Annotated in this window: 53 protein-coding genes and 1 riboswitch (2 of these 54 only partly in view); of the genes, 43 read left to right on the top strand and 10 right to left on the bottom strand. The window is 59.6% G+C overall.

Annotated features, from left to right (window positions below; translation table 11 throughout):
* Nucleotides 1–2,583: the 5' portion of a Gldg family protein gene (locus DET50_RS05035; protein ID WP_113861776.1), read on the bottom strand. It extends 306 nt beyond the left edge of the window; the window shows 2,583 of its 2,889 coding nt (coding positions 1–2,583); the start codon lies at nt 2,581–2,583; its stop codon lies beyond the left edge, outside the window.
* A complete protein-coding gene (locus tag DET50_RS05030; protein ID WP_113861775.1) occupies nt 2,576–3,493 on the bottom strand; it encodes an ABC transporter ATP-binding protein in 918 nt (305 codons plus the stop codon). Before DET50_RS05030 ends, DET50_RS05035 begins: the two co-directional genes overlap by 8 nt.
* Before the next feature lie 367 nt (nt 3,494–3,860).
* Here DET50_RS05030 and DET50_RS05025 point away from each other — a divergent pair, with 367 nt between their 5' ends.
* Nucleotides 3,861–4,523, top strand: coding sequence for a DUF2959 domain-containing protein (locus tag DET50_RS05025; RefSeq protein WP_113861774.1), 663 nt, complete (start codon nt 3,861–3,863; stop codon nt 4,521–4,523).
* 85 nt (nt 4,524–4,608) lie between these two features.
* On the opposite strand, the gene thpD is transcribed toward DET50_RS05025, so the two are convergent.
* Nucleotides 4,609–5,544, bottom strand: coding sequence for an ectoine hydroxylase (gene thpD, locus DET50_RS05020; RefSeq protein WP_113861773.1), 936 nt, complete (start codon nt 5,542–5,544; stop codon nt 4,609–4,611).
* 167 nt (nt 5,545–5,711) lie between these two features.
* Nucleotides 5,712–7,532: an acyl-CoA dehydrogenase C-terminal domain-containing protein gene (locus DET50_RS05015; RefSeq protein WP_113861772.1), complete on the bottom strand. Its 1,821-nt coding sequence runs from the start codon at nt 7,530–7,532 to the stop codon at nt 5,712–5,714.
* Nucleotides 7,533–7,778: 246 nt separating this feature from the next.
* Between DET50_RS05015 and DET50_RS05010 the strand changes: the two genes are divergently transcribed.
* The 37 genes from DET50_RS05010 (at nt 7,779) to DET50_RS04830 (ending at nt 45,979) form a co-directional block, all read left to right on the top strand.
* Nucleotides 7,779–8,339, top strand: coding sequence for a DUF3833 domain-containing protein (locus tag DET50_RS05010; protein WP_113861771.1), 561 nt, complete (start codon nt 7,779–7,781; stop codon nt 8,337–8,339).
* 44 nt (nt 8,340–8,383) lie between these two features.
* A complete protein-coding gene (locus DET50_RS05005) occupies nt 8,384–9,478 on the top strand; it encodes an efflux RND transporter periplasmic adaptor subunit (RefSeq protein ID WP_113861770.1) in 1,095 nt (364 codons plus the stop codon).
* Between the two features lie 3 nt (nt 9,479–9,481).
* The gene (locus tag DET50_RS05000; protein ID WP_113861769.1) at nt 9,482–12,628 is read left to right on the top strand and encodes an efflux RND transporter permease subunit; all 3,147 of its coding nucleotides are present in this window, start codon (nt 9,482–9,484) and stop codon (nt 12,626–12,628) included.
* Between the two features lie 387 nt (nt 12,629–13,015).
* The gene (gene mnmG, locus DET50_RS04995) at nt 13,016–14,902 is read left to right on the top strand and encodes a tRNA uridine-5-carboxymethylaminomethyl(34) synthesis enzyme MnmG (RefSeq protein WP_113861768.1); all 1,887 of its coding nucleotides are present in this window, start codon (nt 13,016–13,018) and stop codon (nt 14,900–14,902) included.
* A gap of 9 nt (nt 14,903–14,911) precedes the next feature.
* Nucleotides 14,912–15,556 (top strand): 16S rRNA (guanine(527)-N(7))-methyltransferase RsmG, encoded by a 645-nt coding sequence (gene rsmG, locus DET50_RS04990; RefSeq protein ID WP_113861767.1) that lies wholly within the window; start codon nt 14,912–14,914, stop codon nt 15,554–15,556.
* Nucleotides 15,557–15,576: 20 nt separating this feature from the next.
* Nucleotides 15,577–16,371 carry a ParA family protein gene (locus tag DET50_RS04985; protein ID WP_113861766.1) on the top strand — a complete coding sequence of 265 codons (795 nt, stop codon included), beginning with the start codon at nt 15,577–15,579 and terminating at the stop codon, nt 16,369–16,371.
* Nucleotides 16,372–16,431: 60 nt separating this feature from the next.
* Nucleotides 16,432–17,307 carry a ParB/RepB/Spo0J family partition protein gene (locus tag DET50_RS04980; RefSeq protein WP_113861799.1) on the top strand — a complete coding sequence of 292 codons (876 nt, stop codon included), beginning with the start codon at nt 16,432–16,434 and terminating at the stop codon, nt 17,305–17,307.
* A 268-nt stretch (nt 17,308–17,575) separates the two neighbouring features.
* Entirely contained in the window at nt 17,576–17,974 is a 399-nt protein-coding gene (locus DET50_RS04975; RefSeq protein ID WP_113861765.1) for a F0F1 ATP synthase subunit I, read from the top strand.
* Between the two features lie 19 nt (nt 17,975–17,993).
* A complete protein-coding gene (gene atpB, locus DET50_RS04970; protein ID WP_113861764.1) occupies nt 17,994–18,866 on the top strand; it encodes a F0F1 ATP synthase subunit A in 873 nt (290 codons plus the stop codon).
* Between the two features lie 73 nt (nt 18,867–18,939).
* Entirely contained in the window at nt 18,940–19,197 is a 258-nt protein-coding gene (gene atpE / locus DET50_RS04965; RefSeq protein WP_012138088.1) for a F0F1 ATP synthase subunit C, read from the top strand.
* Between the two features lie 68 nt (nt 19,198–19,265).
* On the top strand, nt 19,266–19,736 hold the full coding sequence (locus tag DET50_RS04960) for a F0F1 ATP synthase subunit B (RefSeq protein WP_181799929.1): 471 nt from the start codon (nt 19,266–19,268) through the stop codon (nt 19,734–19,736).
* 15 nt (nt 19,737–19,751) lie between these two features.
* A complete protein-coding gene (locus tag DET50_RS04955) occupies nt 19,752–20,288 on the top strand; it encodes a F0F1 ATP synthase subunit delta (protein WP_113861762.1) in 537 nt (178 codons plus the stop codon).
* 28 nt (nt 20,289–20,316) lie between these two features.
* On the top strand, nt 20,317–21,861 hold the full coding sequence (gene atpA / locus DET50_RS04950; RefSeq protein ID WP_091998354.1) for a F0F1 ATP synthase subunit alpha: 1,545 nt from the start codon (nt 20,317–20,319) through the stop codon (nt 21,859–21,861).
* 74 nt (nt 21,862–21,935) lie between these two features.
* Complete coding sequence (atpG, locus tag DET50_RS04945; RefSeq protein ID WP_113861761.1) at nt 21,936–22,799, top strand: F0F1 ATP synthase subunit gamma; 864 nt, start codon at nt 21,936–21,938, stop codon at nt 22,797–22,799.
* 54 nt (nt 22,800–22,853) lie between these two features.
* Nucleotides 22,854–24,245, top strand: coding sequence for a F0F1 ATP synthase subunit beta (gene atpD / locus DET50_RS04940; RefSeq protein WP_091998350.1), 1,392 nt, complete (start codon nt 22,854–22,856; stop codon nt 24,243–24,245).
* A gap of 48 nt (nt 24,246–24,293) precedes the next feature.
* Nucleotides 24,294–24,716: a F0F1 ATP synthase subunit epsilon gene (locus DET50_RS04935; RefSeq protein ID WP_091998348.1), complete on the top strand. Its 423-nt coding sequence runs from the start codon at nt 24,294–24,296 to the stop codon at nt 24,714–24,716.
* A gap of 141 nt (nt 24,717–24,857) precedes the next feature.
* A complete protein-coding gene (gene glmU / locus DET50_RS04930; protein ID WP_113861760.1) occupies nt 24,858–26,222 on the top strand; it encodes a bifunctional UDP-N-acetylglucosamine diphosphorylase/glucosamine-1-phosphate N-acetyltransferase GlmU in 1,365 nt (454 codons plus the stop codon).
* 30 nt (nt 26,223–26,252) lie between these two features.
* Entirely contained in the window at nt 26,253–28,085 is a 1,833-nt protein-coding gene (glmS, locus tag DET50_RS04925; RefSeq protein ID WP_113861759.1) for a glutamine--fructose-6-phosphate transaminase (isomerizing), read from the top strand.
* Nucleotides 28,086–28,441: 356 nt separating this feature from the next.
* Complete coding sequence (locus tag DET50_RS04920; RefSeq protein ID WP_113861758.1) at nt 28,442–29,260, top strand: transporter substrate-binding domain-containing protein; 819 nt, start codon at nt 28,442–28,444, stop codon at nt 29,258–29,260.
* 152 nt (nt 29,261–29,412) lie between these two features.
* Complete coding sequence (locus DET50_RS04915; RefSeq protein ID WP_113861757.1) at nt 29,413–30,078, top strand: amino acid ABC transporter permease; 666 nt, start codon at nt 29,413–29,415, stop codon at nt 30,076–30,078.
* A complete protein-coding gene (locus tag DET50_RS04910) occupies nt 30,078–30,731 on the top strand; it encodes an amino acid ABC transporter permease (RefSeq protein ID WP_113861756.1) in 654 nt (217 codons plus the stop codon). Before DET50_RS04915 ends, DET50_RS04910 begins: the two co-directional genes overlap by 1 nt.
* Nucleotides 30,728–31,450 carry an amino acid ABC transporter ATP-binding protein gene (locus tag DET50_RS04905; protein ID WP_113861755.1) on the top strand — a complete coding sequence of 241 codons (723 nt, stop codon included), beginning with the start codon at nt 30,728–30,730 and terminating at the stop codon, nt 31,448–31,450. The genes DET50_RS04910 and DET50_RS04905 overlap by 4 nt, the downstream gene beginning before the upstream one ends.
* Before the next feature lie 116 nt (nt 31,451–31,566).
* Nucleotides 31,567–32,451 carry a LysR family transcriptional regulator gene (locus DET50_RS04900; RefSeq protein ID WP_113861754.1) on the top strand — a complete coding sequence of 295 codons (885 nt, stop codon included), beginning with the start codon at nt 31,567–31,569 and terminating at the stop codon, nt 32,449–32,451.
* Between the two features lie 115 nt (nt 32,452–32,566).
* Nucleotides 32,567–33,358: a putative hydro-lyase gene (locus tag DET50_RS04895; protein ID WP_113861753.1), complete on the top strand. Its 792-nt coding sequence runs from the start codon at nt 32,567–32,569 to the stop codon at nt 33,356–33,358.
* Between the two features lie 35 nt (nt 33,359–33,393).
* Nucleotides 33,394–34,458 (top strand): TRAP transporter substrate-binding protein, encoded by a 1,065-nt coding sequence (locus DET50_RS04890; RefSeq protein WP_113861752.1) that lies wholly within the window; start codon nt 33,394–33,396, stop codon nt 34,456–34,458.
* Between the two features lie 65 nt (nt 34,459–34,523).
* Nucleotides 34,524–35,117, top strand: a complete 594-nt coding sequence (locus DET50_RS04885) for a TRAP transporter small permease subunit (protein WP_113861751.1) — start codon at nt 34,524–34,526, stop codon at nt 35,115–35,117.
* A complete protein-coding gene (locus tag DET50_RS04880) occupies nt 35,117–36,400 on the top strand; it encodes a TRAP transporter large permease (protein ID WP_113861750.1) in 1,284 nt (427 codons plus the stop codon). The genes DET50_RS04885 and DET50_RS04880 overlap by 1 nt, the downstream gene beginning before the upstream one ends.
* 34 nt (nt 36,401–36,434) lie before the next feature.
* Nucleotides 36,435–37,112, top strand: a complete 678-nt coding sequence (locus DET50_RS04875) for a DUF2848 domain-containing protein (RefSeq protein ID WP_113861749.1) — start codon at nt 36,435–36,437, stop codon at nt 37,110–37,112.
* Nucleotides 37,109–38,482 carry an amidase gene (locus DET50_RS04870; protein WP_113861748.1) on the top strand — a complete coding sequence of 458 codons (1,374 nt, stop codon included), beginning with the start codon at nt 37,109–37,111 and terminating at the stop codon, nt 38,480–38,482. Before DET50_RS04875 ends, DET50_RS04870 begins: the two co-directional genes overlap by 4 nt.
* Complete coding sequence (locus DET50_RS04865) at nt 38,476–39,276, top strand: hypothetical protein (RefSeq protein ID WP_113861747.1); 801 nt, start codon at nt 38,476–38,478, stop codon at nt 39,274–39,276. Before DET50_RS04870 ends, DET50_RS04865 begins: the two co-directional genes overlap by 7 nt.
* On the top strand, nt 39,273–40,028 hold the full coding sequence (locus DET50_RS04860; RefSeq protein ID WP_113861746.1) for a 5-oxoprolinase subunit PxpA: 756 nt from the start codon (nt 39,273–39,275) through the stop codon (nt 40,026–40,028). Before DET50_RS04865 ends, DET50_RS04860 begins: the two co-directional genes overlap by 4 nt.
* A complete protein-coding gene (pxpB, locus tag DET50_RS04855) occupies nt 40,025–40,753 on the top strand; it encodes a 5-oxoprolinase subunit PxpB (protein ID WP_113861745.1) in 729 nt (242 codons plus the stop codon). Before DET50_RS04860 ends, pxpB begins: the two co-directional genes overlap by 4 nt.
* On the top strand, nt 40,750–41,703 hold the full coding sequence (locus tag DET50_RS04850) for a 5-oxoprolinase subunit C family protein (protein WP_113861744.1): 954 nt from the start codon (nt 40,750–40,752) through the stop codon (nt 41,701–41,703). Before pxpB ends, DET50_RS04850 begins: the two co-directional genes overlap by 4 nt.
* 238 nt (nt 41,704–41,941) lie before the next feature.
* Complete coding sequence (locus tag DET50_RS04845) at nt 41,942–42,406, top strand: putative pterin-binding protein (protein ID WP_258546050.1); 465 nt, start codon at nt 41,942–41,944, stop codon at nt 42,404–42,406.
* 1 nt (nt 42,407) lies between these two features.
* Nucleotides 42,408–44,354 carry an EAL domain-containing protein gene (locus tag DET50_RS04840; protein WP_113861742.1) on the top strand — a complete coding sequence of 649 codons (1,947 nt, stop codon included), beginning with the start codon at nt 42,408–42,410 and terminating at the stop codon, nt 44,352–44,354.
* Between the two features lie 9 nt (nt 44,355–44,363).
* Nucleotides 44,364–45,218, top strand: a complete 855-nt coding sequence (locus DET50_RS04835) for a phosphate/phosphite/phosphonate ABC transporter substrate-binding protein (RefSeq protein ID WP_113861741.1) — start codon at nt 44,364–44,366, stop codon at nt 45,216–45,218.
* Nucleotides 45,215–45,979 (top strand): HAMP domain-containing protein, encoded by a 765-nt coding sequence (locus DET50_RS04830; RefSeq protein WP_113861740.1) that lies wholly within the window; start codon nt 45,215–45,217, stop codon nt 45,977–45,979. The genes DET50_RS04835 and DET50_RS04830 overlap by 4 nt, the downstream gene beginning before the upstream one ends.
* 80 nt (nt 45,980–46,059) lie before the next feature.
* Here the strand turns inward: DET50_RS04830 and DET50_RS04825 are convergent, their stop codons facing one another.
* From DET50_RS04825 to DET50_RS04805, 5 genes are read right to left on the bottom strand one after another with little or no spacing between them, the layout of a single operon-like run.
* Entirely contained in the window at nt 46,060–46,632 is a 573-nt protein-coding gene (locus DET50_RS04825) for a MarR family winged helix-turn-helix transcriptional regulator (RefSeq protein WP_258546049.1), read from the bottom strand.
* A gap of 8 nt (nt 46,633–46,640) precedes the next feature.
* Complete coding sequence (aliB, locus tag DET50_RS04820) at nt 46,641–47,780, bottom strand: cyclohexanecarboxyl-CoA dehydrogenase (RefSeq protein WP_113861739.1); 1,140 nt, start codon at nt 47,778–47,780, stop codon at nt 46,641–46,643.
* Between the two features lie 24 nt (nt 47,781–47,804).
* Complete coding sequence (locus DET50_RS04815; protein ID WP_113861738.1) at nt 47,805–48,587, bottom strand: enoyl-CoA hydratase-related protein; 783 nt, start codon at nt 48,585–48,587, stop codon at nt 47,805–47,807.
* A 31-nt stretch (nt 48,588–48,618) separates the two neighbouring features.
* Entirely contained in the window at nt 48,619–49,386 is a 768-nt protein-coding gene (locus tag DET50_RS04810; RefSeq protein WP_113861737.1) for an SDR family NAD(P)-dependent oxidoreductase, read from the bottom strand.
* A 35-nt stretch (nt 49,387–49,421) separates the two neighbouring features.
* On the bottom strand, nt 49,422–51,086 hold the full coding sequence (locus DET50_RS04805) for an AMP-binding protein (RefSeq protein ID WP_113861736.1): 1,665 nt from the start codon (nt 51,084–51,086) through the stop codon (nt 49,422–49,424).
* 210 nt (nt 51,087–51,296) lie between these two features.
* Here DET50_RS04805 and DET50_RS04800 point away from each other — a divergent pair, with 210 nt between their 5' ends.
* The 4 genes from DET50_RS04800 (at nt 51,297) to DET50_RS04780 (ending at nt 56,014) form a co-directional block, all read left to right on the top strand.
* Entirely contained in the window at nt 51,297–52,073 is a 777-nt protein-coding gene (locus DET50_RS04800) for an enoyl-CoA hydratase (protein WP_113861735.1), read from the top strand.
* Between the two features lie 66 nt (nt 52,074–52,139).
* Nucleotides 52,140–53,321: an acyl-CoA dehydrogenase gene (locus tag DET50_RS04795; protein ID WP_113861734.1), complete on the top strand. Its 1,182-nt coding sequence runs from the start codon at nt 52,140–52,142 to the stop codon at nt 53,319–53,321.
* A gap of 262 nt (nt 53,322–53,583) precedes the next feature.
* Nucleotides 53,584–55,089, top strand: a complete 1,506-nt coding sequence (gene nhaB, locus DET50_RS04785; protein ID WP_113861732.1) for a sodium/proton antiporter NhaB — start codon at nt 53,584–53,586, stop codon at nt 55,087–55,089.
* A gap of 88 nt (nt 55,090–55,177) precedes the next feature.
* Complete coding sequence (locus tag DET50_RS04780; protein WP_258546048.1) at nt 55,178–56,014, top strand: substrate-binding periplasmic protein; 837 nt, start codon at nt 55,178–55,180, stop codon at nt 56,012–56,014.
* Nucleotides 56,015–56,026: 12 nt separating this feature from the next.
* Here DET50_RS04780 and DET50_RS04775 read toward each other — a convergent pair whose 3' ends face one another.
* Complete coding sequence (locus DET50_RS04775) at nt 56,027–56,746, bottom strand: DUF3047 domain-containing protein (protein WP_113861730.1); 720 nt, start codon at nt 56,744–56,746, stop codon at nt 56,027–56,029.
* Nucleotides 56,747–56,825: 79 nt separating this feature from the next.
* Nucleotides 56,826–57,073: riboswitch (cobalamin riboswitch) on the top strand.
* 132 nt (nt 57,074–57,205) lie between these two features.
* Between DET50_RS04775 and DET50_RS04770 the strand changes: the two genes are divergently transcribed.
* Nucleotides 57,206–57,462, top strand: the 5' end (the start) of a protein-coding gene (locus DET50_RS04770; protein WP_113861729.1) for a ribonucleoside-diphosphate reductase subunit alpha. 2,506 nt of this gene lie beyond the right edge of the window; 257 of the gene's 2,763 nt are visible here — the first part of the coding sequence; its start codon is at nt 57,206–57,208; the stop codon falls past the right edge of the window.

The following is a 57,462-nucleotide window of genomic DNA, read 5'->3' as shown; positions in this document are numbered from 1 at the left end:
GCCACTGCTGATCACGAGCAACCGTGCCGACTCGGGTGATGTCCGGATCACCGAGCTGGCGAGGGTGACGTTTTGCGGGTCGGATGATTTTGCCGTGGTATCGCCTCCTTTCTTCGGTGCATCTGCCTTTTCGTCTGGTGCGGCTTGATCAAGCAGGGGGGAGTCCTTATCGCTAAACCAGGACTGGAATCGCCCTGACAAAGCCACGGCAATGAGTTCGGACTGGCGCGCGTCCGGTTCGGCAAATCCGGTTTCCGGGAAGCGCTGGAAGTCCGGCAGGATATCCGCGCTATTGTTGGTCCAACTGCCTGCAGAAGTTGTCAGCAGGCGTGCGACGTTCAGCCCGTCGGTTTTCTGACTGTCCACACCCATCGGTGACGGCCAGCTGACAATCATGTCCCGGAGGTTGGCAGTAATCGGGTGGTTCCTGTTCAACTGGTCACCCCGAAGGTCCGGGAAGAACGGGTAGGGCACCATCTGGATTTCCTGGAAGGTCAGGCCACCCACGTTACGGGTTCTGGGCACGGGCAAGGCGGCATTGCGCGGGTCCAGAACCAGGGACTGCTCGAGGGTAATGCCATGATGAGCCAGCCAGGCCTTGAGGCCGGTCTTCTGCTTGCGGGCCGAGAGTCCCTGCTGCAGAGTGATGTCGTAGGGTGAAGCGGCCACCACTACCCGACCTCCGCGCATCAGGAACTGGTCCATGGCAAACAGGGCTTTTTCGGACAGTTCCGCCGGGTTCAGGACCATCAACAGGTTGGTACCGGCAGGGACCTTGCCTTTGGAAAGGTCGGCATCCACCACCCTTACGTTTTCTTCCAACGCTGCTCTTAATGAGCGGTAGTCACCACCGCGGAAACGGTTGCCGGGTGGAGTGGCGAGAGCCACGGTTTTCAGGGTACCGGGCACCAGTTGCTGCATGCCTTCCTCAATGGCTTTTTCCAGGCTGCTTTGATCCAGTGTTGCCGGAAGCGGAATCTGCACCCGGTTGTCCCCACTTTCCAACATAAGATGGAACCAGAAAGGCTGAGGGTCCAGCAGGCTCGACAGCATGGGGCTGAAACCGTAATCCTCCGCCAGCCGCCTGGCCAGCTGGCCCTCTCCGGCTTGCGGGTTCCGGATGTTTGCAGTGAAGTTGTCACCACCCTTGTTCTCGAGCGCGGTAATGACTGACTCAAGATCTTTACGGAAAGCTTTCAGGTCATCCGGTAACTGCCCGGCCGGAGATACCCACGCGTTCAGGGTGACCGGATCCTCCACCATGGCAAAGGAATCGCCACCGGAACGATAGTTGCGGACCAGGCGGTCAATGGTCCGGGTGATTTCGTATTCCGGATTGTTCAGGGCCACCGCAAGATCGCTCTCATGAGCAGCCTTGACCTCGATCAGATCCCGGAAACCCAGGCGTTCGTAGTCGTCGCCGTAGGCAATCACCACATCGAAATAGGAATTGACGATGGCCGATTCGTACCGGCTGGCGGTCTGGAACGGCACGGGTTTCACGCCGTAGCGTCGGGCAGCCCTGGCTTCGGCTTCCCGGTTTTTGGTGGGGTCGACAAACTCCACACGGACGTTGCCACCACCACGGGCGGCGTATTCTTCCAGCAGGCTCTGCAATCGCGGAACCAGCGGTGCCAGCAGCGGGTGGGTTTTCTCCGAGAAATAGCCCTTGATCCGCAGCGGCTCCCTGAGGTTGCCCAACTGTTGCTTGGTTACCCCGGAGAGGGTGTAGAGCCGATTCTCGGTCAGGTCCATACGCACGGCATCCATCGGATGCAACCACAGGTTTGCAGCCAGCAGGTTGACGACCAGCAGGGCTGTGCCTGCCTTCCACCGGCGGTGTGAGGGAGAAGCGGGATTGCCTGTCCAGCGGAGTTTTTCCAGGGTATACACGTTGAGCGCCAGGAACACCCCGGTCAGGGAGAGGTAGTAATAGATATCCCGAAGGTCAAGTACACCGCGGGTGATGGAGTCGAACCGACTACCGGTTCCCAGCAGCTGCAGGAACTGGCCGAACCGGTATCCGGACAGGCTGGTGATCAACGACGAGCCGATCAGATAGAGCAGGCCGCAAATCACCACGGTGATGATCAGCGCGACAATGGGATTGTCGGTGCGGCTGCTGGTAAAAAGACCAATGGCTATGTAGGAGGAGCCTAGGAACAGGGTGGCCAGATAACCGCCGATCACCGGGCCCGTGTCCAGAGGTCCGAGCAGACCAACGGTGAATGGCAGCGGCAGGGTCAGGACAAGGGCCACGCAGAGCAGTCCGAATGCGGCAAGGAACTTGCCCAGTACCAGTTGCCATAGGGATATCGGAGAGGTCAGCAGGTTTTCCAGGGTGCCGGCCCGACGTTCCTCCGACCAGCTCCGCATAGTGAGCGCGGCGATCAGGAAAATCAGCAACAGCGGCAGCCAGTCAAACAGTGGCTCCAGGTCGGCAATGTTGCGGGCGAAAAAGGCTTCGGCCCAGAAAAAGACAAACAGGCAAGCCGCCGCGAACAGTCCCAGAAACAGATAGGCTGCTGGCGACGCAAACCAGGCCCGGAACTCGTTGCGGGCAACGTTCAAAAGGTCAGTCATGGGCCACCTCCCCGTTCACTTCGGCAAAAACACGTTCCAGGTCGCGATGCTCCGGTGCCAGGGCGAAGACCGGGATATTGGCGGCGACCAGTTCGTCGGTGATCACAGGCAACCGGGTCTCATCCGCCTTGAAGTGGTACTCGAACCGGTTGTTCCCGGTTGAGGTCTCTGCCAGTAACGACGCCGCCGGCAGGACGGAATCCAGAGCGGGTCGGGCATCGGCGCCGGTTACCAGGCGGATGCGGTCTGTCTCCCGTAGCTCATCCAGGTGTTTGTCCACCACCAGACGGCCGGAACGCATGATCATTACCCGCTCGCAGACGGCCTGTACCTCCTGGAGTATATGGGTGGAGACAATCACGGTAGCGGTTTTCGACAGTTCCCGGATAAGTGCGCGCATCTGGTGGATCTGGGTCGGGTCCAGGCCATTGGTGGGCTCGTCAAGAATAACGATTTTCGGATCGTGGAGAATGGCCTGGGCCACTCCCACCCGTTGCCGGTAGCCGCGGGACAGGGTCTGGATGGTGCTGGTGGCCTTATCCTTGAGGTCCGTGCGCCTGATGGCCCGGGCGATGGCGGTGTTGCGATCGGCCTCGGGAACATGGTGCAGAGCGGCCTGGTAGGCGAGAAAATCGATAACTGTCATTTCCGGCCAGACAGGGCAGTTCTCGGGCAGGTAGCCAATCCTCGACTGGATGGCCGAAGTATCCTGGCCGATGTCCAGCCCGTCGATGGTGATCCGGCCGGCGGTGGGCTCCAGAAAGCCCGTGAGCATCTTCATGATGGTGGTTTTGCCGGCCCCGTTGTGCCCGAGCAGCCCCACGACCTCGCCGGGAGCCACGGAGAACGAGACCCGATCCACCGCAGTGAAATCGCCGTACCGGCGAGACAGGTTCTCCACTTGGATCATTGCAATACTCCGCTTTTTTTAAGCTCAAACCACGACCACCCGGAGAAATACGACGACCGGCAAGGTATCCAGAGCGTCGCTTTCTGGTTGTTGTGGCTCTTCAGAGCGGTTGTTTTTAACGATTCAATACGGATCTGGCGGTCACAACACGCCAGAAATGGCCATAGGGTCTGACGCTCAAAGTTCAAGATTTATCTAAAATGACAGTCTGTTAATGCGATGATTGCGGCAATGCCTCTGACGGAATGGGGCATTTCCCGTTCCCCTGGCGGGTGGATATGGTAAAGTCGCACGGCATGCGGGCAGGTGTTTACCGGCGCGGCCCGTCTGCTGTACCACTGGATTTTTGCTTCGAAGGAACCGGATCATGAAGAGCTCCCTGTGCCAGAAGCTACCTCTCGTCTCTGGCTTTTTGCTGGTTCTGTTTCTGGGAGGCTGCAGCACGGTTTACTACAACACCATGGAAAAACTCGGTTTCGAAAAGCGGGATATCCTGGTGGACCGGGTGGAAGATGCGCGGGATGCCCAGTCCGAGGCCCAGGAAACCTTCCGCTCGTCCCTGGCGCGCTTCCAGAGCGTGGTGGCCACCCCGGATACCGAGCTCAAGGACAAGTATGAAGAAATCCGGGATGCCTATGAGGACAGTGTCGATGCCGCCGACGAAGTCAGGGATCGTATTGACGGCGTCGAGGATGTTTCCGAAGCCCTGTTCGCCGAGTGGGAGGACGAGCTGGATCTCTACGAGAGTGCTTCCCTGAGGCGCAGCAGCGAGCAACAGCTGCGTGAAACCCGGAGCCAGTACCAGCAACTGATCACCCGCATGCACCAGGCCGAAGACCGCATGGACCCGGTCCTGCAGGCGTTCGAGGATCAGGTGCTGTATCTCAAGCACAACCTCAATGCCCAGGCGATCGGCGCCCTGGAGAACGAACTGGGCCGGATCCGCAGTGATGTGGACAGCCTGATCCGCAACATGGAAGCCTCCATCGCCGAATCCGAGGCCTTCATCCGGAGGTTCCGGGATCAGTAGCCCACCTCAAGCGTCACCTACAAAAAACAAAAAAGGGAAGTCCGACTCGGGCTTCCCTTTTTCGTTCAGGTGAGGCTGGCTTGTCTCAGCCGGTTTTCCGGACATCGTTTTCCGAGACCGGTTGGAGTGCTTCCGTGCTGGTCCGGTTACCGAGGAAATCCGGCCGTGGCTTGTTACCGCAGTAGGGCTGTTCGAGCTGGTTTTCCACACTGTTGTAGACGAAGAACAGGTTGCTGCGCGGCCAGGGCGACATGTTGGCGTTGGAGGCGTGCAGGGTGTTGCACTCGAAGATGATCAGGGAGCCGGCGGCGCCGGTGGGTGCCTTGATGCCGAATTCATCCGCCATCCGTTTCAGATCCCGGTCATTGGGTACCCCCAGCTCCTGTTTTTTCAGGGACGACTGGTAGTTGTCCTCCGGAGTGCGTCCCACACAGGGCACGAAGGTCTTGTGGGAGCCGGGAATCAGCATCAGGGGCCCGTTGAACGGGGTGTTATCGGTCAGGGCGATGGAGAAGCTCACGGCACGCATCCGCGGCATGCCATCCTCGGCGTGCCAGGTCTCGAAATCGGAATGCCAGTCAAAGCCCTTGCCGTGGAAGCCCGGTTTGAAGTTGATGCGGGACTGGTGGATGTAGGCATCGCTGCCCAGCAGCTGGCGCACCATGGCGAGAATTCTCGGATCCCGGGTCAGGCGGTCAAAACGCTCGGACAGCTCGTGGATGCCGAAGATCGAGCGGATCTCCTGTTTGCCCGGCTCCGTGATGGTGCCTTCCGAGCGCAGGATGCTGTCGTCATCCTCATAGGCGCGCAGATCTTCACGGAATTTCTGTACCGTGGCCTGATCGAGGAAGTTGTTGATGGCCAGGAAACCGTCGCGCTCGTATTGGGCCAGTTCGGTTTCGCTCAGGGGGCCGTTGGTACGTTCGTCTCCGGTGCTGTGGATAACCGGGTCCCGGCGTTCAAAGCTCGGGGTGGGGCGTTCCAGGCGGGTTGGATAAAAGTCGTCAGAACGAGTTTCCATATTCGAACCTCCTTACTTTTATTCAGTAACTGAAATTTTCTTTTAACCTCATGAAGTTAATGGCTTTGGCATGGAAAGGCACCAGAGATGTGGGGTTGCCTTTTCTGATTTCAAGGGCAAAAAAATCCCGGGGCGGGGCACCCCGGGATCAAGAGTCACCGGCCGGATCAACCGGTGAAGGCCATATGATCGGAATCCAGTTGCATCAGGCTCCGGGTCGGGCTGAGCATGCTGGTGGCGTGGGCCTGGGCCCGGGGTAACAGGCGCTCGAAGTAGAATTCCGTGGTGGCCAGCTTGGCCTGATAGAACTCTTCCGAGTCAGCGCCACCGTTATCCAATTTATCCACAGCCACCGCAGACTGGCGCAGCCACATGTAGGCCATGGTCACGTAGCCGCTGTACATCAGGAAGTCGTTGGCGGCGGAGCTCACCACATCGCGGTCCCTGCGCGCCGCCAGCATCACCCGCACCGTCAGCAGGTTCCACTGGGCGGTCAGCTTGAGCAGCTCGACGGCATACGGCCGCAGGCGTTTGTCGGTCAGGTGCTTGCGGGCGCGGTTTGCGACTTTCAGGGTGAATTCCCGGACCGCGCCGCCCTGGGTCATCAGCAAGACCTTGCGGCCCAGCAAGTCGAGGGCCTGGATGCCGGTCGTGCCTTCATACAGGGTGGCGATGCGGGTATCCCGGACGATCTGTTCCATGCCGTGTTCCCGGATATAGCCGTGCCCACCGAACACCTGCATGCCCAGGTTGGTGCACTCGTACCCCAGTTCGGTCAGGAAACCCTTCAGGATCGGGGTCAGGAAGCCGAGTTTGTCGTCGTAGGCCTCGGCTCTCTTGTCATCCCCCCGGGTATGGGCCTCCACCATGTGGTCCGCCAGCCGGGCGGCGTAATAGAGCATGGCCCGGCCGCCTTCGGCGACCGCTTTCTGGGTCAGCAGCATGCGACGGACATCGGCGTGGTGGATGATGGCATCGGCCACCTGTTCCGGTTCCTTCTTGCCGGACAGTGCCCGCATGGAACGGCGTTCTCTGGCGTAGTCCAGGGCCCATTGATAGGACAGCTCGGCCGGGCCGACACCCTGGATGGCGGTACCGATCCGGGCGGTGTTCATGAAGGTGAACATGCACTCCAGGCCCTGATTCTCCGGGCCGATCAGGTAACCGGTGGCACCGTCGAAGTTCATCACGCAGGTGGCGGAAGCCTTGATACCCATTTTCTTTTCCAGGCTGCCACAGCTGACGCCATTGCGCTCGCCGACGCTACCGTCGGCGTCCGGCAGGAACTTGGGCACGATGAAAAGGCTGATACCCCGGGTACCCTTGGGTGCATCGGGCAGTCGGGCCAGGACAATGTGGACAATGTTCTCGGTCAGGTCATGTTCACCGGAGGAAATGAAGATCTTGGTGCCGGTGATCCGGTAGCTGCCATCGCCCTGGGGTTCCGCCTTGGTCTTCACCTGGCCCAGGTCGGTACCGCACTGGGGCTCGGTCAGGCACATGGTGCCGCCCCAGCGGCCCTCGGTCAGCGGTACCAGGTAGGTCTGCTTCTGGGCTTCGCTGCCGTGCAGGTAGATGGTGTTCATCGCCCCCAGGGACAGGCCGGGGTACATGGAGAATGACCAGTTGGCGGTGCCCATCATTTCCTGCTTGAGCAGACCCATGGACGCGGGCAGACCCTGACCGCCGTATTCCTCGGGGGCGGACAGGCCCTGCCAGCCGCCCATCATGTACTGGTGGTAGGCTTCCTTGTACCCGGCGGGGGTGGTCACTTCGCCATTTTCCAGCTTGCAGCCTTCCTCGTCGCCGGACTGGTAGAGCGGGCTCAGGACTTCTTCACAGAACTTGCCGCATTCGGCCAGGATGGCATCGACGATGTCCGGCGTGGCGTTTTCGCCGCTGGCCAGCGACTCATAGTGTTTCGGGTAATCAAACACTTCATTGAGCAGGAATTTCATGTCGCGCAGGGGCGCCTTGTAGACCGGCATAACGAAACCTCTGTACCTGTAATGGATTCGGGGGAGGGCGATCGGCCTCCGATGGTTTTTGTTTTACGGCATTCCCGGGGCGCTGCCATTGACGAAAAGCGCCGGTGGCTATGTCACCAAAGACAATTGGCTGAAATGACGATCTCCTGTTCAGCAGCGCAGCCGGTTTCTGATCGAACCCCGGCCGGGTTTCGTATGTTTCTGAACAGCATTCGGAATTTTCTGTAACGGGGGAGTGTAAAAGTCATGCAAAAGCGTCGGTTTCGGTCCCGGGGTACTGGCCCTGTCACACTGCTATGGTTATGTTTGAGTCTGGTGCTGTTGTCCGGCTGTGCGTCCCCGTCGCTGGAGGACTACGCCGACCGCTCGCCGAAACTGGTCCCGGAACAGTTCTTTAGCGGCGAACTTTCTGCCCGTGGGGTGGTCAAGAATTTCTCGGGAGAGGTGATTCGAACCTTCGACGCCGACATCTCGGCCTCCTGGGATGCCAGCGGGGTCGGTACCCTGGACGAAGTGTTCCGCTTCGATGATGGTGAAGTCCAGACCCGTGTCTGGACCCTGGAGCCCACCCCGGAGGGTTATCATGCCGATGCCGGTGACGTGGTTGAACCGGGCACCATGCGCTGGCAGGGCAACGCCATCCATATGAATTACGTACTCCGGGTTGCCTACGGCGACGGCACCATAGACGTGCGCATGGACGACTGGATGTACTTGATTACCCCGGACACCCTGATCAACCAGACCACCATGAGCAAATGGGGGATCGATGTCGGGGAGATCGTGTTGGTCATCCAGAAAAAATAACCGGGCAGGCACCGGATCATTAATCAACAGGCAGTCATACCATCATGTGGAAACAATGGGTCATCGCGCTGGTCCTCGTCGCCGTTGCTGTCGGCGGAGCCTGGGTCTACCGGACATACGACGGCGGCTCGGAACAGCAGGCCGGCGGTGAGCGTCCTGCCAGCGCCGTCAACACGGTGCGCCTGGAGCGCGATACGGTCAGGGACGTGGTCAAGGCGGTGGGGAATCTGCAGGCGCTGAACTCGGTGGAGTTGACCACCGAGGTCAGCGGTCGGGTCGTCGAAATCAACCTGGCGGCCGGTGAGAAGGTGGCTGAAGGGGATCTGCTCCTGCGTCTCGATGACCGCCAGTCCCGAGCCGATCTGGCCGAGATTGAAGCCCGGCTGGCCGACGCCCGCCGGCGACTGGAGCGGGCCAATCGACTGCGTTCCAATAACAGCATTTCCCAGGCCCAGGTGGATGAACTGAGAACGGCTGTCGATGTGGCCCTGGCCCAGCGCCAGGCCGCCCGCGTACGGCTGGAGAATCATCGCATCGAAGCACCGTTTTCCGGCGTGGTTGGTCTCAGTGATATCAGCATCGGTGCCTACGTTACGGCCGGAACCGCGATTACCACCCTGGATACCACCGAACGCATGGAGCTGAATTTCAGTATTCCTGAACGGTTCCTGGGGCAGGTGAGTGCCGGGCAGGAGGTCCGGGGGATTTCCCCGGCCTATCCCGATCAGCCCTTTCGTGGCGAACTGGTGGAGCTGGGTACCCGCATCAACGAGCTGAGCCGGAGCCTGCCGGTTCGGGCCCTGATCGATAACACCAAAGGGCAACTGCGCCCGGGCCAGTTCATGTCGGCCACCCTGACCCTGCAACAGCGGGAAGCACTGGTCATCCCGGAACAGGCGGTGATGATCCGCGGTGATGAGCAGTATGTGTTTGTGGCCGAGGACGGCGCCGCCAGGCGGGTATCGGTGGAGCTTGGCTCGCGGATGCCAGGCCTGGTCGAAGTGGTCAGTGGCGTACAGCCGGAAGATGAGGTGATCGTCACCGGTCAGGATCGCCTGAGTTCCGGTGACCGTATCCGTGTTCTGGACGGCGAGAACGTTATCCCGGAGAACCGTTTCGTCAGCTCCGTGGAGTCCTGAGCCATGGTGCTGTCCGATATTTCCATCAAACGACCGGTCTTTGCCACGGTCCTCAGCCTGCTGATCGTGGTTTTCGGGCTTGCAGCCCTGTTCGAGTTGCCGGTCCGGGAATACCCGGATATCGATCCGCCAGTGGTGTCCATTTCCACCGATTACACCGGTGCCGCCGCCGAGGTGGTGGATACCCAGATCACCCAGGTGATCGAGGGGGCCATCAGTGGCATCGAAGGCATCCGCTCCATCGAGTCTTCCACCGAGCAGGGCGAATCCCGCACCAGCATTGAATTCAATATTTCCCGGGATGTGGATATCGCCGCCAACGATGTGCGCGATGCCGTCTCCCGGGTGGCCAACCAGCTGCCCGACGAGGCCGATGCACCGGTGGTGCGCAAGGCCGATTCCGATGCCCGGCCGATGATGTGGATAACTTTGAGAAGCCAGGTCTGGGACAGTGCCGAGCTCAGCGATTTTGCCGACCGGGTACTTGCGGACCGGTTATCGGTACTCGACGGGGTGGCGGATGTTCGCATCGGCGGTGAGCGCCGGTACGCCATCCGGGTCTGGCTTGATCGCGAGCGGCTGGCGGCCCGGAACATCACCGTGGCTGAAGTGGAGCGGGCGCTGCGCGCCAACAACGTGGAACTGCCGGCCGGCTCGGTAGATTCCTCCACCCGCAATTTTACGGTGCGGGCCGAGGGCAGGTTATCCACAGTCGAACAGTTCCGGGAGCTGGTGATTCGGCGCAACGGCAACGACCTGTTACGTCTTGGTGAGGTGGCCAACGTCCAGATGGGGGTAGAGTCGGATGTCAGCCGGCTGCGGGCCAACGGTGAAACCGCCATCGGCATGGGCATCATCCGCCAGTCCAAGGCCAACACCGTGGCGGTGTCGGATGGCGTTCGGGCCGAGCTGGACCGGATCCGGGAAACCCTGCCGCCGGAAGTCACCATCGCCGAGAGCTACGACGAATCCATCTTCATCCGGGCCTCGATCAAGGAGGTGGTGACCACCCTGGCCATCGCCGTGTCCCTGGTCATCCTGGTGATCTTCCTGTTCCTGCGCTCCTGGCGGGCAACCCTGATTCCGGCCGTGACCATTCCCGTTGCGGTGATCGGTGCCTTCATCGGCCTGGGCTTCCTCGGGTTTTCCATCAACGTTCTGACCCTGCTGGCGGTGATTCTGGCTATCGGTCTGGTGGTGGATGATGCGATCGTCATGCTGGAGAACATCCAGCGCCGGATTGACGAGGGCGAGCCGCCCTTGCTCGCCGCCTATCGGGGCGCGAAACAGGTTGCCTTCGCGGTTATTGCTACCACCCTGACCCTGGTGGCGGTGTTCGTGCCCATCTCGTTCATGGGCGGCAACGTCGGCCGGTTGTTCGCGGAGTTCGGTTTCACCCTCGCCGCAGCCGTGGTGTTTTCCAGCCTGGTGGCCCTGACCCTGGCGCCCATGCTCTGTTCCAAGTGGCTGCGGCACAGCCCGGAATCCGCCGAGGGGCACCGGCTCTGGGCGGCCAGTGAGAAGGTCCTGAATGGCCTGACCCACGGTTACGAGCGTTTGCTTCGCTTTTCCCTGCGCCAGCCGGGCCTGCTCATCGGCCTGGGCATCGCGGGGCTTGTGGTCGCGGCCGTCATCTATCCGAAACTGCCTCAGGAGCTGGCACCGACCGAGGACCGGGGTGTCATCATCATGCCCACCAGCGCCCCCCGCGGCTCCACTGTGGAATTCACTGACCATTACGTGCGCAAGGCCGAGGAGAAGCTGCTGCCTTACCTTGAGGAGGGTATTGCCAACCGGTTGTTGTCCATCGTCGGTTTCCGGGACGAGGAAGATAACGCTTTCATGATCATGGGCCTGGTGCCCTGGGAACAACGGGACATCAAGCAGCAACAGGTGACCAGCGAGATCCGCCAGAAGCTCAGTGACATCTCCGGGATCCGGACCGTGGCCGTGAACCCGCCGGGCCTGGGCCAGCGGGGCTTCAGCCAGCCGGTCGAATTTGTGGTCGCCGGCCCTGACTACGAGTCGGTGCAGGCCTGGAGCGAAGAGATTGTCGAGCGGGCCAAGGAGAACCCGAACCTGCTCAACCTGGAGACGGATTTCGAACTGACCCGCCCGGAACTGCGGGTCAACATCGACCGGGAACGGGCGGCGGACCTGGATATCACCGTCGAGGATGTCGGCCTGACCCTGCAGACCATGCTGGCGTCCCGCCAGGTCACCACCTACCTGGACCGGGGCCGGGAGTACGATGTCATTATCCAGGCCACCGAAGCGGATCGCGCCACACCGGCAGATCTGGGGCAGATTTTCCTGCGCCCGCGGGAAGGGGGTACCCTGATTCCCCTGCAGGCCCTGGTATCGGTGGAGGAAATCGGTGCCAACCCGGACCTGCGCCGGATTGACCGGCTGCCGGCGGTGGTGATCAGTGCCTCCCTGGCCGATGGTTATGATCTCGGCTCGGCGCTGACCTACCTCAACAACCTGGCTGTGGATAACCTGCCGCCGGAGGCGCGAACCAGCTACCAGGGCCTGTCCCGGGAATTCGAGGAATCCTCCAACGCCATCTACGTGACTTTTGGCCTGGCCTTCGTGATCGTGTTCCTGGTGCTGGCCGCCCAGTTCGAAAGCTGGATCCACCCGCTGATTATCATGCTGACGGTGCCGCTGGCGGTGACCGGGGCCCTGCTGGCCCTGTTCTGGTCGGGGATCAGCCTGAATATCTACAGCCAGATCGGGATCATCATGCTGCTGGGGTTGATGGCCAAGAACGGGATACTGATCGTGGAGTTTGCCAACCAGCTCCGGGACAAGGGCTATGAGGTCCGGGAAGCGATCCTCGAGGGCGCGGTGCTGCGTTTCCGACCGGTCCTGATGACCACCATCTCCACCGTGTTCGGTGCCGTACCGCTGGTGATTGCCACCGGCGCCGGCGCCGAGAGCCGGGCCGCTATCGGTATGGTGATCTTGGGCGGTTTACTGTTCGCCACCACCCTCACCCTGTTCCTGATTCCGGTGCTCTATAACCTCCTGGCCCGGTTCGCCAAGTCCACCAATGCGGTGGAAGTGGAACTCGAGCGCCTCGCCGCCGGCCAGGCGGGCGGCGCCGGGTTGGCGACGGCACCGCAAAAACGTGCGGATGATTTCTGAACTGGCACATCTGATTCGTCGAATCCAAAGAATTCTGTGGAAAAATAAATGAACAAACCGCGGATAACCTCTGGATTCATTTTATAGAAATTAATTAAAACAATAAGTTAAGGAGCTTTTTCGGCTTAACGGCAAGCTCTTAAATCTGTGGATAACTTTTTGGAAACTTTTCTGAGAAGAGTCTTCCAAGCCACTGAAAAAGCAAAAATTTCGGCTATTACTTATACAGATTCGGGTCGATTCCGCCGGTTATCAACAAGTGCTCTTGCACGGTGACTTTCAAGTGTCGCTGAGTCTGGTTAAAATTTGCACATCCTGACTGCATTTTCCACGGCGAGGCGTTATACTCGCCGCCCTGTTTTTATCCCCCGATTTCCGAGGTGAAGAGTGGAGTTTCCGACCCGTTTCGATGTCATTGTCATTGGTGGTGGCCACGCCGGTACCGAAGCCGCGCTGGCGGCAGCGCGCATGGGTTCGCAAACCCTGCTGCTGACCCACAACATTGAGACCCTGGGCCAGATGTCCTGTAACCCGGCTATCGGCGGAATCGGCAAGAGCCATCTGGTGAAGGAAATCGACGCTCTCGGTGGTGCCATGGCTCGTGCCACCGATAAGGCCGGTATCCAGTTCCGGGTCCTGAACAGCCGCAAGGGCCCGGCGGTGCGTGCCACCCGCGCCCAGGCGGACCGGGTTCTGTACAAGGCGGCCATCCGCCACGTACTGGAGAACCAGCCAAACCTGACTCTGTTCCAGCAGGCGGCGGACGATCTGGTTGTGGAAAACGACCAGGTGACCGGTGTCGTGACCCAGACCGGCATCCGTTTCAACGCCAAAACCGTGGTGTTGACCACCGGCACCTTCCTTGGCGGGGTTATCCACATTGGCATGCAGCACCACTCCGGCGGCCGCGCCGGGGATGCGCCGGCCAACGCCCTGGCCAAACGCCTGCGCGAACTGCCGTTCAACGTCGGCCGCCTGAAAACCGGCACCCCGCCCCGGATCGATGCCCGCTCTGTGGATTTCTCGGTCATGGACAAGCAATGGGGCGACAATCCGATCCCGGTGATGTCCTTCATCGGTAGCCGGGACGAGCACCCCGAGCAGGTCTGCTGCTACGTGACCCGTACCACCGAGCAGACCCACGACATCATCCGCAGCGGTTTTGACCGCTCACCGATGTTTGCCGGCAGCATCGAGGGGGTGGGCCCGCGCTACTGCCCGTCCATCGAGGACAAGGTAAACCGGTTCGCGGATAAGGATTCACACCAGATTTTCGTGGAGCCCGAGGGCCTGACCACCAACGAACTGTATCCGAACGGCATCTCCACCAGCCTGCCCTTCGATATCCAGCTGGCCGCAGTACACTCCATTCCAGGGTTCGAGAACGCCCACATCACCCGGCCGGGCTACGCCATCGAATACGATTACCTGAACCCGCAGGACCTGCGCCACACCCTGGAAACCAAGTTCATCCAGGGCCTGTACTTTGCCGGCCAGATCAACGGCACCACCGGTTACGAAGAAGCTGGCGCCCAGGGCCTGCTGGCGGGCATCAACGCCTCCCTGCGTGCCCAGGAGAAGGACGAATGGTACCCGCGCCGGGATGAAGCCTATCTCGGCGTGCTGGTGGACGACCTGATCACCATGGGTACCAGTGAGCCATATCGCATGTTCACCAGCCGTGCCGAATACCGGCTGATCCTGCGCGAAGACAACGCCGACCTGCGCCTGACCGAGACCGGCCGCAAGCTGGGCCTGGTAGATGATAACCGCTGGCAGAAGTTCAACGACAAACGGGAAGGCATCACCAAAGAACGCAGCCGCCTGGAATCCACCCGGATCCACCCGAACACCGAGGCCGGCGAGCGCGCCAACGGTTTTCTGAAACAGCCCATGACCCGGGACCAGTCCCTGGCGGAACTGCTGCGTCGTCCGGAGATTGCCTACGACCAGATTGCCGAGATTGGCGGCAAACGGGCCGACGATCCGAACGTGGCGGATCAGGTGGAAATCGAGATCAAGTACGAGGGCTACATCTCCCGCCAGGCGGACGAGATCGAGCGCCTGCGCAAGAACGAGAACACCGCCCTGCCCATCGACCTGGACTACGACGTGATCGGCGGGCTGTCCAATGAGATCAAGCAGAAGCTCAAGGACGTGCGGCCGGAGACCGTGGCCCAGGCCTCCCGTATCCAGGGTGTTACCCCGGCGGCGGTGAGCCAGATCCTGGTGCACCTGAAAAAGCGGGATCTGCTGCGCAAGCAGAGCGCCTGAGCCTGGCCCATGACGCAAGCACTCTGGCAACGCCAGCTCCGGGACGGGCTGGCCGAGATGAATCTGTCCCTGACCGACGGCCAGCAGCAACAGCTGTTGGCCTTTCTGGCTTTGCTCAACAAATGGAACAAGGCGTATAACCTGACCGCCGTGCGTGATGAGCGGGTGATGGTTTCGCGCCAGCTGCTGGACAGCCTGAGCATTCTGCCCTGGATCACCACGGACCACCTGCTCGATGTTGGTGCTGGTGGAGGTCTGCCGGGTATTCCCCTGGCCATCGCCCTGCCGGGCAAGCGCTTCACCCTGCTCGACAGCAATGGGAAGAAGACCCGCTTCCTGAACCAGTGTGTACTGGAACTGGGGCTGGACAACGTTGACGTGATCCATGGCCGGGCCGAGGACTGCCAGCCTGAGCAGCCCTTTACCCAAATCAGCAGCCGGGCCTTCACGGCTCTGGATAACCTGGTGACCTGGTGCGGCTCGTTACTGGACAATGAGGGCGAGTTCCTTGCCATGAAAGGTCAGTTTCCGGATGATGAGGTAGCTGCCCTTCCGGTCGGCTGGCAGGTAAAATCCAGCCATTCCCTGAAGGTCCCCGGCGCAGATGGCGAGCGGCATTTGCTGGTCGTTGCCCGGGCAGAGCATTCCCGGTAACCCGCAACAGGAGGCAAAACATGGCGCGCGTGATTGCAGTGACCAATCAGAAAGGCGGTGTGGGCAAGACCACCACCTGCGTCAACCTGGCTGCCTCCCTGGCTGCAACCAAGCGGCGGGTGCTGCTGGTGGATATGGACCCGCAGGGCAACGCCACCATGGGCAGTGGTGTGGACAAGAATGCCCTGGAGTTGTCTGGTTATGATGTCCTGACCAAGCGCGCGACTCCGGCTGATGTGATTGTCACCGTGGAGAACGGCGGGTTCGACCTGCTTCCGGCCAACGGCGACCTGACCGCGGCGGAAGTGGAGCTGATGAACGAGATTGGCCGGGAACACCGTCTGCGTCTGTCCCTGAACAGTATCCGGGACCGTTATGATTACATTCTGATTGACTGTCCGCCGTCCTTGAACCTGTTAACGGTGAACGCCCTGTCGGCTGCAGATTCCGTGCTGATTCCCATGCAGTGCGAGTACTATGCCCTGGAGGGTCTGGCGGCGCTGATGAACACGGTGGAGCAGATCCAGGAAACCGTGAATCCGAACCTGGAGATCGAGGGCCTGCTGCGCACCATGTACGATCCGCGCAACAGCCTGACCCTGGATGTATCCGCCCAGCTGGCGGAGTTTTTCGGTGATAAGGTCTATCGTGCCGTGATTCCCCGCAATGTCCGCCTGGCGGAAGCGCCCAGTTATGGTCTGCCGGCCCTGAAGTATGATCGTGCCTCCAAGGGCGCCGTGGCCTACCTGGCTCTGGCCGGGGAAATGGTTCGCCGCCATGGCTCGAAAAAGACATCCGAGCCGGTTGCGGTGTAACATACCGGGCCGTTGGCACACGATACACAACGCTTTTCAACGGGAAGAATGACAGACACCATGGCGGCGAAGAAACGAGGATTGGGTGAGCGTGGACTGGGAGCCCTGCTGCAGGGTTCAAAGGTCAACCTGAACCAGGAGGTGAAGGACCACGACGGTGAGCTGCGCGAGATCCCGATCGATCTGGTCCAGCGTGGCCGTTACCAGCCCCGCCGGGACATGGATCCCGCTGCCCTGCAGGAACTGGCCGATTCCATCCGCCAACAGGGGGTGATGCAGCCGGTGGTGGTTCGCCCCATCGCCGAGGGTCGCTTTGAGCTGATTGCCGGTGAGCGCCGCTGGCGGGCGGCCCAGATTGCCGAACTCGACAGCCTGCCTGCCATCATCCGGGATGTGCCCGATGAAGCCGCCATCGCCATGGCGCTGATCGAGAACATCCAGCGCGAGAACCTCAATCCCATTGAGGAAGCCTTTGCCCTGCAGCGCCTGCAGGACGAGTTCGGACTGACCCAGGCCCAGGTCGCCGAGGCTGTGGGTAAGTCCCGGACCACCATCACCAATCTGCTGCGATTGATCGGGCTGACCGAGGATGTCCGGTTGATGCTCGAACACGGTGACCTGGAAATGGGCCACGGCCGGGCCATGCTGACCCTGCCCCCGGAACTGCAGATGCAGGTAGCCCGTCAGGTGGTGGCCAAGTCCCTCTCGGTGCGCCAGACCGAAGCGCTGGTGCGGCGGGTCCAGCAACAGTCGTCCGAGGGCAAGTCGAAAGACAAGGGTGCCATTGATCCCAATATAAGGGCCTTGCAGGACGATCTGGCTGAGCGTCTCGGGGCCCGGGTCTCCATCAATCACGGTCAGCGTGGCAAGGGCAAACTGGTGATCGAATACAGCTCCCTGGACGAGCTCGATGGCATTCTGGGCCATATCAAGTAGCCAGAATTTTCCCTACTCTTTTCGACCCCCTACGAAAGTCCCCAGGGGGTTAATTACACAACATGTAGTGTTCAAATTTTGTTCCTGCACCTATTTCTGTCCAATGGGCGCAAACGCCACTGATTTCGCGTCATTTGGGCTGCCATGCCGCGGTCGGATTTGTTGATTCGTGCACATTGAACACATATAATCTGCGGCGCTTGTATCGGTGTATTTGTTCATTTTTTAGACCGAATCGAGTCGAAAACACCGAATTCCCGGGAAAAACATGACGAAGGCAACCCCGAGCGGCATCCGCCGCCCGCCCATCGCACGATGGTTCTTGATTGAGAGTGTGATCCTTGTCGTCGTCAGCCTGGCCTTTTTATTACGCAGTCAGGTCGCAGGTTATTCAGCGCTACTGGGCGGTCTTATTTTTCTGCTGCCCCATGGTTACTTTGCGCTCAAGGCATTCCGCTACTCCGGCGCGCGGTCTGCCAAAAAGATCATGAGTTCTTTTTACCAGGGTGAGGCCGGCAAGCTCATCCTGTGCGCCATCCTCTTCACGATGGTGTTCAAATGGATTCAGCCGCTTGATATAGCGGCACTTTTTTTAACATTTGCGATCATGCTGGTCACCAACTGGTTGACACCGCTTCTGGCGGGCAGCAATACGCAGCAAAGCTAACTGGACCTGGGAAACCGTTATGGCAGGAAGTGCATCCGAATATATCCAGCATCACCTCCAGAACCTGACGTATGGCAAGTTGCCGGCGGGTTACGAGCGTGCCGACGGCACGGTACTGCAGGAAACGCAGTGGACCCTGGCGCAAAACGCTGCCGAAGCCTCCGATATGGGTTTTATGGCCCTGCATATTGATTCCCTCGGATGGTCGGTAGCCCTCGGCGCCCTGTTTCTGTTTATCTTCCGTCTGGCCGCCAAGCGCGCCACTTCCGATAAGCCCGGCGGGCTGCAGAACTTCGTGGAAGTCATGGTCGAGTTCGTGGACAACAGTGTGAAGGAAACCTTCCATGGCAAGAACAAGGTGATTGCCCCGCTGTCCTTGACCATCTTCTGCTGGATCTTCCTGATGAACCTGATGGATCTGGTGCCGGTGGACTTTCTGCCGCAGCTGTTCCACCTGATGGGTCTGGAGTACATGAAGGTCGTTCCGACCACCGACGTGAACGTGACCCTGGGTATGTCCCTGTCCGTGTTCGCGCTGATCATCTACTACAGCCTGAAGGTTAAGGGCGTGGGTGGCTTCCTCGGCGAGCTGACTCTGCACCCCTTCTCCTCCGACAACATGTTCCTGAAGATCCTGCTGGTGCCGGTCAACCTGCTGCTGGAGGGCGTGAGCCTGATCGCCAAGCCGATTTCACTGGCACTGCGTCTGTTCGGTAACCTGTACGCCGGCGAGCTGATCTTCATCCTGATTGCACTGCTGCCGCTGTGGGCACAGTGGACGCTGTCTGTACCCTGGGCGATCTTCCACATTCTGGTAATCACCCTGCAGGCGTTCATCTTCATGATGTTGACGATCGTGTACCTGAGCATGGCTCACGAAGATAGTCACTGATCGGACAGCATTGAACCGTAGTCTTAAACCCTAAACCCTTAAACTGAAAACCTAACTGAAACTGGGAGTTATCATGGAAACTGTAGTTGGAATGACCGCTATTGCTGTTGCACTGCTGATCGGCCTGGGTGCCCTGGGTACTGCAATCGGCTTTGGTATCCTCGGTGGCAAGTTCCTGGAAGGCGCCGCGCGTCAGCCGGAAATGACCCCGATGCTGCAGGTTAAAATGTTCATCGTTGCAGGTCTGCTGGACGCCGTAACCATGATCGGTGTTGGTATCGCGCTGTTCTTCACTTTCGCCAACCCGTTTGTCGGCCAGATCGCCGGTTAATCGAGTCGCCAGCCGGGGGCTTTACCCCGGTCAGATGATTCTTAACAAAACAGGCGAGAGGTGAAGACGTGAACATTAATTTGACGATGATTGGTCAAGCCATCGCGTTCTTTATCTTTGTCGTCTTCTGCATGAAGTATGTGTGGCCGCCAATCATGGCCGCACTGCAGGAGCGTCAAAAGAAGATCGCTGACGGCCTGGCTGCTTCAGACCGTGCTGCGCGCGATCTGGAACTGGCTCAGGAAAAGTCAGCTCAGGAACTGCGTGAAGCCAAGCAGCAGGCTGCGGCCCTGATTGAGCAGGCCAACAAGCGTGCGGCCCAGATTGTGGAAGCATCCAAGGATGACGCCCGCAAGGAAGGCCAGAAGCTGATTGAGCAGGCCAAGGCCGAAATTGAACAGGAGCGTAATCAGGCTCGTGACGCCCTGCGTGCAGAAATTGCCGCAATCGCTGTCGCCGGTGCTGAGAAGATCCTGGAAACCTCTGTCGATGCCTCCAAGCACAACGAGATGTTGGAAAAACTGGCGGCAGAACTTTAAACGGCGAGGTTCATCATGGCAGAACTGAGAACGCTGGCCCGTCCATACGCGAAAGCAGCATTTGCAGCCGCCCAGGAGCATAAAGAGCTGGCTGAGTGGTCCCAGGTGCTGACGATTGCCGGACAGGTCACCGCGAATGAAGACATTCGACAGCTTCTCGCGAATCCGGGTCTGGAGGAGCAGAAGAAAGCCGAGCTGATTCTGGAGGTCGTCGAGGACGGCGTCACCGAACAGGTTCGCAATTTCTTCGCTGTACTGGCAGAAAACCGCCGGCTGACTCTTCTTCCTGAGATTGCAGCGCTCTTCAACACATACCGGGCTGATCTGGAGCGCACTGTTGATATCGACGTCACCGCCGCATTCGAGCTGACGGACGAACAGCAACAGAAGCTCGCCCAGGCGCTCTCCGAAAAACTCGAGCGGAAAGTGTCACTCGCAGCGTCACTGGACAAGTCTCTGATTGGCGGTGTGATCATCCGCACCGGCGATATGGTCATTGACGCATCTGTACGCGGAAAGCTAAACAAGCTGGCCGACGCTCTGGGCTCCTGATTTCAGCACAAGGTTTGAGGATATTGGCATGCAGCAACTGAATCCATCCGAGATCAGTGACATCATCAAGAAGAGAATCGAAAAGCTCGATATCTCTTCCGAAGCAAAGAACGAAGGTACGATCCTGTCCGTTTCTGACGGTATCGTGCTGATCCACGGTCTCGCTGACGTTATGTACGGTGAGATGATTGAATTCGCCAACGGCACTTTCGGCATGGCTCTGAACCTGGAGCGTGATTCCGTTGGTGCGGTTGTACTGGGTGACTACGAAGATCTGGCCGAAGGTCAGAAGGTTCGTTGTACCGGCCGCATCCTGGAAGTTCCGGTAGGTCCGGAGCTGATGGGTCGTGTGGTTGACGCCCTGGGTAATCCGATCGACGGCAAGGGCGATCTGGGCACCGAGCTGACCTCCCCGGTCGAGAAGGTTGCACCTGGCGTTATCGCTCGTCAGTCCGTTGACGAGCCGGTCCAGACCGGTCTGAAAGCCATCGATACCATGGTGCCGATCGGTCGCGGTCAGCGTGAGCTGATCATCGGTGACCGTCAGATCGGTAAGACTGCGGTTGCGATCGACGCGATCATCAACCAGAAGGACACCGGCATCAAGTGTATCTACGTTGCCGTTGGCCAGAAGCAGTCTTCCATCGCCGCTGTGGTACGTAAGCTCGAAGAGCACGGTGCCATGGACCACACCATCGTGGTTGCCGCGGGTGCTGCGGATCCTGCTTCCATGCAGTTCCTGGCTCCGTACGCCGGTACCTCCATGGGTGAATACTTCCGTGACCGTGGTCAGGACGCCCTGATCATTTACGACGACCTGTCCAAGCAGGCTGTGGCTTACCGCCAGATCTCCCTGCTGCTGCGTCGTCCGCCGGGCCGTGAAGCTTACCCGGGTGACGTATTCTACCTGCACTCCCGTCTGCTCGAGCGCGCTTCCCGCGTTAACGCTGACTACGTAGAAGAGTTCACCAACGGCGAAGTGAAAGGCAAGACCGGTTCCCTGACCGCCCTGCCGATCATCGAGACCCAGGCCGGTGACGTTTCCGCATTCGTACCGACCAACGTGATCTCCATCACCGACGGCCAGATCTTCCTGGAAACCAACCTGTTCAACTCCGGCATCCGTCCGGCGATGAACGCCGGTATCTCCGTATCCCGGGTAGGTGGTTCCGCCCAGACCAAGATCATGAAGAAGCTCGGCGGTAACATCCGTCTGGCCCTGGCCCAGTATCGTGAACTGGCCGCTTTCGCCCAGTTTGCTTCCGATCTCGACGAAGCAACCCGTAAGCAGCTTGAGCACGGTCAGCGTGTTACGGAACTCATGAAGCAGAACCAGTACAGCCCGATGTCCGTGGCTGAGATGGGCACGGTTCTGTTTGCAGCCAACGAAGGCTTCCTGGACGACGTTGATGTCGACAAGGTGGTTAAGTTTGAAGCGCAGATGCTCGACTGGATGCGCTCCGAGCAGAAAGACCTCCTCGACAAAATCAACGAGAAGGGCGATTACAACGACGAAATCGCTTCCGGCCTGAAAGCTGCACTTGAGAAATTCAAGACCACTCAGAGCTGGTAAGAAATCGGGCCTGCGGCATCAGTCGCGGGCCGCTTTCGTAGCAACGAGTGTCTAACTTGAGAAGGCAGTGAGTTATGGCCGTCGGCAAAGAAATACGTAACCAGATTTCAAGCATCAAGAGCACGCAGAAAATCACCAGCGCCATGGAAATGGTGGCTGCGAGTAAGATGCGGAAGGCTCAGGAGCGCATGCAGGCGACTCGCCCGTATGCCGACAAGATGCGTCAGGTGATCGGGCACATTGCCAAGGCGAATGCTCAGTACAAGCACCCGTTCATGGTCGAGCGCGACGTAAAGCGCGTGGGCTATATCGTGGTGTCGACTGATCGTGGCCTCTGCGGTGGTCTGAACATCAACCTGTTCAAAGCGCTTGTCCGTGAAATGAAAGCGTGGAAAGAAAAAGGGGTCGAAACCGATCTGTGCGCCATCGGGCAGAAAGGGGCTTCCTTTTTCCGGAGCTACGGCGGCAACGTCGTTGCGGCATTGACCCATCTGGGTGACAGCCCGAGCTCCGAAAAACTCATCGGCAACGTCAAGGTCATGTTGGACGCGTTCTCGGAAGGCAAGATCGATCGCCTTTACGTGGTAAGCAACGAGTTCGTCAACACCATGACCCAGAGCCCGAAGGTGGAGCAGCTTCTGCCCCTGCCTCCGAGTGAAGACGAAGAAGAGATCAAGAACCAGTGGGATTATCTCTACGAGCCCGATGCCAGGCAGATCCTCGATGGCCTTCTGCCACGTTTTATTGAATCCCAGGTATACCAGGGTGTGGTAGAGAATCTGGCATGTGAACAGGCAGCCCGGATGATCGCCATGAAGAGCGCAACTGATAACGCCGGTAGCATTATCGACGAACTTCAGCTGGCTTATAACAAGGCGCGTCAGGCAGCCATCACCCAAGAGATTTCAGAGATTGTGAGCGGTGCGGCTTCGGTCTGATCACCCCACGATCCAACTGGTTTTATTGACTATCAAGATAACGAGGAACCGAGCATGAGTAGCGGACAAATCGTTCAGATCATTGGCGCGGTTATCGACGTGGAATTCCCACGTGACTCCGTACCCAACGTATATGACGCACTGCTGCTTGAAGGTGGCGAAACAACTCTGGAAGTCCAGCAGCAGCTGGGTGACGGCATTGTTCGTACCATCGCCATGGGCAGCACCGAGGGCCTGAAGCGTGGCCTGAAAGCAGAAAACACCGGCAAGCCGATCTCCGTACCGGTTGGTACCCAGACTCTGGGCCGGATCATGGACGTTCTGGGTCGTCCCATCGACGAACAGGGCGACATCGGCGAAGAAGAGCGCTGGGCTATCCACCGCAAGGCACCGGGCTATGCCGATCAGGCCGCCTCTGCCGACCTGCTGGAAACCGGCATCAAGGTTATCGACCTGATCTGCCCGTTCGCCAAGGGTGGTAAGGTTGGCCTGTTCGGTGGTGCCGGTGTAGGCAAGACCGTAAACATGATGGAGCTGATCAACAACATCGCGAAAGAGCACTCCGGTCTCTCCGTATTCGCGGGTGTTGGTGAGCGGACCCGGGAAGGTAACGACTTCTACTATGAAATGAAGGAGTCCAACGTTCTCGATAAGGTTGCCATGGTTTACGGCCAGATGAACGAGCCTCCCGGAAACCGTCTGCGTGTGGCCCTGACCGGTCTCACCATGGCCGAGAAATTCCGTGACGAAGGTCGTGACGTACTGTTGTTCGTTGACAACATCTACCGTTACACCTTGGCCGGTACCGAGGTATCCGCACTGCTGGGCCGTATGCCGTCCGCGGTAGGTTACCAGCCGACCCTGGCCGAAGAGATGGGCCAGCTGCAGGAGCGGATCACGTCCACCAAGACCGGTTCCATCACGTCCATCCAGGCGGTCTACGTACCGGCGGATGACTTGACTGACCCGTCCCCGGCCACCACCTTCTCGCACCTGGATGCGACCGTGGTACTGAGCCGTGACATCGCCTCCAAGGGTATCTACCCGGCGATCGATCCGCTGGATTCCACCTCTCGTCAGCTGGATCCGCTGATCATCGGTCAGGAGCACTATGAAGTGGCTCGTGGCGTGCAGACCAACCTGCAGCGCTACAAGGAGCTGAAAGACATCATCGCCATCCTGGGTATGGACGAGCTGTCAGAAGAAGACAAGCTGACCGTTGCCCGTGCCCGTAAGATCGAGCGTTTTCTGTCCCAGCCGTTCCACGTTGCTGAAGTATTCACCGGTTCCCCCGGTAAGTACGTGTCTCTGAAGGAGACCATCAGCAGCTTTAAGGGCATCCTCAACGGCGACTATGACGACATGCCTGAGCAGGCGTTCTACATGGTCGGTACCATCGAGGAAGCGGTCGAGAAAGCGAAGGAAATGAAGAGCAAGGGCGAGTAAACTGAAGCCCAAGCCCGATTTTCCGGATCGATCAAAGAGGCAACTGACATGGGTATGACCGTGCATTGTGACGTGGTAAGTGCCGAAACAAAGATCTATTCCGGATTGGTAGAGATGCTGATCGCAGCGGGCTCTGAAGGTGACCTGGGTATTGCCCCGGGTCACGCTCCGCTGCTGACCCAGCTGAAGCCTGGTCCCATTCGGATCATCAAGCAGGGCGGTGAAGAAGAGATTCTTTACGTGTCCGGCGGATATCTGGAGGTCCAGCCCAATCTGGTGACTTTGCTGGCAGACACAGCCGTTCGTGCAAAGGATGTCGACGAAGCTGCTGCGCTTGAAGCCCAGAAAGAGGCTGAGAAGGCACTTGCCGACAAGACCGGTGAATTCGAGTATTCCCGTGCTGCTGCGGAACTGGCCGAGGCTGTCGCTCAGCTTCGTACCATCCAGCAGCTGCGTAACAAAATGCGCTGAGCATTTTCGTTTCGGGTTTGCCGAACACCAAAGCCGCATCCTGAGCGGCTGGAATACCAGCGCCCTGCGTTGGCGATCCGGCCCCGATGGTTGCGGCTTTTTTATTGATTCAAACAAACACCCCGGGAGCCTGAGTTTTCCATGAGCCCGTTACACGTCGTGATCCTGGCTGCAGGCCAGGGTTCCAGAATGAAGTCCGCCCTGCCCAAGGTTCTGCATCCGGTAGCGGGCAAAGCCATGCTGCATCACGTGGTTGATACCGCCAAGCAGCTCGGGGCGGAGAAAATTCACACGGTGATCGGCCATGGTGCGGATCAGGTGCGTGATTCCCTCGACGATGAGACGGTGAACTGGGTACTCCAGACCGAACAACTGGGCACCGGCCATGCCGTCGCCCAGGCCCTGCCGGACCTGCCGGATGATGCCCGGGTTCTGGTCCTGTACGGGGATGTCCCCCTGACCCGCCGGGAAACCCTGGAAGCCATGGTCAGCGAGCTGGACGAGAGCAACGTGGCGCTGCTGACCGTGGATATGGACAACCCCCATGGTTACGGCCGAATCGTGCGCAATGACCAGGGCGAAGTTCAGGCCATTGTCGAGCAGAAGGACGCCACCGCCGAGCAGCAAGCCATCCACGAGGTGAACACCGGCATTCTGGCGGTCTCCGCCAAACATCTGAAAAGCTGGTTGCCGACCCTGTCCAACAGCAATGCCCAGGGCGAGTACTACCTGACCGACATTATCGCCATGGCGGTGGAGCACGGGTTGGCGGTAACTGTCTCACAGCCTCTCAACCCGTTTGAAGTGCAGGGTGTGAACAACCGGGTGCAGTTGGCGGAACTGGAACGCTGGTACCAGCGCCAGCAGGCCGAGCGCCTGATGACTGAAGGCGCCAGCCTGGCGGACCCCGCCCGGGTGGATGTCCGGGGTGAACTCACGATTGGTAACGATCTGTGGATCGATGTGAACGCGGTCTTCGAGGGCAAGGTCAGCCTGGGCAACAACGTGGTTATTGGCCCCAATTGCGTGATCAAGGACGCCATGATTGCCGATGGCGCGGAGATCAAGGCCAACAGCGTGATTGAAGGCGCGGTGGTTGGTGCCAACGCCCAGATCGGACCGTTCGCCCGGCTAAGGCCGGGTACCGAGCTGGCCGCCAACACCAAGGTGGGCAACTTCGTCGAAACCAAGAAAGCCGTGGTGGGCGAGGGCAGCAAGATCAATCACCTGAGCTACGTGGGTGATGCCTCCCTGGGTCGTAATGTGAATGTGGGTGCAGGTACCATCACCTGCAATTATGATGGTGTGAACAAGTACCGGACCGTGATCGGCGACGGTGTCTTCGTGGGGTCCAATACCTCCCTGGTCGCGCCGGTTACCATCGCCCCGGAGGCGACCATCGGGGCAGGCTCCACCATCACCCGGGATGTGGCAGACAGCGAACTGGCCGTGGCCCGTGGCCGCCAGCGCAACATCTCCGGCTGGGAAAAGCCGAAAAAAGCCTAAACGAACGATCAGCAAACAGGTGACAACAGCATGTGTGGGATAGTAGGAGCGGTTTCCGAACGGGACGTCCAGGGTATTTTGCTGGAAGGACTGCGCCGCCTTGAGTACCGGGGTTATGACTCCGCGGGTATGGCCGTCATTGACGGCAAGCATGAAGTGCAGCGCGCCCGGGAAGTCGGCAAGGTTGCGGCCCTGGCGGAGGCCATCGAGGCCAATCCCCTGAGCGGTCACCTGGGCATCGCCCACACCCGCTGGGCCACCCACGGCGAGCCGTCCCAGCTCAATGCCCACCCGCACATGTCCGGTGACCGCCTGGCCATTGTCCACAACGGCATCATCGAGAACTACCAGGAGCTGCGTGAGGAACTGAAAGCCGACGGCTTCGAGTTTACCTCCCAGACCGACACCGAAGTGGTCGCCCACCTGATCGAGAAGAATTACCGGGAACTGGGTGAACTGTACGCTGCGGTGAAAGCCGCGATTGCCCGCCTGCGCGGTGCCTACGCCCTGGCGGTCGTCCATGCTAACGAGCCGGATCACCTGGTGGTATGCCGGGAAGGCAGCCCGCTGGTGGTGGGTGTGGGCATCGGCGAGAACTTCATCGCCTCGGACCAGCTGGCCCTGCTGCCGGTGACCGACCGGTTCATGTTCCTGGAAGAAGGCGACATGGCCGACATCCGCAAGGACCGGATCGAGATCCACGACCGTGAGGGCGCGCCGGTCGAGCGCCAGATCACCCGTTTCGAGCACGGCGCCGACTCCGCCGACAAGGGCGAGTACCGCCACTTCATGCTCAAGGAAATCTACGAACAGCCGAAAGTGATCAAAGCCACCATGGAAGGCCGGCTGACCGATTCAAGGGTGCTGGAACAGGCCCTGGGTACCGAAGCGGCCAACCTGCTGGACAACGTTCGCCATGTCCAGATCATTGCCTGCGGCACCTCCTACCACGCCGGCATGGTGGCCCGTTACTGGATCGAGGAACTGGCCGGTGTGCCCTGTTCCGTGGAAGTGGCGTCCGAGTTCCGCTACCGCAAGCACGTGATCCAGCCGGACACCCTGTTCCTGTGCATTTCCCAATCCGGTGAGACCGCAGACACCCTGGCCGCCCTGCGCCAGGCCAAGCAAGCCGGCTTCCGCGCTGCGTTGGCCATCTGCAACGTGCCGGGCAGCTCCCTGGTGCGGGAGTCGGACCTGGTGATTATGACCCAGGCCGGTCCGGAAATTGGTGTGGCCTCCACCAAGGCCTTTACTACCCAGCTGACTGCACTGCTGATCTTCACCCTGGCTCTGGCCCGTCACAATGGCCTGAGCGAAGAGCGTGAAGCCGACATCGTCCGGGCCATCCATCAGCTCCCGGGTCAGGTCAACGATATCCTTGCCCTGGACGGTGAAATCCAGGAGCTCTCCAAAGCCTTCATGGACAAGCACCACAGCCTGTTCCTGGGCCGGGGCTCCCAGTTCCCGGTTGCCCTCGAAGGCGCCCTGAAGCTCAAGGAAATCTCCTACATCCACGCCGAGGCCTACCCGGCCGGCGAGCTCAAGCACGGCCCCCTGGCCCTGGTGGACAGCGAGATGCCGGTGGTGACCGTCGCCCCGAACAACGACCTGGTGGAAAAGCTCAAATCCAACCTGGAGGAGGTGCGGGCCCGTGGCGGTGAACTGTTTGTGTTTGCCGACAAGGCGGCGGATGTGAAGTCCGAGGAAGGCGTTCACGTGATGCAGATTCCGTCTGTGCACGAGATCACCGCACCGATCGTGTACACGGTGCCCCTGCAATTACTGTCCTACCATGTGGCGGTGCTCAAGGGTACCGACGTGGACCAGCCGCGAAATCTGGCGAAGAGTGTGACGGTGGAGTAATTTCACCGTCATGGCAATAATGGCCGGGGTTCGGCATGAAAACGCTGCCAATTCAAGCGTTTTCAAGCCGAACCATTAAAATTATAAATAAATTCTGCTTATTTTTTCGCCTGCCAGCAGGCCAGAACTGTGTAGTCCTCTCTTGTTCTTTTCTCTACCTTTTGAGTATTCGGCTTATAAACGCAGGTTAATTTTAAAAAATTTAGGAAAATCGCCTGCGAAATGGTCGATTTCAAGAATTTTCACTAAAAAATCTACGGTAGTATTTTAAACGTATGCTCTCCGCACATAGCGGATGCTATGTAAGCATATCGATTTCGCAATAAATGCTCATAAAAGAACAAGAGAGACAAACTATGATTCGTAAACTTGCAACGCTAGTATTCGCTTGTGCTGCGTTCACCTCCGTAAGCGCGACAGCCGATCAGCTGGACACCGTGATTCAACGAGGCACACTGAACTGTGGTGTGGTTCTCGATTTCCCACCAATGGGTTATTTCGACGAAAACAACGAACCGGCGGGTTTCGACGTCGATTATTGTAACGATCTGGGTGAAGCACTCGGCGTGGACGTGAATGTCCTCAACCTCACCTGGGGTGACCGGATCCCCTCCCTGATTTCCGGCAAGACCGATGTTGTAATCGGCTCCACCTCCGATACTCTGGAACGTGCCAAGACCGTTGGCTTTACCTACCCGTACTTCGTCTTCAAATTCCAGGTGATTTCCCATGAAGACAAGAGCATCAAGTCCTTTGCGGACCTGAAGGATCTCAAAGTCGGTGCAGCGCTCGGAACCACCTACGAAACCGAATACCTGGCTTATGCCGATAAAATGGGCTGGGGCAGGGACAATTACACCTCGTTCAAATCTGAAAACGATGCTTTCCTCGGTCTGTATCAGGGCAAAGTCGACGCCATCATTTCAACCAACACCAACATCGCTACCAAGTTACGGAGCGAGGAATTCGAAGACTTTGTCGCCGGCCCCTACGTTCCCAACTACGACGATGTTGTAGGCATCATTGCCAAACGGGATGAAGTCGCCTGGATCAATTACCTGAACCTGTTCCTGATTCACCAGATCCGCGACGGCAACATGAACAAAGCTTACAACAAGCATTTCGGTGTGGACGCGCCTGCCGAACTGATCCAGTCCCTGAGAGACAACAAGTAAGCGCTGAATTGGCGGCCGCCCGGCAGGGGGGTCGCCATGGCTCGTCTTACGGGCCAGGCGCAAGTTCCTGTATGCCCTGGCTCAGACTTCTGATCGCGGCTATCAATCAGCGTGGGTCGAGTTTCCTTCCATTCTAAGAAAATGGCCAAGGTATGGACTACGAATTTCACTGGAACGTTGTGTTCCAGAACATGCCCCAGCTGCTGAACGGTGCCTTCGTTACCCTGCACGTCTCCGTTCTAGCCATGCTTCTGGGCGTTGTGATCGCAATATTGTTGGCGATCGCCAAAATGAATAACACCAAATTCTTCAGCCAGGTTGCTACGGTGTGGGTCGAGATCGCCCGGAATACGCCGGCACTGTTCCAGATCTACATGGCCTATTTCGGCCTTGGGGCGTTTGGCATACATCTGAGCCCCTATGTAGCGGTACTGAGCGCACTGGTCTTCATCAATGCGGGCTACCTCACGGAGACGTTCAGGGGTGGTTTCCAGTCAATTCCGAGCACCCAGTACAGCGCCTCCAAATCCCTGGGTATGACCAGCATCCAGAGCTACCGATATATCATCCTTCCGCAGATGCTCAGACGCATCTACCACCCGATGACCAACCAGTTTGTCTGGTCCATCCTGATGAGCTCGTTGGGTATTCTCGTGGGCATGAGTGAGCTGTCTGGCACGACTCAGCGGTTGCAGTCACTGTCGTTCAGAACGCTGGAGTTCTTCATCGTGGCTGCGGTTATGTACTTTGTCATCACCAAGCTGGTGTTGTTCGGGTCATCACTGCTTGCTCGTCGACTCTTCAAGGGGGAAATCTGATGAATTCCTTATTCACACCCCTGTCCTGGAGCGATAGCGGACTGATCCTGACCGGTGTCTGGAATACCATCATTATCTCCGTTGTCGCGATCGTGGTGGGCACTGTACTGGGTTTGATCGTCGGTTTTCTGCGTGCCGAGAGCAACAAGGCCGTCAACGTCCTTTTCGGTAGCGTGCTGGACGTGCTCAGGAGTGTTCCCCTGATCATCCAGCTTATCCTGTTCTCCACCTTTGTCGGTGCGATGGGGAACCCGTTGGCGCCGTTTGTTGCCGGCTCCATCGTACTTTCGCTGTACACCATGGCCTTCATGAGCGAGGTATTTCGCAGTGGCTTCGAGAGTGTCAGCCCCTCGATGCAGATAGCTGCGCGATCGCTCGGTATGACCAAGTGGCAAACCATCTACCACATCCGGTTACCCATTGGTTTGCGTGCCGTGTTCCCGTCCTGGCTGGGTGTCTCGCTCAGTGTGATCAAGGACTCGGCCCTGGTCTCGGTCATCGGTTACATGGAATTGCTGCGGACCTCGGAGCAACTGATTTCAAGAACCCAGCAGCCGCTCGAGATCCTGATAGGTGTTGGTATCTTTTACTTCATTATTTCGTACCCGCTGTCCCACTACGGCCGGTATGTAGAGAGGAAAATGGCAATATGATCAGCGTACAGAATGTCCATAAATCCTTTGGCGATCTTGAAGTACTGAAAGGCGTCAGCCTTGATGTCAACAGAGGGGAGGTTGTGAGCGTTATCGGGGGTTCCGGCAGCGGTAAGTCAACCCTGCTGTACTGCATCAATGCCATTGAGCCGATCAACTCGGGTAAAATTCTGGTTGATGATGTGGATGTCCATGCCAAAGAGACCAACAAGGACAAGTTGCGCCAGAAACTGGGCATGGTTTTCCAGCAATGGAACTCCTTTCCTCACATGACGGTGCTGGAGAACGCGGCGCTTGCCCCCCGGATCGTCAAGAAAATGAGCAAGGAAGAGGCGATCGAAATCGCCAAAAAGGAGCTCGAGCACGTTGGCCTGGGTGACAAGCTGGACGTTTACCCCACCAAAATGTCCGGCGGCCAACAGCAGCGCCTGGCAATCGCCCGCGCCCTGGCCATGAAGCCCGATTACATGCTGCTCGATGAGGTGACCTCCGCGCTCGACCCGGAGCTGGTCGGCGAGGTTCTGGACACCCTGCGTCTGTTGGCGGAAGAGGGAATGACCATGATCTGCGTGACCCACGAAATGGGCTTCGCACGGGACGTCTCGGATCGAGTGGCGTATTTCCACCAGGGCGTTATTGCCGAGATTGGCGAGGCCAGGCAGGTGATTACCGATCCGCAAAACCCGCTCACCCAGAAGTTCCTTTCAAAAGTGCGCTAGAAAGTCGCCACAGGCGTGGCGCTGGTCGGGGAGCTTGTGGACCCGGGCTCCCCGACCAACTTTCCAGCCTGAGGAGGGTGGGGACCAGCCAGCTCGACAGGTAGCTTTGTCAGTCTATGAATATCAGATCCCTCGAAACCTTCTACTGGATTGCCAAGCTGGGCAGCTTCCGGGCGACGGGCGAAAAGCTCTATGCCTCCCAGCCCACCATTTCGGCCCGTATTTCCGGCCTTGAGGACGAGCTCGGTGTCGAGTTGTTCGACCGCTCCGGCCGCAGCGCGGTACTGACGGCAAAAGGACGGGAGTTGCTCATTTATGCTGAGAAAATTCTGGAACTTCACCGGGAATTGCTGGAAAAGGTGGCGGATCCGGAGTCCATCCACGGCACCATCCGGCTCGGGGTGGCGGAGACCATTGCCTACACCTGGCTGCCGAAACTGATCGAGCGGATCAACGAGACCTATCCGGCGATCAACCTTGAGCTGGATGTCGATATCTCCGTCAATCTTGCCGAGAAACTGATCAAACGGGAGGTGGACATCGCCTTCCTGATTGGCAATGTTCGGCATGAGGATTTTGTCACCAAGCCCTTCTACAGCTATTCCCTGACCTGGGTTGCCAGCCCGAAAATGACTCTGCCCGAGGACCCGCTCAGCCTGTCGTCGCTGGCACGGATTCCGATCATCACCTACCCGCGCATGAGCGAGCCTCACGCCCATATCCGTTCACTGGTCCATCCCGTGGGGCGTTCCATCCAGATTCATTCCAGCTCGTCGCTTTCGACCATCATCCGGATGACAGTGGACGGTATTGGCGTCAGCGCTTTGCCCAGGGAGATCGTGACCAGTGAGCTGGCGTCCGGCAAATTGCGGGAATTCCGGGTGGAGGCGACGGTTCCGGATCTCGTGTTCAACGTCTCCTACATGACGGCTCCCGGGGCCCATGTGGTTCGCGCCGTGGCAGATCTGTCGCTGTCGCTGGTCGCTTCTGAAAAGAACTAAAAAACTGTTTCTTGCAACTGATCAGGTTTTTCGATCAGTTAAGATCCTTATTATCAATTGGAATTGATCATTGTTTTCGCCTTAACTTAAGTAGAAACCAGTACAAGGCGAAAAAATGACCAAATCCAATGCTTCCCCCGCTCAAGCGGTCCGTCTCCGGGCCCGTGATGGTAGCCTGACCAGTCCAACGGCCGGCTTGGCCAACGGCTTCGTTCAGGTCAACCTGGTCATACTTCCCGAGGCCCAGGCCAATGGGTTCCTGAGGTTCTGTCAGGCCAATCCGAAGCCGTGCCCCTTGATTGCTGTCAGCGAGCCCGGCCAGCGCGGTTGTGAGATCCTGGCCGACGACCTGGATATTGCCCGCGACGTGCCGTCCTACCGTGTCTACCGTGATGGCCAATTGTCTGAAACCCTTCCGGATGTCTCCGGCCTCTGGCGGGATGATCTGGTGACTTTCGCCCTGGGCTGTTCGTTCAGCTTCGAGCACGCCCTGGTGCAGAACGGCGTGGCCGTGCGTCATATCGATGAAGGCCGCAACGTGCCCATGTTCAAAACCTCGATCCCGCTCCAGACCGCCGGCGGTTTTGCTGGCCGGATGGTGGTATCCATGCGGCCGTTCCGGGCAGCCCAGGCCATCCGCGCCATCCAGATCACCACCCGTTATCCACAGGCCCATGGCGCTCCGGTGCATCTGGGCGATCCCGCCCTGATCGGCATCTCCGATCTGGCGCATCCGGACTACGGCGATGCGGTTTCGGTCCATACTGATGAGATCCCGGTCTTCTGGGCCTGCGGCGTCACACCCCAACAGGTGCTGATGGATGCTGGCGTTCCATTCGCGATTACCCACAACCCGGGCTACATGCTGGTAACCGACATTCCCGAAAGTTACGTGGCCCTGCTGTAAAACCGAACGACAACAAAGAGAAGAGGAACCATCCCATGATCAACAAGACGCATCTTACCTCCGCTGTCGCTGCCGTTACCCTGGCCCTGGCCGGTCAGGCCTCCGCCCAGGAGATCGACGAGACCAGTATTTCCTACGTCGGCAGCTGGAGTAGCCTGTCCCTGTACCAGAACTTCGAAAAGCCGTTCTGGAGTGAGCATATTCCCGAGGCTTCCGGCGGAAACATTTCCACCGAAGTCACCACCTTTGACCAGATGGGCCTGGGTGGTGGCGAGGTTTACCGCCTGATGGCGCAGAACGTTATCGAGGTCACCTCCACAGTTGCCGACTACGCGGTGCAGGATGCGCCGGAGCTCGAGGGGCTGGATATGCCCATGATGGCACCGGACGTGGAAACTGCCCGGAAGATTGCCGAGGCCTACTGGCCGGTTCTGGATGACGCGTTCAGCGAGCGATTTGACGGTGCCAAGGTGCTGGCGGTGGTCCCGTACCCGTCCCAGGTGGTGTTCTGTAATACCGAGATCAGTGGTCTGTCCGATCTGGCCGGAAAGAAAGTCCGGGCCAGCGGGCGCACCACCGCGGAGTTCCTGGAAGCATTGGGGGCTGAAGGCATCACCCTGAACTTCAGCGAGGTTCCGGGCGCACTGCAACGTGGCGTTATCGACTGTGCCGTTACCGGCTCCCTGTCCGGCTACAGTTCCGGATGGTATGAGGTCTCTACGCACCTGTACCCGTTGCCGGTGGGTGGCTGGGACCACGTGGTTACCGCCATGAACGGCGACAAGTGGCAATCCCTGTCGCCTGAGACCCAGGAGTGGCTTCTGAAAGAAGTGGAGGAGAATTACGAAGAACCGGTGTGGTCCTCTGCTGTTGCCGAGACCAAAGAGGGCATTGCCTGCCTGACCGGTCAGGGTGAGTGTTCCCGGGGTGACCCCGGCAACATGGTCCTGGTGGAGGCGACCGAGAGCGATTTCGAGCAGGTCTCCCGCCACCTCGAGGAGAAACTGCTGCCGAACTGGGCTGCCCGGGTTGATCAGCGTTGGGTGGACCGCTGGAACGAGACCATTGGCAGCGTCACTGGCCTGAAGGCCTCCAAATAACCCCGCATAACCTTCCAGAGACAGAGAACGGGCCGGTGGTAGCCGGCTCCGTTCCGGAGAGCACTATGTTGGAACAGGTAACGTCCGGGCTCGACCGGATTCTTCAGGGCGTGCGGACCGGGTCGCTTTGGCTGGCCCGGGCTGGCGGCATTCTGATTCTTCTGACGGTGATCCTGGTGACCATTGAGGTACTGTCCCGGCAGTTTTTCGGGCGTTCGAACGTCCATGCCACCGAGATCACCGGCTATGTCATGGCGATCAGTGCCAGCTGGGCCTTTGCCTACACACTGATGCGTAAGGCCCATATCCGGATCGATGCGCTGTACCTGAAATTCCCGGTCAGTGTCCGTGGTGTGCTGGATCTGATTGCTTTGCTGTCCCTGGCTCTGTTCTGTGTTCTGGTAGTGGGTGCCGCGTTTGGTGTCACCGAGCATTCCTTCAGCGCCGGCGCCCGGGCCAACACGCCCCTCGGAACACCGGTGTGGATCCCTCAGGCCCTGTGGTTGCTTGGCCTGGTCTGGTTTTCCATCGCCGTGGTGTTGATGTCACTTCGGGTCTTTCTGGGCTTGATTGCCGGCCATGCGGAGGAGGTCCAATGGCTGGCGGGCAGTCCGACGCTGGACGAACAGATCAGTGATGAGAAAGGGGAAACCAACTGATGATTCTGATAACCCTGCTGGTGCTGCTGGTCCTTCTGCTTCTGAGTGTTCCGGTTGCCGCCACTCTGATCGTGCTCGGACTGTTTCTCGATGAATTTTTCTCGCCGTTTCCCCTGGTCAACGCCATGGGGGACGTATTGTGGTCAGCGTCCAACAGCTTTCTGTTGATCGCCATTCCGCTGTTTATCCTGCTGGGTGAGATCCTGGTGCGTACGGGGATTGCCAAGGGTACTTACCGGGCCCTGGAGAGCTGGCTTTCCTGGTTGCCCGGCGGTCTGCTGCACGCCAACGTCGGCACCGCCACACTGTTTTCCGCGACCTCCGGCTCCAGTGTTGCCACGGCTGCCACCATTGGTACCGTCGCCATTCCCCAGGGTAAGGAAATGAACTACGACCCCAGGTTGTTCACCGGCTCGATCGCCGCCGGCGGGACTCTGGGTATCATGATTCCGCCGTCCATTAACCTGATCGTCTATGGCTTCCTGACCGAAACCTCGATTCCCCAGCTGTTCGCCGCCGGGCTGATTCCCGGCCTGTTGCTGGCTCTGCTGTTCGTGGTTGGCACTGCACTTATCTGCCTGTGGCGGCCTTCGATGGGAGGCCCGAGCACCCATCACTCCTGGGGTGAACGGTTCTCCGGCCTCAAGCATCTTGTGCCGGTTCTGGTCCTGTTCGGCATAGTAGTCGGATCGATTTACGCCGGTTGGGCCACGCCCACGGAGGCCGCATCGCTCGGTGTCATCGGAGCCTTCGCGATTGCCCTGTTCATGGGCAAGCTGAGCAAAACCGTGGTCATGGAGGCCCTCGAGGGCACCATGCGCACCACCGGTATGATCATGCTGATTATCATCGCCTCCTATTTCCTCAACTTCGTTCTGGCCTCTGCGGGCATTACCCGGGAGCTGAGTGCCTTCCTGGAGTCGGCGGGTCTGGGTCCCTATGCAACCCTGCTGCTGGTCATCGCCCTCTACATCATTCTGGGTTTCTTCATCGAGACCCTGTCACTGATGGTGATCACCATTCCGATTGTGGCGCCCATCATCATCGGCCTCGGTTTTGATCCGGTCTGGTTCGGCATTCTGCTGATCCTGCTGATCGAGATGGCGCTGATCACTCCCCCGGTGGGCCTGAACCTGTATGTGGTCCAGGGTGTGCGTCAGGGCGGCTCGTTCAACGATGTGATGGTTGGAGCGCTGCCGTATGTCGCGATGATGCTGTTGATGGCAGTGGCACTGGTGCTGTTCCCCTCCATCGCCATGTTCCTGCCGGATGTGTTGAACTGATCCGCAACCGGCTGACAACAACAGGAGACACGTAATGACACAATTCCAGCTGGCTGATACCGGTGAAGAACTGGACATCAGCGTCCGGGAACTGATCATCGCCGGATGGGCAGGGCGCGAACAGGCGGCCATCGATGAACATATCGAGGAGCTGAAGGCGATCGGGGTTTCCCCGCCTTCCAGTACTCCCCTCTTCTACCTGGTGTCGGCGGACCTGCTGACCACCGCCGGCAATGTCCAGTTCCTGGGCAACGCCTCAAGCGGCGAAGTGGAGGTGCTGCTGCTCGGTACCGAGCGGGGCACGGTGGTGGGCATCGGCTCGGATCATACCGACCGTGAGGCTGAGGCCTGGTCGGTGGCCCATTCCAAGCAGGTGTGTGCCAAGCCCGTGGGTTACCAGCTGTGGTGGCTTGCTGACGTGATAGACCACTGGGATGAACTGGAGATGGCATCGTTCGCCACCATTGACGGTGAGGAAGTGCGTTACCAGGACGGCGGTGTCACCGGGCTGCTGCATCCGGAGGAATTGCTGCGCCGGTTTGGCCTGGACCAGCCGCAACTGGCACCCGGGCAGGCCATGCTCTGCGGCACCCTGCCGGTCATCGGCGGAGTTCGGCCTGCCCAGTCGTTCCGGATGGTGCTGAGGGATCCGGTCACCAACCGCACCCTGGAACACACCTATCACATTCAGACGCTGCCGGTGGTGAAATGAGCCAGTTCAAAGCCGAGGATCTCAAGCCGTTGCCGGTCGGGACGCTGGCGGGCCTGCTGGATGGCCTGGCAACGGGGCAGTGGCAGGCCGCGGGCTTGCTGAAGACCTGTCAGCGCAACATGGATACCGGAGATGATCGCGCCCGGCAGGTTTATACCGCCCGTTTTGACCGGACCGCGACCGCCGAGGCGCGTGCAGCGGATAACCTGTACGAGGCGCGGGTGCCGGTGGGGGAGCTGGCCGGCATTCCGGTTGCACTCAAGGCACTGTTCGACGTGGCAGGGCAGGTGACCCACGCCGGAAGTCAGTGGTGGGACACCCCCGCCGAGCATGATGCGCTGATAGTTTCACGCCTGCGGCGTGCCGGGGCGGTGATTACCGGGCACACCAACATGACCGAATTTGCCTATTCCGGCCTCGGCCTGAACCCCCATTACGGTACCCCGGACAACCCGCTGGCCCCGGGCCGGATTCCCGGCGGGTCTTCGTCGGGCGCCGCCGTGGCCGTTGCCTGTGATATGGCCGCTGCGGCCATCGGCACCGACACCGGTGGCTCCATCCGTATTCCCTCGGCGTTCTGTGGCCTGGTGGGGTTCAAGCCGTCCCAGCAACGCATACCCAGGCGGGGCACCTTTCCCCTGTCGGACAGTCTGGATTCGGTCGGGCCCATTGCCCGATCCGTGGACTGTTGTGCCCGGGTCGATGCGGTGCTGTCCGGACGCGAGTGGTTGCCACTCAGGCAGCGGCCCCTGGCGGGCCTGCGCTTCGCGGTGCCGGCCAATTACATGCTGGACGACGTTTCCCCGGGAGTCGCCGAGACCTTCACCCGGAGCCTGAACCTGCTTCGGGACGCCGGCGCACGGATCGAGGAAGTGGCAGTACCGGTGCTGGATACCCTGCCGGAACTGCTGGAAGGTGGTGGCCTCACCGCCGCGGAGAGTTACCATATCCACCGGGAATGGTTGCGCTGCCACGGGGACCGCTATGATCCGAGAGTCCGCAGCCGCATGGAGCGGGGTGCACAGCTTGGGGCCGCGGATTACATCGAACTGCTCCGGCGCCGGGCTGAACGCAAGCAACAGGCTGACCAGTGGCTGGCGGACTACGACGGCCTGCTTGCGCCGACGGTACCGATTGCACCGCCGCGCTTCGAGGACCTTGCCGGCGATCACGATTATGGCCGCCTGAACCTGCTGGTGCTGCGTAATCCCACGGTGGCCAACCTGCTTGACCTGTGTGCCATCACGCTGCCGAACCACGAGCCGGGTGAGTTGCCCTCGGGGCTGATGCTGGTCGGTCGCAATGGCACCGATGCCGATGTGCTGGCCATCGCGGCGGGAATCGAGGAGGCGCTCAGGGAAGCATGCTGAGCGTTCTGATTGCAAAACTGCTGGCCACCGCCCTGGTGGTCATCGGTGTTTCGGTGGCGGTGGGCAAGGTGGGACCGCGGGTCGGGGGTATACTGGCAGGGACACCCATCATCCTGGGCCCTGGCTACTTTTTCATGCTCCAGGAGCGTTCGGTGGAGTTCCTTCAGGCCGCCGCGCTGTCGACACTGCATGCCCTGATTGCCACGCTTGTTTTTGCCATCTGCTTCGTGGTGTCCGCCGGACGTTTTGGCGTGTACACCAGCCTGGCGTTGGCGACCGGGATCTGGATACCGACTGCGCTACTGTTTTCCCTGTTGCCGGGTGGTGTATGGGGTGGTTTGCTGGTGTACGGCCTGGTGCTGTTCGCGGCCGAGGCCATACGTCGGGCCCTGAAACTGGGTCAGACCGTGGTGGTTGCCCGGTCCGGGTGGTTTGATTTGCTGTTTCGGGGGTTGTTGGCGGGAATTCTGGTCAGCGTGGCCACCACGGTGGCAGCGAAATCCGGCCCGTTGCTTTCCGGTATGCTGGTGGGGTTCCCGGTGGGGTTGTTCACCATTGGCTGGACGTTATACGAGCGCTACGGCGCTGAAGTGGCCAGGGCAACGGTCAGCATGGCCCAGAAAGGCATGCTCAGTCTGGTGGCTTTTGCGTTGGCGCTGGCCCTGACGGTGGGCACTGTGCCGCCCATGGCCACCTTTGCCATCTCCCTGCTTGCCTCGATAATGGTGAGTATGGGTATTTTTGTCATCAGCCAGTGGCGTTATCGCGCACTGCAGACGGGAGAGGGAAAATGAGATCTCTGATGATTAACGCCGACATGGGGGAGAGCTTCGGCCCCTGGGTCATGGGCATGGATGAGCACGTCATGCCCCATGTCGATCTGGCCAACGTGGCCTGTGGCTTCCACGCCTCCGACCCACACGTTATCCGGCGCACGGTGCGGCTGGCGAAACAGCATGATGTGAAGGTGGGGGCCCATCCGTCCTACCCGGACCTCGTGGGTTTTGGCCGCCGCTCCATCGCCTGCTCGCCGGACGAAGTGGAGGATCTGGTGCTGTACCAGATCGGCGCCCTGTCCGGCATTTGCCAGGCCGAGGGCACGCGTATCCACTACGTGAAACCCCACGGGGCCCTTTACAACGACATGATCAAGGATCCCGGCCTGTTCGAGGCCGTGGTCAAGGCGGTCAAGGATTTCGATGGCAACCTGCCTTTGATGACCATGGCCTCCTGTGATACCTCCATGGCCCGGGAAATCGCGGATCGCTACGGCATCAAGCTGTGGTTCGAGGCCTTCGCCGACCGTGCCTATGACGGGGAAGGTCGTCTGGTATCCCGGCGCATCCCCGGGGCAGTCCATGAAGATCCGGACGAGATCCTGGAGCAGGCCGTGAAGATTGCCAAGGGCGAACCGCTGACCGCCATTGACGGCAGCGAGATCGTGTTGAACGCCGATACCCTGTGTGTGCATGGGGACAACAACGAATCCATCGCCGCGATCCAGTCGATCCGCGAAGCGATCCTGGCATTGGGAAACCGGGCATGACAGGTAACCCGGCCAACGCCTTGCCCCGCCTCGAATCCGCCGGTCTCGATGGTTGGATGGTTCGGTTGTTCGAACAGATCGACGAGGCCAATCTGCCCTGGATTACAGCCCTGGCCCGCCAGTGCGAATCGGCGTTTGGTGACGCCCTGGTCGACCTGGTGCCGTCCTACACCACCCTGCTGGTGGTCTTCGATCCTGTCCGGCTGTCTCCGTCTGACGCGCGGCAAAAAATCACCGACTTACTGGTGGAGCTGGAACCGGACGAGCACATGGGTACCGGTCAGGTTCACGAGTTGCCCACGTTCTATGACCCCAGCGTCGGGCCGGACCTGGACCGAGTTGCCGAACACACCGGCATGACCGTGGCAGAGGTCATCGACTGCCACAGCAGCAAAACCTACCGTGTCTTCGCCCTGGGCTTTGCTCCTGGCTTTGCCTTCATGGGGCTGATTGATCCACGGCTGGAATGCCCCAGGCTGGATACCCCGCGCAAGAAGGTGCCGGTGGGCAGTGTTGCCATTGCCGCGCGTCAGACGGCCGCCTATCCGACGGCCACCCCCGGGGGCTGGAATCTGCTCGGCCGCACCAGTGCCCGGCTGTTTGACCGGGAGCGAGAGGGTTTCAGCCTGCTGAGAGTGGGGGATGAAGTACGCTTCGTATCCGTCAGTCGTGAGGAATTCGAACGTCAGGGCGGTGACACCACGCCCATGGAGGCAGCGGGATGACAGCACAACGCAAAATGGAATCCGCGATCCGGGTCCACCGGTCCGGACCGTTGGCGCTGCTGCAGGATCTTGGCCGTTTCGGCGTCCGCCACCTGGGGGTGACCCAGGGAGGACCGGCGGATCTGTATTCCTGGGCCTGGGCCAATTACCTGGCGGGTAACCCCTGGGGCTCGGCGAGCCTGGAGATCACCTTTGGCGGGCTGCAGCTGGTGGCCGAGCGGGATCTGGATATCGCCATCGCCGGCGCCGATCTCGGCGCCACCCTCGACGGGCAACCGGTGCCTTTGTGGCAACGGATCACCTGGAAAGAGGGCCAGAAACTTGCCTTTGCCTCGCCCGTGAGCGGACTGCGGGCCTACCTGTCGGTTCGGGGTGGCTTTGCCGCCGAACCGGTGATGGGCAGCGTTGCCACGGTTGGCCGCGAGCAGCTGGGCGGCTTCGACGGCTGGGGCAGCAAGCTGGCAGATGGCGACCGGCTGGCGATTTATACCCCCGATGGCAAGCCGGCAGAGGGGATGAGCGAGGCGCCGGATGATGTCCGGATGGATTTTCGGGAGTCACCAGTTCTGGAACTCCTACCCGGTGCCCAGATCGGGGAGTTCACCGGCCGCAGTCTGTACGATGCCTTCAATACCTGGTGGCGGGTGGACGATCGGGCCGATCGCATGGGCGTGCGCCTGCTGGGTCCGAAGCTGCAGTGCCGGATTGGTTCCCTGATCTCCGAGGGCATCAACCTGGGCGGCGTCCAGGTACCACCGGATGGTCAGCCCATTGCACTGCTCAATGACCGCCAGACCATCGGCGGTTACCCGCGGCTCGGGGCCCTGTCTCCGTTGTCGGCCTCAAGGCTGGCGCAATGCCTGCCGGGCCAGGAAGTCCGGCTGAGGGCCTGTGGGAGCGGGCCGGTGCTGGAGCATTACCGGTGTTTCCTGGCGGGATTCCGGCCCTGAATAGGGCCGGTGCCGTTTCCCAACTCCGGGTCGCGGTAATTACCTAGCTGAACCGTTTCAATATCAGCAACGATTAATTTGTTGAATTATAAGACTAAAATCTATAGCTGTTATTGAATTTTACAAATTTTACATTGTGTTTTCAGGAGTTTACGTTGGTCCTATGGCCTCCCGTGAGGTCGCTCAGTATCATCGCCGGACGAATTGTGTACAGCTTCTGAAATCATCCGGACCGCCTATGAAAGCTTTTCCCCTGATCGTTTTCCTCCTTGTCATTGTGTTTTCAACTGTTGCTCAGGCGGCCCCGGAACTGGTGGTCAGGAGCGGCTCAAAAGTTCTGGTCCTGGACCGGGATGAGCTGGAGACCTTCCCGCAAACCACGGTTACCACGTCCAGTCCCTATTACGACGGCACGGTTGAGTTCACCGGGCCGACCCTGAAGCGGGTGCTCGATACTTTCGGTATCGATGACCAGACGCAGCTGACCCTCCGCGCCCTGAATGACTACCAAGTGAAAGGCACACTGGCCGAGGTTCTGGAACTGGATGCGATCATCGCGACCCGAATGGATGGCAGGAGCATGTCGGTTCGTAATCGCGGACCCTTCTGGATCATTCTTCCGTTGTCCGAGCGTCCGGAACTGGATCATGGGGACTATCACCGGTTCATGGTCTGGCAACTGGACCAGATTGAGTTGAACTGACGTGAACACAGATTCCGTACTGGCGCGCCTGTTCTCGCGCACCACCATCATTTTTCTGTTCGTCACAGTACTGTGCCTGGTTTCCGCGAGCTTCTATACCTATCTGGAAGATCGCAAGCTCGAGACGATTTCTCTCAGTGCCATGCGGATGGGGTCGTGGAACCTTGCCCAACTGGGCAACGAAGCCAGTGCCTTTGATCGGGAAATGGCGCTGATGGCTGCCGGTGTCGGCGATCCTGAGGAATTCATGCTGCGGTACGATGTACTCTGGAGCCGTTACGATTACCTCCTTACCAGTAAGGAGTCTCTGCCGACTCGGCGTCATCAGGATAACAAGCAGCGACTGACGGCATTGTTCACCAGCCTCAAAGCGCTGGAGCCATCCTTTGCTACCCGTCTTGAAAATCCGATTGCGGATTGGTCCGCTGTTGCGACGGAATGGAACCGTCAGAAAGCCGCCATTCAGCAATTGGTCATCGATAATTTCGTGGGGGATGAAACCGGGCAACTCATGATTGGTGTGGAGGCTTCCCGGAACCGTCTTGCCAATCTCCGTTTCTTCACGCTGGCGGCTCTGGTTATCGTGTTCCTGTACATGGCATTTGCCTTCCTGTTTGTGCGCAAGCAATCCCGGACGGATCCTGTCACCGGCCTGCCCAACAGTAACTATCTGGCGTCAATACGTGGCGTCGATCCGGCCAGAATGATCGTTATATGCGAAATCCGGCAGTTTCAGCTGGTACTGAGCGAATACGGAAACGAGGCGGCGATAGAGCTGGCCCGGCTTTTCGCCGGCAAGCTCAAGGCACATCTGGGGACAGAGGATGAGGTCATTCAGCTGGGCCTGAGCGAATACGTCCTTCTTCTTGCTCCGGGACAGCATGAGACCATTGAAGAAATGATTGAAGAGCTGGTGACAGCCACGACTTTCGATTGGCGCATTCACGAGTCCGACGTACCGATCTCGGCGGTTTTCGGGGTAGACCCCCCGTGCGAGGGCAATTGTCCGGACTGGAATACCCGTTACCAGCAGGCCCATCGTGGTTTGGCGCAGGCCCATCTGAAAGGCGTGAGCTACTCCATCAACAACGAGGACCTGCGCCGACAGATTGAAGAGGAGCGGCAGATTTTCACGGGTCTTCGCAAGTTCCTGAAAGGTGAACCGGGCCCCCTGCGTCTGAGCCTCGTCTACCAGCCGATCGTCAGTGTCGAGAATCGCCACCTGGTCACTGGCGCGGAGGTGCTGCTGCGGTGTCGCGATGACAACATCGGGTTTGTGCCGCCGAACCGGGTGGTGGATCTGTGCGAACACTTCGGGCTTGGAGTCGAATTCGGTCAGTGGTTGTTCCGACAGATTGCCCGGGAAACCCGGCAGCTATACCGGGATCTGGGTTATCGGGGCACGCTCTCCATCAACCTGAATCCGGCGATGCTCGGTGATCATCTGGTGGCGGACGTGAAGAACCTGCTGATAGAGCAGGGCATTCCGGCCTCAACCTTGTGTATGGAAATTACCGAGGACAACGCCGCCCTCGAATTCGAGCGGATCAATCAGCTGATCGACCGCCTCCATGAGCAGGGCGTGATCTTTGCCCTGGATGATTTCGGAACGGGTCACTCTTCCCTGGAGTATGTTCGTGAACTGAAGGTCGACCGGGTCAAGATTGATCGCTGTTTCGTTGATGGCATCGAACTGGATGAGGACAAATCCCGCTTCCTCGGCTCCATTATTGCGATGGCCGATCAGGCTTACATGAAGAGCGTGATTGAAGGGGTGGAAAACGAACCCCAGTGGCAGAAAGTATCAGAGCTGGGCGGGTCCCTGATCCAGGGCTATCACGCGCATCGACCGATGCCCTTCAATGACTATATGGCACTGCTGATGGACCCGAAAACCGGTTATCCCACCGAGACTTCCAGGCAGCTGGCTCCCTTTACGGACTATTGAGTACACCTTATGCGGATCACAGCATTGATCAGGTTGTTGCTTGTCGCCCTTGCCGTCACTTCCGGTGCTGCGAGCGCGCAAGCCTCCAATGAGATCCGGGACGCCCGGGTTCTGACCTTCGGCATTGTACCCCAGGAGTCCGCCAGCCGGCTGGCGGACCAGTGGACACCGTTGATGCGTTACCTCTCAGACCGAATGGGCGTGCCGGTCCGGTTCATGACCGCTCCGGACATTCCCACGTTCGAGCAGCGGGTCCTGGAAGGGCACTACGACATTGCCTATATGAACCCCTATCACTACGTGGAGTTCAGTCAGACTCCCGGTTACCGGGCCATTGTCCGGGAGGGCGACAAGCGTATCCATGGCCTGGTCGTGGTCCCTGAAAACACGGTAGCCGAGAGCCTGGAAGACCTCGGAGGCAAAACCATCGCCTTTCCGGCACCGGCCGCATTCGCCGCCACCATCCTGGTGCGGGCAGAGCTGGAGCGACTGGGCATCGACTATCAGCCCAGGTTCGTGGGTTCCCACGAGTCAGTCTACCTGAATGTCAGCAAAGGCTTCGCGGCGGCCGGTGGTGGTATCGAGCGCACGTTCAATTCAGCTTTGAAAGAGGGTCTCAGCGGAGTCCGGGTCCTGTGGCGATCGGAGGGCTTCACGCCCCATGCTTTCGCAGCGCATCCGAACCTGGATGACCGTCGTAAAGAAGCCTTCCGAAATTTGCTGATCGGGTTGGCGGACAGCGATGAGGGACGCTCACTGCTGGCGCGTGCCAATCTTGAGCGACTCATTCGGGCAGAAGATTCGGATTGGAATGACATCCGGGCATTGGGCCTTGAATTTATCGAGACATCGGGGGCACCTTGAAGTTATCCCTTCGAACCCAGGCCGTCATTGGCATTGGCCTGATCGAAATCGTGATGCTGATGATCCTGCTGTACTCGGTATTCCAGTTCATCACTCGGTCAACAACCGAGGAAGTGGAGCGCCGGGCTGAATCCATTGCCCGGGTATTTGCCGCAACGGCCGCTGACGATGTGCTGTCGCTCGATCTGGGTGCTTTGCAATCCTTTGTCGATGCTGCGTCCAGAACGCCCGGAACCGCGTTTGCGAGGGTTGTGGATTATGAGGGCCATCTGCTTGCCGAAGCCGGCAACTCGGATGCATTACTCAAACCTTTCCGGGAATCCAAAAACCTGGAAAGCCTGCCGGACCTGTACATGGCCAAGGCGACGATTGTCAAAGCGGGTCTGAATTACGGGTGGATCGAGATTGGTCTTGATCTGCGGAATCAGAAGCAGGGCATAGCTTCCTTACGCGATCGTAGTCTGCTGATTGCCACCATCGAGGTTTTGTTGGCCGCCATTTTCTCGATTGCTGCCGGCTACTACCTGGTCCGACGGCTGAACCACATGCGGCAGGTGGTGGAGCGGGTTGGTTCCGGCGAAGTCCGCACCAGGATTCAGGATCCGATGTCGGATGAGGTGGCGGATCTGGCCCATGAAATCGATCGCCTGGTGGAACAGACGAACTGGGAGCGGGACCGGCAGAATGAGCGGTTGCAGGAATTGGAAGAGTTGAACCAGTTGCTGCATCGCAAGATTTCCGAGTTGCAGCGTCGGATCTGAAAAAGACCCATCCCATTCCAGCAGGCGGGGATGGGCGCAAGAGCCAACCGTTTTACCGGTTGAGCGCAACGCCCGAAGCCTCAGCCAGCAGGGTTCGCAGTCCCCTGGGTGCTGTCCCCGGCTTCGGAGGCCAGAGATACATTGGACAGGCCCTCCTGGAGTTTCTTGAGCAGATGCAGCAGGCTGACGCCGTCATCAAAGCTCATGCCCTGCAGGGCCTGGCGGTAGAACTCGGTGATGGTGTCCTGCAGCTGATTCCAGAAGGCCCGGCCGGATTCGGTCAACACCACCAGCCGCGCCCGGCGGTCCTGGGGATCGGGAATCCGCACCACGTGGCCGTCCCGCTCCATGCGTTTGAGCACGCCGTCCAGGTTCTGGCGGCTGACATACAGATATTCCTTGAGCTGGTTGAAGGAGGTGCCTTCCTCGAACCCCTCCCGTGACAGCGTCCCCAGCACCGCCCACTGCACGGCGCTGATGCCCATTTCGTTCTGGACCTGGCGCTGCAGGATGTTTCCGGTCTGGAACAGCCGGAAAAACAGTCGGTTGGGTACGCCTCCGGATTCGTTAACGATCATCTGTGCTCCTGTGGTGCTGCCCTGGCTCTCAGGCCAGGGCAGACGGTTGCCGGCACCCCGAATCGCGGAGGACATGGGGTGCGTCACCTGGGCAGATACTCGCGCGCGATGATGTTCTTCATGATCTGCGCGGTACCGTCACCAATCTGCAGACCAAGGACATCCCGCAACCGCTGGGCAAAGGGCAGGTCTTCACCCCAGCCGGTGTGGCCATGGGCCAGCAGGCACTGTTTCACCACATCGAAGGCGAGCTTGGGGCCCCACCACTTGTTCATGGCGGCTTCGGCGTTATGGGGCAGGTTGTTGTCCTTGAGCCAGAGCGCATGGTAGCACTGCATGCGCGCGGCATGAACGTAGGTCTGGTATTCCGCCAGTGGATGGGTCAGGCCCTGGAAGGCGGACAGGTTCTGGCCGAAGGCTGTGCGCTCGGTCAGCCACTGCCAGGTTTCCTCCAGGGATTGCTGGGCCACCGCCAGACACTGCAACCCGATCAGGGCGCGGCTGTAATCAAACCCCTGCATGACCTGTTTGAAGCCTTTGCCTTCCTCACCCATCATGTGGCTGGCGGGCACTTCCACGTTGTCGAAGAAGATGGAGCCGCGGCCGATGGCCCGCTGGCCATTGTCCTCGAACCGGGTAGTGCTGATGCCCGGGCTATCCATGGGCACCAGGAACGCGCTGATGCCGGAGGCCTGTTGCTCCACCGTACCGGTGCGGGCGAACACCACCGCCACATCGGCCTGGTCGGCCATGGAGATGGAGGTTTTCTCGCCGTTGAGTACGAAGACGTCGCCCTTTTTCTCCGCCTTCAGGCGCAGGTTGGCGGCATCGGAACCACCGTGGGGCTCGGTCAGGGCAATGCACGCCACCTTCTGGCCGGAGGTCATGCCGTGCAGCCACTCTTTGGCCAGGTCCGGCGCGGCGTGGCTGGCAATGATCTGGCCGTTCAGGGAGGTCAGCAGGGGAATGTAGCCCACGTTGAAATCCCCTTTGGAGATTTCCTCGATGATCAGGCCGCTGGTGACGCAATCCATGCCGCTGCCTCCGAATTCCTCGGGCAGTTCGCCACCGAGCAGGCCCATTTCGCCAAGCTGGCGGATCACATCCCGCTCGATCACGCCTTCCCGGTCCCGCTTGCGATAGCCCGGAGCCAGCACCTCGGCGCTGAAGCGGGCCACAACCTCGCGGATCGCGTTTTGTTCTTCGTTGAATGCGAAATTCATGGTGTTCTCCGGGCTATCGGGCCGTTACTTGTAGTACTTGCGGAATTCCGGCTTGCGCTTTTCCTTGAAGGCGTTGACGCCTTCCCTGGACTCGTCGGTGTCGTAATACAGGCTCAGAGCCTGCATGCCGAGGGCACCGATGCCGGCGATGTTGTCGCTGTCGGCGTTGAACGAGCGCTTGGCGATGGTCAGGGCGGTGGGGCTCTTCTCCAGGATCTCGTCACACCACTTGCGCACTTCCTCGTCCAGCTGCTCCGGCGGCACCACGGCGTTCACCAGGCCCCAGTCCAGTGCCTGCTGAGCACTGTACTTGCGGCACAGGTACCAGATTTCCCGGGCCCGCTTCTCACCCACGACCCGCGCCAGGTAGGCGGTGCCGAAGCCGGGATCCACCGAGCCCACTTTCGGTCCGACCTGGCCGAAGATGGCGGTTTCCGAGGCGATGCTCAGGTCGCAGATCACGTGCAGGACGTGGCCACCGCCGATGGCGAAACCGTTGACCCGGGCAATCACCGGCTTGGGCACTTCCCGGATCAGGCGCTGAAGTTCTTCCACCGGCAGGCCGATCAGGCCGCGGCCGTCGTACTGGCCCTCGTGGGCGCCCTGGTCGCCACCGGTGCAGAAGGCCTTCTCGCCGGCGCCGGTGAAGACGATCACGCCGATGTCCTTGTTCCAGCCGGCGCGGTGGAAGGCATCGATGAGTTCCATGCAGGTCTGGCCGCGGAAGGCGTTGTAGCGGTCCGGGCGGTTGATGGTGATGGTGGCGACGCCGTCGGTTTCGTCGTACAGGATGTCTTCGTAAGTCATGTCTGGGTCTCCGTGTTTTTGAAAGTGGGCGTTAGCCGGCCATGGTCAGGCCGCCGGACACACTGATGACCTGGCCGGTAATGAAGTTGGCGTCGTCACTGGCCAGCAGGGCAATGATGCCGGGGTAATCCTCCGGCTGGGCCAGGCGTTTCATGGGCACGGCGTTGCGGAACGCTTCCAGCAGCTTCTCCGGGTTGGGTGCGGATTCCGCTACGCCCTTGAGCAGCGCGGTGTCGGTGGGACCGGGGCAGACCACGTTCAGACACACATTCTTGGTGGCCAGCTCCCGGGCCACGGTCTTGCTGAAGCCCACCAGGCCGGCCTTGCAGGCGGCGTAGACGGATTCACCGGAGGAGCCGACCCGGGCCGCATCGGAGGCCACGTTAATGACCTTGCCGCCGCCGGCTGCCACAATCTTCGGCAGCACCACGTGGTGCATGTTCAGGGCGCCGGTCAGGTTCACTGCGATCAGCTGCTCCCACAGTTTCGGTTCGGTCTTGAGGAACGGGATGAAGCGGTCGAAACCAGCGTTGTTCACCAGTACCGTTGGCACACCCAGATCACTCTCGATGGCGGCCACGGTCTTGGTGATCGCGGCGTAATCGGTGATGTCCGCGGCATAGGCACGAGCGGTGCCGCCGGCTTCGGAAATCAGGTCAGCGGTGCCCCGGGCCGCACTCTCGTCCCGGTCCAGCACCGCAACCAGACTGCCTTCCTCGGCAAAGCGCTGGCACACGGCGCGGCCAATCCCGCCCCCGCCGCCGGTGACGATGACAGTTTTTCCGTTCAGGCCTCTCATGATGACGTGCTCCTGTTGCTGTTCAATCAAAGGGATCAGCCGCGCCTGGCCGGTTCGATGTGAACCGCTTTGGCCTGCTCGCGCAGCTTGAATTTCTGGATCTTGCCGGAAGCAGTGCGGGGCATGGCCTCGATCACTTCCAGGTATTCCGGCAGGTAGTTTTTGGACAGTTGCTGTTCGGTCAGGTAGGCCTTGATCTGGTCCAGGGTCAGGTCGGTGGCGTTCTCGTCCAGGGTCACGTAGGCACACAGGCGCTCGCCCAAGCGTTCGTCGGGGCAGCCCACCAGGGCGACATCGACGATGCCCGGATATTTGTAAAGCAGGTTCTCCACCTCGACCACCGGGATGTTCTCGCCACCGCGGATCACCACGTCCTTGGTGCGGCCGGTGATGCGGATGTAGCCGTCCTTGTCCATGCGGGCGAGGTCACCGGTATTGAACCAGCCGTCCTTGTCCACGCCATACAGCTCGGGTCGCTTAAGATAGCCCGCGAACAGGCTGGAGCCCCGAACCAGCAGGCTGCCTTCCTCTCCGGCCGGCAGTTCGTTGCCCTGGAAGTCGGTGACCTTCACTTCCATCCAGGGCAGGGCCTTTCCGTCGGACTGGCTGGCCCGCTCGGCGGGATCTTCCGGGCAGGTCATGGTGACGGCACCGTTTTCGGTCATGCCCCAGGCTGAGACAATCTTTGCCTTCAGCACCTTGCCGGCCTGCTCAACCACGGCACTGGGGATCGGTGCGCCGGCGGAGACGAAGATCCGCAGGGAATCCAGTTCGCCCTCGTGCTTGGGAGCGGTTTTGACCAGGTCCGCAAGGAACGGTGTGGCGGCCATGGTGAAGGCCGGCTTCTCGGCAGCAATCACCTTGCAGACGTATTCTGCGTCCCAGATGTCCTGGAGGATGGCGGTGGTGCCCAGGTAAACCGGCATCATGATGCCGTACATGAAGCCGGTCTGGTGGGCCACCGGGGAGGCCATCAGCACCTTGTCATCCGAACTCAGGTGCAGGCGCTCGGCGTAGGGCCGCACATTCGAGAACAGGGTGTTCGAGGTGTGCATGACGCCCTTGGGCTCGCCGGTGGTACCGGAGGTGTAGAGGATCTGGATAGCGTCGTCGGCGGTGAGCTGGCGCTCGGCAAACAGGGCCTTGGTGTCCTGTTTTTCTTCCCAGGCGGTCTCTACGAGGCGCTGTTCAAAGCTGCGTTCGCCTTCGCCGCCGATCACCAACAGGGTTTCCAGATTGGGTAGTTCGGCGCGGATACCGTCGATCATGGCCTCGTAATCGAAGCCCCGGAAGACCTTGGGAATTACCAGCAGTTTGGCTTCGCCATGCTTGAGCATGAAGCGCAGTTCACGCTCCCGGAAGATGGGCATGAGCGGGTTCAGGATGGCGCCGATGCGCATGCAGGCCAGGTGCAGGGCCGTGGTCTGCCACCAGTTCGGCAGCTGGCATGCCACCACGTCGCCTTTGCCAATGCCCATGGCCGCCAGGCCTGCCGCCATACGGGTGACCTTGTCATTGAGTTCCCGATAGCTGAGGGCGGTGCGGGTATCGCTGGTGACCTGGTAACCGACGATGGCTTCCTGGTCCGGAGTGCTGGCCACCGCCTGGTCCAGGTAATCGGTAATGCATTTGTCGTTCCATGCGCCGCTCTCGATCATGGCGGTGCGGCGTTCCGGATTGAGAGTGATGCCTGTGTCCATCTGATTCACCTGTTGTGTCCGGTTTGTTGTTGTTGGGGACCTGACTGCAGATACGGGTCATTGTGTCGTCCATTCCAAAATACGCCCGCCTGAAATAATATGTCAACATATTGCTTCAAAAAATAACGGAGTGTACTCTATTTTCAATCAGGAAAGTCTTTATATCGAGATATAAAAGGAATAAGGGCGGATCTCTTAGAGAGGGCGGTTATGGAATACAGCAATATATTGCTTGAAAAGCGCGAAGCCGTCGCGCTCATCCGGCTTAACCGGCCGAAGGTGCATAACGCACTGAACAATGCCTTGATGAACGAGCTGACCTCGGCTCTGGAGGCCCTCGAAAAAGACGACAGCATCCGGGCCCTTGTCATCACCGGGAACGAGAAGGCCTTTGCCGCCGGTGCGGATATAACCGAAGTCCATGCCCTGGATTTCTCAAGGGCTTACCGGGAGCGCTTCATTTCCGCCAACTGGGAAACCGTAACCCGGTGCCGCAAGCCGGTGATTGCGGCCGTGGCGGGGCTGGCCCTCGGCGGCGGCTGTGAGCTGGCGATGATGTGTGACCTGCTGATTGCCGCCGATACCGCCCGTTTCGGTCAGCCCGAAGTAAAAATCGGCACTCTGCCCGGAGCCGGGGGCACCCAGCGCCTGGCCCGGGCCATTGGCAAGGCCAAGACCATGGACCTGTGCCTGACCGGGCGCACCATGGATGCCGAAGAAGCCGAGCGCAATGGCCTGGTGAGCCGGATCGTCCCGGCGGGCGAACTGATCGAGACCGCCCTGGCGGTGGCGGCAGAAATCGCGGGGTACTCGCAGATGGCGACCATGATCAACAAGGAGGCGGTCAATCAGGCCTTCGAGACGACCCTGGCGGCGGGCGTGGAGTACGAGCGCCGGTTGCTGTGGTCCAGTTTCGCCAGTGAGGATCGTCATGAGGGCATGAGTGCGTTCCTCGAAAAACGCCAACCGCAATGGAAGCACCGCTGATATCCTGAACGTATCTGCCAGAAACTGTCATATAACCGTGATACCGGAATTGAGTGGAGACCAACCATGGCCAACCAAGCAAGTTTCAACTGGGAAGACCCCCTGTTGCTGGACCAGCAGCTGACCGAAGAAGAGCGCATGGTGCGCGACAGTGCCCGCCAGTTTGCCGAAAGCAAGCTCCGGCCGCGGGTACTGGAAGCCTTCCGCAATGAAAAGACCGATCCGGAGATCTTCCGGGAAATGGGCGAGACCGGACTGCTCGGCGCCACCATTCCCGAGCAGTATGGCGGCAGCGGCCTGAACTACGTGTGCTACGGCCTCATTGCCCGCGAGGTGGAGCGGGTCGACTCCGGTTACCGTTCCATGATGAGTGTGCAGTCGTCTCTGGTGATGGTGCCCATCTACGAATTCGGCAACGAGGAAACCCGCCAGAAGTACCTGCCGAAACTGGCCTCCGGTGAGTGGATTGGCTGCTTCGGCCTGACCGAGCCGGACCACGGCTCCGATCCCGGCAACATGGCGACCCGGGCCCGCAAGGTGGACGGCGGTTATAGCCTGACCGGCAGCAAGATGTGGATCACCAACAGCCCGATCGCCGACGTGTTCGTAGTCTGGGCCAAGGACGACGAAGGCCAGATCCGGGGCTTTGTGCTGGAGAAGGGCTGGGAAGGTCTGAGTGCCCCGGCCATTCATGGTAAGGTAGGGTTGCGGGCCTCGATCACCGGTGAGATTGTCATGGACGGGGTGTTTGTCCCGGAGGAAAACGCTTTCCCGGACGTGCGGGGTCTCAAAGGTCCGTTCACCTGCCTGAACTCAGCTCGCTATGGCATTTCCTGGGGTGCCCTGGGCGCGGCCGAGGATTGCTGGCACACCGCCCGTCAGTATGTGCTGGATCGCAAACAATTCGGCCGTCCGTTGGCCGCCAACCAGCTGATCCAGAAGAAGCTGGCGGACATGCAGACCGACATCACCCTGGCCCTGCAGGGCTGCCTGCGCCTCGGCCGCATGAAAGACGAGGGCACGGCCGCGGTGGAAATCACCTCGATCATGAAGCGCAATTCCTGTGGCAAGGCCCTGGATATCGCCCGAATGGCCCGGGACATGCTCGGTGGTAATGGCATCAGCGATGAGTTCGGGGTGGCCCGCCACCTGGTGAACCTGGAAGTGGTGAACACCTACGAAGGCACCCACGATGTCCATGCCCTGATCCTGGGCCGTGCCCAGACCGGAATCCAGGCCTTCTTCTGACATCTTTTTTATCATTTTTTCAGAAAGCGACCGCATTTTGCCGGAAATCGGTTAAAATGCGGTCGCCCAATCGGGCTATATTTAGTAATATTACGAAAATATTCGGGGTCGGCGAGGGCAGCCGGTCTTTCTTGTTGTTATTAAGACCAAATGCGGTCAAAAAATGTACCTTCGGATCATACCCCGGTACATAAATATCAAGGAAGATTCGGGCCTTTAGCCACATAATTCCAACAATCCGTTTGCTCAGAAGATCTCTGCAATGCCCACTACCGTGTTTTCCGGCTTTACCCACAATTTCCTTGGCAAGGCGCCTGTCTGGTACAAGCAGGCCATTCTGCTGTTCCTGATCGCCAATCCGATTGTGATGTACGTGCTTGGCCCGGGGGTGGCGGGGTGGTTGCTGATCGCCGAGTTCATTTTCACCCTGGCCATGGCGCTGAAATGCTATCCGTTGCTGCCGGGTGGCCTGCTGGCGGTGGAGGCCCTGTTGATCGGGCTGACCACGCCGGATGCGGTGTATCTGGAGGTACTGACCAACTTCCCGGTGATCCTGCTGCTGATGTTCATGGTGGCCGGCATCTATTTCATGAAGGAACTGCTGCTGGTGACCTTCACCCAAATCCTGGTGGGGGTCCGTTCGAAATCGGCGTTATCCCTGCTGTTCTGTGGCGCGGCTGCGGTGCTTTCAGCCTTTCTGGACGCCCTGACTGTCACCGCCGTGATCATCTCGGTGGCCGTCGGTTTCTATTCCGTTTACCACAAGGTGGCGTCCGGCAAGGGCTACCAGCACTCCGACCACAACGCCAACAGTGACGAGGAAGTGATCGAACTGCACCGGGAAGATCTGGAGAACTTCCGGGCGTTTCTGCGTAGCTTGCTGATGCACGGTGCCGTGGGTACCGCCCTCGGTGGTGTGACCACGATGGTCGGTGAGCCGCAGAACCTTCTTATCGCCAAGGTGGTAGGCTGGGACTTTGCCAGTTTCTTCCTGAGCATGGCGCCGGTGAGCCTGCCGGTGCTGGCCGCTGGTCTGGTAACCTGCTGGGCTCTGGAGAAGCTGCGCTGGTTCGGCTATGGCGGCCGTTTGCCCAAGCCGGTACGCCGGGTACTGGAAGAATTTGCCGAGAATGAGCGCAACAAGCGCACCAAGGCCGATCAGGCCGCGCTGTGGGTCCAGGCTGCCGCCGCAGCGATTCTGGTCATTGGTTTGGCCTTCCACCTGGCGGAGGTGGGACTGATCGGCCTGTTGGTGATTATCCTGGTGACCTCTTTCACCGGCATCACCGACGAACACCAGATCGGCAAGGCGTTCCAGGAATCCCTGCCGTTCACTTCACTGCTGGTGGTGTTTTTTGCCGTGGTTGCCGTTATCCACGAGCAGCACCTGTTCAAGCCGATTATTGACTACGTGCTTTCCCTGCCGCAAAGCGAACAGCCGGGCATGTTCTTCCTGGCCAACGGTTTGCTCTCCATGATCAGTGACAACGTATTCGTGGCCACGGTCTACATCAGCGAAGTCAAACAGGCCCTGGATTCCGGTGCCATCAGTGTCGAGCATTTCCGGGACCTGGCGGTTGCTATCAACACCGGCACCAACTTGCCCAGCGTGGCAACCCCCAACGGCCAGGCCGCCTTCCTGTTCCTGCTGACTTCCGCGATTGCTCCGCTGGTGCGGTTGTCCTACGGTCGGATGGTCTGGATGGCGCTGCCCTACACCCTGGTGATGGGCGGGATCGGCCTGTATTTCGTGGTTTACCATATCTGACGTATCGCCGAAATTGCGCCACGCGTCAGTGCAGACTCCGGAAGTTCTGGTACTCTAGGCTGCAGAGAAATTTGCAGAACTGGAGATCATGAATAGTCGCGCGAAGTTGTCCTCCGGATTTCGGGAGGTTCGGTTTACGGTCCGGTTTTGTGTCTGGGTGAGCATGGCCCTGTTGGCCATCGTTGCCTCCTCCTCAATGGCTGAGACCGGCGGAAAAGGTCGGGTTGTTACCATTGCCTACAATGAATTCCCGCCCTTTGCCCATCACACGGAGTCCGGTGAGGCCTCCGGCCTGATCATCGAGATGACCCGTAAGGTTGTTGAAGAGGCCGGCTATGAGCCTGAATTCCTGTTTCTGCCCATCAGCCGGATCTACCTCTACCTGAAAAATGGGACGGTGGATGCCTGGCCCGGGCTGACCAACATTCCCCAACTTGAAGGGGAAGTCCTGGAAAGCTGGGCCCAACCGCTCAGCGTGCAGCTCAGCGCCTGGTATCTGGAGGGCAATCCGCCCCTGAAACATTTCAATGACCTCCAGGGCAAGACCGTGATCGTGATCGGAGGCTACACCTACGCCGGCATGATCCAGTGGCTGCGGGAGTCGGACCAGATCCTGGTCACCGAGGCTCCGAATCACCGGGCGGCCATCGATATGCTCAAGCGCCGGAGGGGCGACTACGTTCTGGATTACCATGCACCGGTACAGGAAATCCTGACGGAACCGTCCGACAGTGTTGTGAAGGAATCGGAAGTCCGCTCCCGAACCGCAGCCTGGTTGTTCTCCCTCGCCAACCCGCGGGCGGCGCTTCTCCGGGAAGAGTTCGATGATGCCTACCTGCGCCTGGTGCAGCGGGGTGAACTACCGGCCATTTACCCAAACGGCCATGGCTACGTGATTCCCGGTTTTCCGGAAGCCTACCGCTGAGCTCCGGTTTGTTCAGGGCCTGAGGGCCAGATCCCGGTACCAGGCTGTCGCCCGCTCTCCGGTGTTGTCCGAATCCGACATGATGGCAATGCCCACCACTGGTGGTGGGTCCTCGCCGAAGGCCTTCCGGTAGTCCGCCGCGATGTCCCGTTCCACGCTGACCCATTGGCCGACCTGATTGCCGCCGGAGTTCACCGCCACCATCATGGTCCGGTCGGTGTAGGAGTTGGCGATGAACTCACCCTCGGGCAGCTTGTTGGCCCAGATGTAGTTGAGGGCATTGCCGGGCAGGGTCTCCCCGAACAGCACTTCCACTGCCTTGCGTTTGGCCCGCTCGAAGAAGCCGGCGTCTTCCGGCTGGAATTCGAAGGCCACGTAGATCCGGGCCGGGTAGTCATCGCCGGATTTTTCCCGGGCGTTGCCGCCTTCGAACACGTTCGACACCTTCCACTGCCAGGCCAGCTTCACGCTGCGATCCGGGTCCAGGTTCAGTCGGGTAATCAGCCCGGAGGCGCCACCCTCGGTAGTGGCCCTGACCACCTGTTGGCCATCCTCTTGCACGAGTTCATATCGGGTGTGCTGCTCGATTTTCGGGAACTGAAGCGGCTCCCAGCCTTGCTCCAGCGACTGGATCTGCGAGAAAGGCGGTATCGGATTGTTGACGGCCAGGGCCTGGGCGCCTAACACCGCTGAGACAGTAATGCCGGCCAGCCAGTACCAGCGAGATTTCATGGCCTACCCCTTGTGATGATGTGTCAACGAAGACAGGTTGAGGGCGGAAAAGTGCCTTGTCCCGATCCTGTTACGTGTATATAGTGTTTCAATCCTTGGTCAACTACCAGATGTTGTGATCATTCTCTGATCGCCTCAGGTAATCGGGAATCCGGTGAGAGTCCGGAACTGACGCGCAGCGGTATTGGGGAACGAGCGTGGCACGATGACACTGGCAAGGAGCCTCCTGAGGTAATCAGAGGCTCCACACTGGGAAGTCGCCACGCAAGGCCGAATCACTGATTCACGCCCCTGAGTCCGAAGACCTGCCAGGGAGCAGAAGCCTGTAACACTGGCTTCTGGACTGCACCTTCGCGACTCAGGGTGAGCAGACCGGTTCCCGTTGCCTTTCCTCCAGGCAAAGTGTGCCCCTGCATTCGCGAAGGTGAAATGGAACCAACGCGAACTCAGGAGAGCACCATGACAGCCACCGCCTTCGCCGAACCGCCGGCAGCTTCCACCGATACCCAATCCCTTCAGGTAATTAAACGCAACGGCACCCTGGTTGGATTCAATCCGGCCAAAATCAGTGTTGCCGTCACCAAAGCCTTCCTTGCCGTGGAAGGTGACAAGGCCGCCGGTTCCGCCCGCATCAACGATGCCGTGCACCGGGTCACCGAACAGGTGGTCCAGGCCATCAGCCGGCGCCTGAAAGCCGGCGGCAAGGTTCATATCGA

The sequence above is a fragment of the Marinobacter pelagius genome (genome assembly GCF_003315345.1).
In the GTDB taxonomy this organism is placed as follows: domain Bacteria; phylum Pseudomonadota; class Gammaproteobacteria; order Pseudomonadales; family Oleiphilaceae; genus Marinobacter; species Marinobacter pelagius_A.
This window is presented reverse-complemented; position numbering and strand designations above follow the sequence as displayed.

What these genes read in the sequence shown, in the direction of transcription:
- DET50_RS04885 (WP_113861751.1), top strand. Translation starts at nt 34,524, where the DNA reads ATGTTGGAACAGGTAACGTCCGGGCTCGACCGGATTCTTCAGGGCGTG.
- DET50_RS04975 (WP_113861765.1), top strand. Translation starts at nt 17,576, where the DNA reads ATGACGAAGGCAACCCCGAGCGGCATCCGCCGCCCGCCCATCGCACGA.
- pxpB (WP_113861745.1), top strand. Translation starts at nt 40,025, where the DNA reads ATGACAGGTAACCCGGCCAACGCCTTGCCCCGCCTCGAATCCGCCGGT.
- atpG (WP_113861761.1), top strand. Translation starts at nt 21,936, where the DNA reads ATGGCCGTCGGCAAAGAAATACGTAACCAGATTTCAAGCATCAAGAGC.
- DET50_RS04920 (WP_113861758.1), top strand. Translation starts at nt 28,442, where the DNA reads ATGATTCGTAAACTTGCAACGCTAGTATTCGCTTGTGCTGCGTTCACC.
- DET50_RS04775 (WP_113861730.1), bottom strand. Translation starts at nt 56,746, where the DNA reads ATGAAATCTCGCTGGTACTGGCTGGCCGGCATTACTGTCTCAGCGGTG.
- DET50_RS04795 (WP_113861734.1), top strand. Translation starts at nt 52,140, where the DNA reads ATGGCCAACCAAGCAAGTTTCAACTGGGAAGACCCCCTGTTGCTGGAC.
- DET50_RS04905 (WP_113861755.1), top strand. Translation starts at nt 30,728, where the DNA reads ATGATCAGCGTACAGAATGTCCATAAATCCTTTGGCGATCTTGAAGTA.
- aliB (WP_113861739.1), bottom strand. Translation starts at nt 47,780, where the DNA reads ATGAATTTCGCATTCAACGAAGAACAAAACGCGATCCGCGAGGTTGTG.
- DET50_RS05030 (WP_113861775.1), bottom strand. Translation starts at nt 3,493, where the DNA reads ATGATCCAAGTGGAGAACCTGTCTCGCCGGTACGGCGATTTCACTGCG.
- atpE (WP_012138088.1), top strand. Translation starts at nt 18,940, where the DNA reads ATGGAAACTGTAGTTGGAATGACCGCTATTGCTGTTGCACTGCTGATC.
- DET50_RS04915 (WP_113861757.1), top strand. Translation starts at nt 29,413, where the DNA reads ATGGACTACGAATTTCACTGGAACGTTGTGTTCCAGAACATGCCCCAG.
- DET50_RS05005 (WP_113861770.1), top strand. Translation starts at nt 8,384, where the DNA reads ATGTGGAAACAATGGGTCATCGCGCTGGTCCTCGTCGCCGTTGCTGTC.
- DET50_RS04955 (WP_113861762.1), top strand. Translation starts at nt 19,752, where the DNA reads ATGGCAGAACTGAGAACGCTGGCCCGTCCATACGCGAAAGCAGCATTT.
- DET50_RS05010 (WP_113861771.1), top strand. Translation starts at nt 7,779, where the DNA reads ATGCAAAAGCGTCGGTTTCGGTCCCGGGGTACTGGCCCTGTCACACTG.
- thpD (WP_113861773.1), bottom strand. Translation starts at nt 5,544, where the DNA reads ATGGAAACTCGTTCTGACGACTTTTATCCAACCCGCCTGGAACGCCCC.
- DET50_RS04870 (WP_113861748.1), top strand. Translation starts at nt 37,109, where the DNA reads ATGAGCCAGTTCAAAGCCGAGGATCTCAAGCCGTTGCCGGTCGGGACG.
- DET50_RS04815 (WP_113861738.1), bottom strand. Translation starts at nt 48,587, where the DNA reads ATGACTTACGAAGACATCCTGTACGACGAAACCGACGGCGTCGCCACC.
- DET50_RS04875 (WP_113861749.1), top strand. Translation starts at nt 36,435, where the DNA reads ATGACACAATTCCAGCTGGCTGATACCGGTGAAGAACTGGACATCAGC.
- DET50_RS04880 (WP_113861750.1), top strand. Translation starts at nt 35,117, where the DNA reads ATGATTCTGATAACCCTGCTGGTGCTGCTGGTCCTTCTGCTTCTGAGT.
- nhaB (WP_113861732.1), top strand. Translation starts at nt 53,584, where the DNA reads ATGCCCACTACCGTGTTTTCCGGCTTTACCCACAATTTCCTTGGCAAG.
- DET50_RS04835 (WP_113861741.1), top strand. Translation starts at nt 44,364, where the DNA reads ATGCGGATCACAGCATTGATCAGGTTGTTGCTTGTCGCCCTTGCCGTC.
- glmU (WP_113861760.1), top strand. Translation starts at nt 24,858, where the DNA reads ATGAGCCCGTTACACGTCGTGATCCTGGCTGCAGGCCAGGGTTCCAGA.
- atpB (WP_113861764.1), top strand. Translation starts at nt 17,994, where the DNA reads ATGGCAGGAAGTGCATCCGAATATATCCAGCATCACCTCCAGAACCTG.
- DET50_RS04860 (WP_113861746.1), top strand. Translation starts at nt 39,273, where the DNA reads ATGAGATCTCTGATGATTAACGCCGACATGGGGGAGAGCTTCGGCCCC.
- DET50_RS04890 (WP_113861752.1), top strand. Translation starts at nt 33,394, where the DNA reads ATGATCAACAAGACGCATCTTACCTCCGCTGTCGCTGCCGTTACCCTG.
- DET50_RS04800 (WP_113861735.1), top strand. Translation starts at nt 51,297, where the DNA reads ATGGAATACAGCAATATATTGCTTGAAAAGCGCGAAGCCGTCGCGCTC.
- atpA (WP_091998354.1), top strand. Translation starts at nt 20,317, where the DNA reads ATGCAGCAACTGAATCCATCCGAGATCAGTGACATCATCAAGAAGAGA.
- DET50_RS04850 (WP_113861744.1), top strand. Translation starts at nt 40,750, where the DNA reads ATGACAGCACAACGCAAAATGGAATCCGCGATCCGGGTCCACCGGTCC.
- DET50_RS05015 (WP_113861772.1), bottom strand. Translation starts at nt 7,532, where the DNA reads ATGCCGGTCTACAAGGCGCCCCTGCGCGACATGAAATTCCTGCTCAAT.
- DET50_RS04845 (WP_258546050.1), top strand. Translation starts at nt 41,942, where the DNA reads ATGAAAGCTTTTCCCCTGATCGTTTTCCTCCTTGTCATTGTGTTTTCA.
- DET50_RS04805 (WP_113861736.1), bottom strand. Translation starts at nt 51,086, where the DNA reads ATGGACACAGGCATCACTCTCAATCCGGAACGCCGCACCGCCATGATC.
- DET50_RS04985 (WP_113861766.1), top strand. Translation starts at nt 15,577, where the DNA reads ATGGCGCGCGTGATTGCAGTGACCAATCAGAAAGGCGGTGTGGGCAAG.
- glmS (WP_113861759.1), top strand. Translation starts at nt 26,253, where the DNA reads ATGTGTGGGATAGTAGGAGCGGTTTCCGAACGGGACGTCCAGGGTATT.
- DET50_RS04910 (WP_113861756.1), top strand. Translation starts at nt 30,078, where the DNA reads ATGAATTCCTTATTCACACCCCTGTCCTGGAGCGATAGCGGACTGATC.
- DET50_RS04935 (WP_091998348.1), top strand. Translation starts at nt 24,294, where the DNA reads ATGGGTATGACCGTGCATTGTGACGTGGTAAGTGCCGAAACAAAGATC.
- DET50_RS05000 (WP_113861769.1), top strand. Translation starts at nt 9,482, where the DNA reads ATGGTGCTGTCCGATATTTCCATCAAACGACCGGTCTTTGCCACGGTC.
- DET50_RS04865 (WP_113861747.1), top strand. Translation starts at nt 38,476, where the DNA reads ATGCTGAGCGTTCTGATTGCAAAACTGCTGGCCACCGCCCTGGTGGTC.
- DET50_RS05025 (WP_113861774.1), top strand. Translation starts at nt 3,861, where the DNA reads ATGAAGAGCTCCCTGTGCCAGAAGCTACCTCTCGTCTCTGGCTTTTTG.
- DET50_RS04900 (WP_113861754.1), top strand. Translation starts at nt 31,567, where the DNA reads ATGAATATCAGATCCCTCGAAACCTTCTACTGGATTGCCAAGCTGGGC.
- DET50_RS04895 (WP_113861753.1), top strand. Translation starts at nt 32,567, where the DNA reads ATGACCAAATCCAATGCTTCCCCCGCTCAAGCGGTCCGTCTCCGGGCC.
- rsmG (WP_113861767.1), top strand. Translation starts at nt 14,912, where the DNA reads ATGACGCAAGCACTCTGGCAACGCCAGCTCCGGGACGGGCTGGCCGAG.
- atpD (WP_091998350.1), top strand. Translation starts at nt 22,854, where the DNA reads ATGAGTAGCGGACAAATCGTTCAGATCATTGGCGCGGTTATCGACGTG.
- DET50_RS04825 (WP_258546049.1), bottom strand. Translation starts at nt 46,632, where the DNA reads ATGTCCTCCGCGATTCGGGGTGCCGGCAACCGTCTGCCCTGGCCTGAG.
- DET50_RS04980 (WP_113861799.1), top strand. Translation starts at nt 16,432, where the DNA reads ATGGCGGCGAAGAAACGAGGATTGGGTGAGCGTGGACTGGGAGCCCTG.
- DET50_RS04810 (WP_113861737.1), bottom strand. Translation starts at nt 49,386, where the DNA reads ATGAGAGGCCTGAACGGAAAAACTGTCATCGTCACCGGCGGCGGGGGC.
- DET50_RS04780 (WP_258546048.1), top strand. Translation starts at nt 55,178, where the DNA reads ATGAATAGTCGCGCGAAGTTGTCCTCCGGATTTCGGGAGGTTCGGTTT.